Genomic DNA, 57,671 nt, shown 5'->3' with positions numbered 1-57,671 from the left:
CAGCGCGCCAGCGCAAGGGTTCCATTGACGCTGCTCTCGTCAAACTCGCCAACCGGAAACCAAGCATGGGTGAAATCCGGCTGCTCTTCAAAGGTGGAAAAGTCGAGTACGGCTAGCGCTCGGTACTGGTGGGCGCGAGGGAGGGTGCCGCAACCACCCCAAAAGGACGGCCGACCGTACCCGAACTGAATCGTTTCACCGGGATGGTTGATCCAGACGGTCGCTTCTGGCCGCTTGCCGAGCCGCAGATGCAGCACGGTTTCCTGGTACCCCCATTCGTTCCAGCGGTAATGGGCAGCGGACCCCATGGCGAAATCGCGGCTCTTATAGTGATAGAGCGCTGCAAACCTGTTTTCACCTTGCGCGAACCGCCATTCCTGATGCTCGTCGGCTTGATGGCAGGCGACCATGCCAAGGTTTTCCGGCACGGTCAGGCCATTGTCGCGCAGACATACAGCGAGCTGCGGCAACGCGTGCACGCGGCGGCCGTACCAGCCCTTGCCCCAGAGTAGACGGGCAACACCCGAAAGCTCCAGAGAACGGTCGGCGCAGAGCGTGTGTTCGTAGGAACGCCCCTGCGCTGCCGTCACCATGCCGTGATGCGCCGAGCGGCCGATCACTTCGCATAGGCGAACGATGCCCTTCCGCGCGCGCTCGGCGATGTCGGTATCGGGAGACAGGGCGGCGAGCGCGGTCAGCCCCTTGAGGTCGATCGGGAAATAGGGGGCGGAGTTGAACTCCGCCATTTCCCAGGCTTCGAAATGGTCGAGCCAGGCGCGAACACGGGCAGCGCCAACGGCGCTCTGCTCGGCGCCTGTGCGGCCGGAGCGGGCAAAGGTCTTGTCGGCCAGAAGATGTCCGGCGAGATAGGCGGAGGTGTGGAACAGCAGTGCGTGGTTCTCCGAGAAATACCATTGCACATCGTTGCCGGGCTCATCCATCCAGTAGCGGAAACCGAGGATAGCCTGGTCGATGCGGTCGCGCGTCGCCTCGCCGATGTCCTTGCCCCAGACGGTGCGCGACCAGATCAGCGGAACAAGCGAGAAATCCGCGCAGTCGTGGCAATCCTCGATCGAAGGTAGGATCTCCTCGATCATAGCATCGGTGTCGGCGCCACTGCGGCCGCTTGCCAGCCGCGCAAAGGCGCGGACGGTATCGCGCTCGGAGAATTCCGAGATTTCGTCCAGCGTTTCGGTGATCCGTTCGGCAAGCGCTGCCGGTGCTTCGCCCTGACGGCCGGCATGGCAGATCTCGACGCCGAGCGAGCGCGAGGCGACGAAGCCGCCGGCCTTCAGCGTGATGCGGAAGTGACGGAAGTCCGCGGGGGCGTTTTCCGAGGGGCCGATGACCAGATGCGCATCGCCGGCCATGAGCACGAAGTCGTAGTCGAAGCGTTCGGTCGACATGAAGTCGCCTTCGACGGCCACGTTGACATCGACATCCACCGGTAAGGGCTCGGCGAGAAGCAGTGTGATGTCGCCTTCGAAATAGGCCGTCTTGTCGAAATGCATGCTTTCGAGGGCGGCCTCGATCGTCTCGGCGATCTTGCCTTCGATCGGCACGGGCACGGCGACGTTTGCCGGCGGTCCGTCGAGATAATCAAGCTGGAAGAAATAGCGCGCATCGCGTTCGGCCAGATCGTCGAAGAAGATGGTGACCTCGTTCAGTCCTTCTTTGAGCGGAAGGTCGAATTCAGCCTTTGCCTCGAGGTTGCGGCTATAGGGCGCCATCCAGCCGGTCTCGTTGCCATTCAGCCAGAGAACCGCGCCGCCACAGGTACCGAGGCGGACCTTTGCCCTACCGGCTTTCTCGGCAGCGATGAATGTGCGGGCAAAGGTGGCAAGTCGCGTCGGGCGGAACCAGAAGCCGGAGAGATCGAGCCGCGGCGAGCCGAAAGGCAGCCACCAGCGCGCCGCGTCGAACGCGCCGCGCACGTCCGGCCGCTTGCCGCGATAGGTTTCGGCGAAGATCGAGCGGCAGGGATATTCGTGCGGGATGAAGTTCTTATGCTTCGTCAAGAAGAAGAACGGGTCCATCTCACCCTTCATCGGGGCGTCGGGAACGTCGAAACGCTCCTCGGCGATCGCGCCGAGCTGCCAGTAGCGGATGGCTTCGCCGGGGTTAAGCTCACGGTCCATAAGTGATCTCATCGGGCTCATTTCAGTTCCGCTAGGGCCACCGGGGCCACATCGTTATATTCCTGGTTTTCTCCGGTCATGCCCCAGACGAAGGCATAGGGGCCGGTGCCGGCGCCCATATGGATAGACCAAGCGGGTGACAAGACGGCGTCGCCATTGGCGACGATGAGGTGACGGGTTTCTTCCGGGCGGCCCATCAGGTGGATGATGCGATCTTCCGCCGCCATATCGAAATAGCAATAGGCTTCCATCCGGCGCTCGTGCACATGCGGCGGCATGGTGTTCCAGACGCTGCCCTCGGCAAGATCGGTAATGCCCATCAATAGCAGGCAGGACGGTGTCACCTCTGGATGAATGTACATGGCGAGCCGTCGCTTGTTCGATCGGCGGCCGTCTCCCAGATCGATAGCCTTCGATCCCGCCTTCTTGATCAGTCGGTGGGGGATGTCGGCGCCGGCGGGCACCGAGTTCATGTAGAACCGGGCAGGGTTCCTTCCCGAGAGGCTCGCCATGGCAATCTCGCGCGCACCGCGGCCGAGATAGAGCACGTCGCGGTTTTCCAGCGTGAAGGACCGCCCGTCGACGGTCACGGTGCCCGTGCCGCCGAGATTGGCAATGCCCATTTCGCGGGCAGACAGGAGATAGGGCGTGCCGATCTCGGCGCCGGAGCCGAAGGTCACGCTCTGGGAAACCGGCATCGCGCCGCCGAGAAGCAGGCGATCGACATGCGTATAGGTGAAATTGACAGCGTCCGGCAGGAACAGGTCCGTCATCAGGAAGGCGCTGCGGAGCTGTTCCGTATCATAGGCTTTGACGTCTTCCGGTGCCGCTCCATACAGAATCTTCATCGTCACGCTGCTTGTCCTTCGGTGCCGACATGCTGCAGGCCTTCGGAAAGGCACAGGATTGCCAATGCCTGGCCGTAGCCGGTCGGTTGAATGGGGATATCCTTGTAGAACTGGAGATCGTGACCCATGCGCGTGCCGTAGGAGACGTTGAGCACGGTGCCGGTCTCGTCGATATTGTCCATCACCACCTGCAGGGCTTTCAGCCCGGCTTCACGCCATGCCGGCGTGCCGAGCCCGAGACGATAACCTTTCAGAAGGCCGTAGCCGATGCCAGCCGTAGCGGAAATCTCTTCGTAGGAGGTGGGATCGTCGAGCAAGGTGCGCCAGGCGCCGGACGGAGCCTGAAGCGCGAGCAGCGCATCGACCTGCGCCACGAGAACACCCTGCAGAAATTCTTTCACCGGCTTGCTGATCTCGGCGAGATCGAAGAAATCAAGTAGTCCCGCCGTGATCCAGGCATTGCCGCGCGCCCAGCGCGCTTCGGCAAAATTGTGCCGACCGTCAAAGGTCCAGCCGTGGAACCAGAGGCCGGTATTGGTGTCTGCGAGGTAACGCGTGTGGACGAGGAATTGCCGCGATGCCTCATCGACCAGTTCGGGCCGACTGCTTGCCTGACCGTAGGATGCCAGGAACAGGGCGACCATATAAAGGGTGTCGTCCCAGAGTTCGTTGTCGTTCACCTTATCGGAGACGTGATGCTCGAAACCGCCTTCCGGCGTGCGGCCCATGTCCGACATCACGCGGTTTGCCCAGTCGTCGAGGACCTGCTGCCAGCGGGGGTCGCGGGTCTTGGCCCAGAGCACTGAAAGGCCGAGCATCGGCGCGGTGGTATTGACGTTGAGTTGCGGCAGGCCCGCCTCGATGCGTGCCTGGTACCAGCCTTCGATGAGCTGCTGCAGATCGCGGCGGCCGGTGAAAAGCCAGAGCTTGATCAGGCCATAGAGGCCGACACCCTGCGGCCACTCCCAACTTTCGAAACTGATGTAGTCGCCGGCGGTTCCGTCGAGATTAGGTTCATGGAAGCGACCGTCGTGCTTCAGGCCGGTCGTTCCGGCAACAAGGCGATCGAGACCACCGCGAATATCGCGGCCATTCGGGGCCATGGTAATCCTCCCAACCTGTCCGCTCTTCGGCGGTTTCGCTGCCAAAATAAAGCCACGGGATTTTTTCTTGCGCAACCTGAAAATTTTTCTCATGATTGCGGCAAGGAGACGAGGATGACTGTCAAACCATTGCCGGGCAAACGCGGAAAGAAGAGCAAGCGTGTGCGTCTGGAAGACATTGCCGAAGCCTGCGGTGTTTCGCTGAGCACCGCCTCGCGTGCGCTTGCGGGCGAAAAAGGCGTCCGGCCGGAAATCCGCCAGCAGGTGCTCGAAGTCGCAAAAATTGCCAATTACGTCATTCCAACCGCGGTTGCGGGGCAGAAAGTCATTCTCGCCGCATCGAGCGCTGCCATGATCGACTATGTGCGCAACCAGTTCACGCTCTATGTCCTGGAAGGCTTGAAGGATCGGGCGCAGGCGCTCGGGCTCGAAATCATCACGCGGCCAATCGCAGGCAGACACGAGGAACTCGCCGTTCTGAAGGAGGCGCTGGATGATCCGCAGGTTGCCGGCCTGCTGTTTCTCACTGTCGATGACGAGGGCATGCTTGCCGCCACGCGCGGCTTTCACAAGCCTGTGGTCCTTCTCAATAGCGACGATCCGTTCATGCGGCTTTCCAGCGTCACGCCCTGCAACCGCTCAAGCGCACGGCTCGCCGCCGATCACCTGATCGATCTCGGCCACGAGCGTATCCTGTTCCTGATGCGGCCCGGCCGGCGCACCATCGAAAGGCGCTACGAAGGCTGGAAGGACGCCCTGCTGCATCGCGGACTACCCTTCGACGAGGGTCTCATGGTGCCTGTCGAAGACTGGCTTCCGGAGCTTGCAGCTCAAGCGGTCGCGGCGCGCATCGCTGCCCGAGGGCTCGATTTCACCGCCATACTGGCCGCCGGCGACAGCCTAGCCGTCGGGGCGATGATGGGTGTCCAGCAGTCCGGGTTTACTGTGCCGGGCGACGTTTCAGTGATGGGTATGGACGATCTTCCGCAGGCGGCCTTCCTCAATCCGCCGCTGACGACTATGCATATCCCAATGCGCGAGATCGGCTCGGTGGCGCTCGATCTGCTACGCGACAACCTCTCCAGCCTGCCCATGCCGCCGCGTCGCGTGGAACTTGCCTGCCATCTCGTTGAACGCGCGTCCACCGCTCGGCGCCGGCCTGTTTCAATTCACCAGATTTCTATGGATAGTCAGGATCGAGAGAGCTTTCCTCACTGACGGCGAATATTGGCAAGCCGCCGTGGTTTCAAGCCCCTGCAACCGATACGCAATGTCCGACCTAGAGACATCGGCAACAGAACGCACCTAACACATGGGTGACAACCTCCTGCCGAACCGGTTGTCGATGGTTTGCAACGTTCTCTGCTCCAGGTCGATATATCCCAGATCATGATGCATGAAGCTGACGAGCCAAATGCCGTCGTCGACGTCTTTGAGTCCCAGTTTCTGTCCGGCCAGCGCGGTCGAGATGTTGATCTTCTTGCGATAGATGCAGATGCCCGTTGCCGTCACTTTACATTCGACAGAAACTGTTTGAACCGCGCGGAGTTGGGCTGCCTGAACATATCCTCCGGGCGGCCCTCTTCCTCGACGAGTCCATTGTGGAGAAACATGACCTTGCTGGACACATCGCGGGCGAATGCCATCTCGTGGGTTACGACGAGCATAGTCCGCCCTTCCTCTGCCAGGGACCGCATGACCTTGAGAACTTCGCCGACAAGCTCCGGATCGAGCGCTGAGGTGGGCTCGTCGAAAAGCATGACCTTCGGACGCTGCGCCAGGGCCCGGGCAATTGCGGCTCGCTGCTGCTGGCCGCCCGACAGGTGTGCGGGATAGAAATGACGCTTATCGGCAATACCCACTTTTTCGAGAAGGGCTTCCGCCTCCGCGATACATTCTGCGCGATTGCGCTTTTGAACATGCACCGGCGCTTCAATGACGTTTTCCAGAATGGTCAGATGGGACCAGAGGTTGAAGCTCTGAAACACCATCCCGATATGCTGCCGAAGCCGGTCCACCTGCCGGCGGTCCGCCGGTTCTGTGCGTTGCTGACGTTTCTTTAGGCCAAATGTCTCACCGGCGATGGTGATTTCGCCGCTGTCGGGAACTTCCAGCATGTTGAGACACCTCAACATGGTCGATTTGCCAGAGCCTGACGAGCCCAGGATCGAGATGACATCGCCTTCATGTGCCTTCAGCGAGACGCCTTTTAGGACTTCCAGCGGGCCAAAGCACTTGCGAAGATTTTTGACGAAAACGGCGATGTTGGGCTTGATCTTGTCATTCGCCGTGGCAGTTCCCCCGTCAGACATTCCTGTTCCCATCTATGTAAGAGACTGCGACCGGAAGCGCAGATGCGGCGAAAGCCGATACTCAAGCGCCACGATCACTCTGGTAATAATGAAATTAATCGCGAGATAGATTGCCGCAGCGACGACAAAAACCTCGAACGCGCGGAAACTGTCGGCGATGAGCTTTCCCGCCAATCCCGTAACTTCCATGAGGGTTACGACCGAAGCAAGCGCGGTCGCCTTGACCATCAGGATAATCTCATTGCCGTAGGCAGGAAGAGCATGCCGGATGGCGATCGGAAGGACAATGCGTCTGAAGAGCAGCGTTCCAGACATGCCGCAGGCGCGGGCGGCCTCGATCTGCTGGTTCGAAACAGCCTCCAGCCCGCCGCGAAAGATCTCGCTGCAATAAGCGGCCGTGTTCAGCATCAATGCAAGGACCGCGCACCAATATGGATCGCGAAAAAACGGCCAGACACCAAGCTCCTGCAGTGCCGGGCGAAACTGGCCGAGGCCGTAATAGATCAGAAACATCTGGACGAGCAGCGGAGAGCCGCGAAAGATGAAGACGTAGGATTTGACAAATGCCTGGCTGACGGGTCCGCCGAGGACAGAGAGCAGGGCTAGCGCCAGAGCCAGAATGCTGCCCGCCAGAACCGACGTTGCCGCGAGCTGCAACGTCAGAGGCAATCCAGCCACGAGCGTTTGGAATGCCTCCCACATGAAGACAAGGTCCATCAGAACGCCCTCCGGGTGCCGCGCTTGGTTCTCGTCTCCAAGTGCCTGAACAGAGCCGTCGAAACCCATGTGATGACGAGATAGAGCACGATCGCGGCTAAATAGAAGTCGAACGGCCGTCGCGTTGAGCCCGCGGCGATCTGGGATTGGCGCAGCAGTTCGACTAGGCCGGTTATGGAGATCAAGGCGGATTCCTTCAGCACAAGCTGCCAGGTATTTCCCAAACCGGGAATTGCGTACCGCAGAACGAGCGGCGCGACGATGCGCCTGAACTTCGGCCAGGGGCGCATGCCGACAGCGCTGGCTGCCTCGAGCTCGCCGAGCGCCACCGATTTGTAAGCGCCACGAAGCACCTCGGCTTGATACGCCCCCGAGACGACGCCGAGAGCCAATGTACCGGTGAGAAAGGCCGGCATTCCGATGAACCCGTGATAGCCGAAGAAGGCGCCGGCATATCCAAGGAAGGCGCTGCCGCCGAAATAGAAAAGATAGACCACCAGAAGGTCCGGCACGCCGCGAAGGATGGTCGTATAGCAGTCGGCCAGCCATTGCATGAGGAGCGATCGGGAAAGCTGCATCGCCGCGACGAGAGAACCGATGATACCTCCGACGACGAATCCGCAAACCGACAATCCTACCGTCACTGCCGTTGCGGTAAGCAGCAGCGCGCCCCAGCCGCCTTCACCCAGGCCAACAAGACGCCAGTAGTTCTCGACGATGTCCATCGGGACCCCTATCTGTTCCGGGACTCAACCGGTTGTGCGACGATGAGCCCAGATGCGCTGGAGCTTCGACATGTTCTTCAACGAGCTTTGAACGTGCGCACGGGCTGCTGCATCCGCTGCCTCCGGATCACGCGCGCAGATGGCGTCTGCGATTGCGCGATGTTCGTCGAGATCGGTATGTTCCAGATCGACCCAGAGAACTTCGAGCCAAAGCGCCAGCCGCAGTTGCTGGTAGACCTGCTCGGTCACCCGAACCAGGGCTTCGTTTCGAGTGGATTCCGCGATTACCCTGTGAATATAGAGGCCGAGGTCCAGATTGCGCGCGGCATCGGCAGGCTTCTCATCGCCGCTTTCCCTGAGTTCTTCCATCTGGCGGACCACTCCGCGGATGCGGTCAAGGTCCCCGTCCGTCGCCGTGGCGCAGGCAAGTCGGGCAGCACAGACGTCCAGGGCTTCCCGCACGACCAAGAGATCGCAGAATTTCGTGATATCGAGATCGGTCACCGTATAGCCAATATTGCGCTGACCGACGATGAGACCTTCCTCCTCAAGCTTCATCAACGCCTCGCGAAGCGGCGTTCTGCTCACTCCAAAACGCTTGGCGAGGGTGCTCTCCGAGAGCCGCTCGGACGGACGTAGCTGTCCGTTCAGGATGAGTTCCTTCAGCTGCAGATAAGTGGTTTCGCGCAGCGAGCCGCGCTGCTCCTTTTTGGCCGCCTCCAAGTCAGTCCCTTTCCCCGTTTGCTACAGATCCGCGTTTGCTGGGAAAGCCGTAGCTTTTTTTCACTTGCGAGATCAAGTCGAATGCGATTACGTATACAATATTGCACACAGCAATCAATGTCTTTTTGCACGTCTTCGGATACTGAGCGTTCTGGTCGCCGGGACGGCACAACAACAAGGGGAATTTCAATGACAAGAATGAACTGGGCACTCGGCGCCATCGCGCTCGGCACGATCCTTGCCGGCAGCGCTGCCGCGCAGCAAGGCAAGCCGGCGGAGATCACGATCGCCACCGAAGGCGCCTATGAACCGTGGAACTTTACTCGCTCGGATGGAAAGCTGGATGGATTCGAAATCGATCTCGCCAATGACCTCTGCGGGAGGATGAAGATCAAGTGCAATATCGTGGCGCAGGATTGGGATGGCCTCATTCCATCGCTGAATGCCAAGAAGTTCGATGCGATCATGGCCTCTATGATCGTAACGGAAAAGCGTCTGGCTGTGATCTCCTTCAGTGAGGCCTACGCGCCGACGTCGGCGGCTTTCCTGGTGGAGAAGGCCGGCCCTTTGGGAAACCTTCCGGGGACGGGAACGACCGTGAATCTGGGTGACGACAAGGCCAAGGTGGAGGGGGAATTGAAGCCGTTGCGCGACGCGCTTGACGGCAAGACGGTCGGCGCTCAGGTTTCGACAGCGAACGTCGCCTTCCTCGACTCTTATTTCAAAGGCGTCGTCGAGACCCGGGAATACAAGACGGTCGAGCAGCACGACCTTGACATGCAAGCCGGCCGGATCGATGCCGTCGTGGCGCAGAGAACCTCCCTCAACGCCACCCTCGCGAAAGATGATTTCAAGGACTACGCTATCGCCGGCCCGACATTCACCGGAGGCGTCTTCGGTCAGGGCATTGCCGTGGGCCTGCGCAAGGACGACACTGAATTAAAAGCTATGTTCGACGCGGCAATCGCGGCCGCCAAGGCCGACGGTACGATCGGCAAGCTCGCTAAAAAGTGGATGAAGACGGATCTTTATTGATCGCCTGCACGACAGCGACAGGCGTCCCTCGATGGCGAGGCTTGTCTGCGAGGATCGGCGGTCTCTCCGCCGATCTGCAATCCCTCATGTTCATTGGAGAGCCTTGTGACCATTCTTCCCAATTCCCTGGAAGCGCGCGATATTGCCCGCGTTCTCCATCCCTACACGAATGCATCCCAGCATCTGAAGGAAGGGCCGATGGTCATTGCCAAGGGTGACGGGATTCACATCATCGATACGGACGGCAACAAATATATCGAGGGGCTCGGCGGGCTGTTTTGCGCCTCCCTTGGATTCAGCGAACAACGGCTTGTCGATGCTGCGATGCGGCAGCTGAAGGAACTGCCGTTCTACCATAGCTTCGGGGGCAAATCCCATGAGACCGCGATCGAACTCGCTGACCGTTTGATCAGGCTCGCCCCGGTCCCGATGTCGAAGGTGTTCTTTGCCAATTCGGGGTCGGAGGCCAACGATACCGCGATGAAGCTCGTCTGGTACTATCACAACGCCATCGGCAAGCCACATAAGAAGAAAATCATTTCCAGGCTGCGCGCCTATCACGGGGTTACCATCGCCTCTGCCAGTCTGACGGGCTTGCCGAACAACCATCGCGACTTCGATCTGCCGATTGCCCGCGTTCTTCATACCGATTGCCCGGAGTTTTACCGCTACGGACTGCCGGGTGAGACTGAAGAAGAGTTTGCGACGCGATGCGCGGATTCGTTGGAACGGCTGATCCTCAGCGAGGGACCCGACACCATCGGCGCCTTTTTTGCCGAGCCTTTGATGGCGTCCGGCGGATGCATCGTGCCTCCGCCGTCCTATTACGAAAAGATCCAGGCGATCCTGAAACGCTACGACATCCTGCTGATCGCCGATGAAGTCATCTGCGGCTTCGGCCGGCTCGGCACGATGTTCGGCTCCGAAAGCTTCGGCCTGGAGCCCGACATGATCGCCATGGCCAAGCAGCTTTCTGCCGCCTATCAGCCGATCTCGGCTCTCATGGTCAATGGGAAAATCCATGATGCGGTCGTCGCCGAAAGCGAAAAGATCGGTACGTTCGGACATGGATTTACCTATAGCGGGCATCCCGTGGCAACCGCCGTCGCCCTCGAAACGCTGAAGATCTACGAAGAGCGCAATATCCTTGGACATGTCCGGAAGGTGGCGCCGCTGTTTCAGCAGCGGCTTGAGGAATTGAGAGATCACCCGCTCGTCGGCGACGTCCGGGGCCGTGGTCTCATCGGCACGCTCGAATTGGTTCGCAACAAGGAGACGAAGCAACCCTTCAGTCCTGCCGACGGTATCGCGATCCATGCGGGGAAAAGAGCGCAGGCCCATGGCGTGATCACACGCGCGCTTGGTGATAACTATTCCCTCTGCCCGCCGCTGATCATCACCGAGGTAGAGATCAACGAGCTTTTCGACCGATCGAAGCGCGCGCTTGACGACACCTTCGCCTGGGCCACAACAAATGGACTTTACCGAGATGCAGCTGAATAACGTGCGTAATTTCGAACGTCCGGGACGTTCTCTCTCCGTCGGGAAGAACGGAATGGCGGCCACCTCCCATCCGATGGCGACCCTTACCGCGATCGATATCCTTAAGAGCGGCGGGCGGGCCATAGATGCCGCTGTCGCCGCTTGCGCCGTCCAATGCGTCGTCGAGGCCGGATCGACCGGCATCGGCGGTGATTGCTTCGCCCTGCTGACGTCGAATGGAGGGAATGACGTCATCGCTTACAACGGTTCAGGACGCACGCCGGCCGCCGCTGAACTGCAGTGGTTTCTCGATCGTGGAATTACGGCGATCGAGCGTTCGTCGCCGCATGCGGTGACGATTCCCGGCGCCGTTGATGCTTGGACGCGGCTCGTTGCCGATCACGGCCGAATGTCGATGAGCGATATTCTCGCTCCGGCGATCGCGCTTGCACGCGAAGGCTACGGGATCACGCCAAGGGTCGCGGCCGACATTTCCCAGCAGCGCGACCTGCTGACGAGAGATCCGTCGACGCGCCGCATTTTCCTCGACAGTGATCAGCGGCCTGCGATCGGTTCGCTTCAGAGACAGCCGGAGCTTGCTGATACGCTTGCAGCGATCGGCAAATACGGCCGCGACGCCTTTTATCGTGGGGTCGTCGCAGAGGATATGGTCGCCCGGCTGGTGTCCCTCGAAGGACTCCACACGCTGGAAGACTTCGCGTCTGCGGTTGGTGAGTACGTCAAGCCAATCAGCGCCAGGTATCGCGGATGGACGGTTCACGAGTGCCCTCCGAACGGGCAAGGCATCATTGCTCTTATGATCCTCAAGATCCTGGAGCGGTTCAAGCGGGCGGGCGATCCGTTGAGGGCAGACAACCTCCATATCGAGATCGAAGCAACGCGGCTCGCCTACGCCGCACGCAACCGCTGGCTCGCCGATCCCTCAAGCTCCGACGTTCCGGCGGATTTTCTGTTATCGGACGGGCTTGCCGACTCTCTCGCCGCCCAGATCGACCTTAAAAGAGCGAGTGACGCGCAATTGTATGTCGATGGAATAGAACATTCCGACACAGTCTATATTTCGGTCGTCGACAAAGACCGCAATGCGGTCAGTTTCATCAATTCGATCTTCCATTCTTACGGAAGTGGCCTGATGGCGCCCAAATCGGGCGTGTTGTTCCACAATCGTGGCCAGAGTTTTGTGGTTAAACAGGGCCACCCGAATGCGATCGGGCCAAGCAAGCGGCCAATGCATACTATCATTCCGGGTCTCGTGACGCGCGATGGTAAAACCGTGCTGTCGTTCGGCGTCATGGGCGGGCATTACCAGGCGATGGGCCATGCCCATTTCCTGTCCAAGCTGTTCGACTACGGCATGGACATGCAATCCGCGATCGAATTGCCGCGTCTCTTTCCCCTTCCCGGGACGGCAACCGTCGAGGCCGAGGAGGCTCTGCGCACATCGATAGGGCCGGATCTTGAGGCTCGCGGGTTCAAGGTCGTCCAACCCAATTGGGCGATCGGCGGCGCCCAAGCGATCTGGATCGACGCCGAGCATGGAACGCTTCTTGGTGCCTCCGACCATCGCAAGGACGGCTGCGCGCTCGGCTATTGATGTCAATGATTGGGAAAGCGAATGTCTGAGTACCCGAATACCCGGCTCTACATCAACGGAACCTGGCGCGAAGGCTCGAGAGAAGGGCTACCGGTGGTTAATCCGGCTTCCGAGGAAGTCATAGGCCTGGTTGCCAATGCCGGCCCGGAGGATCTCGACGATGCCTTGTCGGCAGCTGCGTCCGGCTTCGACGTCTGGCGCAGGACCAGCGCCTTTGACCGGGCAAAGATCCTTCACCAGGCGGCACAGAACTTGTGCGATCGCGCCGACATGATTGCCAGGATCATGACAATGGAGCAGGGCAAACCGCTTGCGGAATCGCGCATGGAAACGGCCGGTGCGGCCGACATCATCGACTGGTTCGCGGAAGAAGGAAGGCGCGCCTACGGTCGTCTCATCCCTTCGAGGTCCCTGAATGTCCGCCAGCTCGTCGTCAAGGAGCCTGTTGGGCCCGTGGCTGCCTTCAGTCCCTGGAACTTTCCGCTGAATCAGGCCGTCCGCAAGGTGGCGGCCGCTCTCGCCGCAGGATGCTCGATTGTCCTGAAAGGTCCTGAGGAGACGCCGGCGAGCTGCGCGGAACTCGTGCGCGCTTTCGCTGATGCAGGTCTGCCGGCCGGCGCTCTCAATCTCGTCTATGGCATCCCCGCCGAGGTTTCCAGCCATCTCATCCCGCATCCGGTTATCCGCAAGGTTTCGTTCACGGGTTCGACAGCGGTCGGCAAGCAGCTTGCTGGCCTTGCCGGAACCCATATGAAACGCGTGACGATGGAGCTTGGCGGGCACGCGCCGGCCATCGTATTCGACGATGCCGATGTCGACCTGGCGGTTAGGATATTGGCCGGCGCAAAGTTCCGAAATGCCGGGCAGGTCTGTGTGGCGCCGACCCGCTTCCTGATCGAGGAGAGCATCTATTCCAGGTTCGTCGACGGTTTGGTCAAAGCTGCGGAAGCGATCAACGTGGGGAACGGATTGGACGCCGGCGTCACAATGGGCCCGCTGGCGAACGCGCGGCGCGTCGAGGCAATGATCGATTTGACGAGCGATGCCGTCTCCCGAGGCGGCAGGATTGCGACCGGCGGCGAACGGATCGGCAATCGTGGCAACTTTTTCAAGCCTACGGTTCTTACGGACGTGCCGCTCGATGCGCGGGTGCAGAACGAGGAGCCTTTTGGTCCTATCGCGATCGTCAGTCCGTTCTCCAGCTACGAGGCGGTGGTCAGGGAGGCAAACCGGCTGCCCTATGGTCTGGCTGCCTACGCCTATACCACCTCCGGAAAGACGAGTTTGGCGCTCTCGCAGGATGTTGAGAGCGGAATGCTGTCGATCAACCATCATGGGCTTGCTCTTCCCGAGTTGCCGTTCGGAGGCGTCAAGGATTCCGGCTATGGCTCCGAGGGCGGGACCGAAGCGATGGAAAACTATCTCAACACGAAGCTTGTGACACAGGCGGCATGAATGCTCCGAAGATGAAGCGGCGACGGCCGACAATCGCGATCTGCAGCCGCTGACCACGGGTCACAGATCAGTGTTTAGGATTAAAGGCAGAAGAGGACGATAAAAATGCCGGATATTTTGAGTCTGGACCAGTTGCGGGCCCGCTATGGCAATGCCTCCGGCGGAGATATTTTCGATCCTGAGTTCCGCAAAATCGGTGAGCTTGTATTTGGTGACGGGGATAATCGCCAAGCACCTTATTGCGGCGTTCCAACCCTGCTGAAAGCGCCTTACTATCCGAATGCTGCCCCCGACTTCCGAGATGTTGACGTAGCGCTCCTCGGGATACCGATGGATCTCGGAGTGACAAACCGCTCCGGTGCGCGCTTTGGTCCCCGCGCCGTTCGCAATGTCGATCGTGTCGGCCCTTACGAGCATGTCCTTCGAGCTGTACCGACGGCTCATGTCCGGGTGGCGGATGTGGGCGATGTACCCTTCCGCAGCCGGTTCGACCTTGCGCAGTCGCACGAGGATATCGAGAATTTCGTCCGGGGCATCGTCGCGGCCGGTGTCATCCCTCTTTCCGTTGGCGGTGATCATTCGATCGGCTTGCCGCTTCTTCGAGCCATTGGCCGAGACCAGCCTGTCGGAATGATCCATATCGATGCTCATTGCGATACCAGCGGATCTTTTGAGGGCTGCAAATTTCATCATGGGGGACCCTTTCGGCAGGCCGTCCTTGATGGCGTGCTCGACCCCCGCCGAAGCATCCAGATCGGCATTCGAGGCAATTCGGAATATCTGTGGGAATTCTCCTACGCCGCCGGAATGACCGTCATTCATGCCGAGGAAGTCGAAGCACTCGGCATTCGCGGTGTTACCAGAAAAATCCGTGAGGTTGTCGGCGAAGGCCCCACCTATGTCAGCTTCGACGTCGATGCCCTCGATCCGGCATTTGCGCCGGGCACTGGCACGCCGGAAGTGGGTGGTTTGAGCTCGGCACAGGCGCTCGCGATCCTGCGCGGTCTATCGGGATTGAATATTATCGGTGGCGACGTTGTTGAAGTCGCTCCGCAATACGATCCGACAACCAATACGGCCCAGATTGCGGCGCAGGTCCTGTTCGAACTTCTGTGCCTTTCAGTCGAGGCGCACAGGAACAAGCTCAGTTGAATCAACCGACGGAGCACAGTGCTGGATTGGGCCGGTACGAATCCGCCCCCTCAAGACCACGCCGTTTTGCGGTGGTGCTGCGCACCAGCCTTGACCGGTCGGTTTCGTACCGGCGAAGCCCCTGAAGCAGGAAAGGCGGGGCGTGCGTCGGCATCCCAGCGTCAGCCGCAACGGCCCGGCGCAACTGCTGGATTGGGCGCACCGGTTTTGATTAGCGCGCGTTGGTATAACCTTGCTGTTGTTAGAACTGCGAATCCGTCGCAGGACGGCATCAACGCTCGGTAATCAGCGGGCCTTTTGTTGAGTGGGAATACGATCCCGGAAATGGCAATGTGGTGGACGACACCGGACGCTTAGTTTGCCACTGTGTTGCCGCACGTTGCCAGGCGGATGTCTCTTCGGAAGTCAGACGGTGACATGCCTGCGATGTGGCGGAAGGATTTGTTGAAGGCGCTGATGGAGCCGAAACCGCTGTCCATCGCCACCTGAAGGACATTCGCGTCGTCGGCCATCAGCAACGCCTGGGCGCGTGAAAGGCGCAGCAGATTGAGGTATTTGCTGAGCGTCATCCCGGTCGATTTCTTGAAGACGTTCATTGCGTATTTCGGATGCAGATCCGCAGCACGGGCGATATCGACGGTGTCGATGTCCTCCATGAAATTGGCGGCGATGAAATCGCACATCCTGACTATGCTGCGCGATGATTGCGCATGGGGCTGTTCGGCCTCCGTTCCACCGTAGCCGACAGCCGTCATCGAATAGGGTTCGAATGCGATGCGCTCGATGCGGAGCAGCAACTCGTCGACAGCATGTTGCGCTTTTGCTGGATTGCCAGAGTTGGCGTAGCGGGACCAGCGGGAGAAGTTCTCTTTGTCTGCGGCGTCGGTGGCGGACGTCAGCAGCGTCGAGCCCTTCATCAGCCTGCTGGAGATTTCGGCAGGCAGGCGAAGACGGAAGAAATAGACAAGCGGCAGATGGGCTCCCGCATAGAGCGAATCGTCGGAGGATTCATCCATCTGATGCGGCTGGCCGCCCCAGAAGAGGCACATGTCGCCGGCCCTGAGCGTCATTTCGTGGTCGTTCATGCGGTAATGCACGATTCCGCGCATGATGTAGTTCACTTCCACCTGCGCGTGCCAGTGCGGCATGACCATGACCGGCGGATGGGCGTGGAACATCTGCAGCGTTGTCGGCAGGCCCTCGATACTGCTCGCACCCGGTTGATAGATGGCTCTTCTGGCAACCTTACTTTCCGCCAAATTCATATTCCCTTTTTAGGAGACAGGGGCTCCCTTGCATATAACTTAGCCACGTTCGCTAAAGGACGGCAATTGAAAAGGGAGGATTTTCAATGCGCTTCAAACTTATCGGTGCGACCGCTGCGGTCGCGCTGCTGGCTTCCGGTTCCGCATTCGCGCAGTCGGGCAATCTCACCATCTGGAGCTGGAACGTCGCAGCATCGGCGCTGAAATCCACGCTCGAAGGCTTCAACAAGCAATATCCAGATATCAAGGTCACGGTGGAAGACCTCGGGAACAGCCAAGTCTTCGATAAGACACTTGCCGGTTGCGCCGCCGGCGGCGACGGTCTGCCGGACATCGTGACGATCGAGAATTTTGAGGCGGAAATCTTCTGGAACCGCTTCCCGGACTGCTTCGCCAATCTGAACGAACTCGGTTATACGGCGGAAATCCAAGCGAAATTTCCTGACTTCAAGCGCACCGAGCTAGAGGTCGGTGATGCCGCCTATGCGATGCCGTGGGATTCCGGTCCGGTTGCCGTCTTCTACCGCCGTGACTTCTATGAAAAGGCCGGCGTCGATCCGGCGACGATCAAGAACTGGGACGATTTTATCGCTGCCGGCAAGAAGATTTCCGAAGCCAATCCCGGCGTCGTCATGGCGCAGGCCGATTTCAACGGCGACAGCGAATGGTTCCGGATGATCGCCAACGAGCAGGGCTGCGGCTATTTCGCTACCGACGGCCAAACGATCACCATCAACAAGCCGGCCTGCGTCGCGAGCCTCGAAAAGGTCAAGCAGATGAAGGACGCCGGAACGCTGACGGCCGCCATCTGGGACCAGAAAATCCAGGCCAATACCGCGGGCAAGGTCGCAAGCCAGATGTATGGCGGCTGGTACGAAGGCACGATACGCTCCGGCTCGCCGGATCTTTCCGGCAAATGGGGCATCTACATGATGCCTAGCCTCACGGCTGACGGCCCGCATGCCGCCAATCTCGGCGGTTCGTCGCTGGCCATCAACGCCAATTCCGAAAACAAGGAAGCGGCCTGGGCCTATCTGAACTATGCGCTGGCTACCAATGAAGGCCAGGTCACGATGCTGAAGTCCTTCGGCCTCGTCCCTTCGCTGTTGTCAGCCGTACAGGATCCTTTTGTCAACGAGCCGCTGCCTTACTGGGGCGGGCAGAAGGTCTGGGCGGACATCCTTTCGACGCTGCCGAAGATCGTACCGAGCCGCGGGACGGCGTTCCAGAGCGATGCGGATGCGATCTACAAGGCGGCGCAGACGAAGTATTTCGCCGGCGGCTATCCGGACGCCAAAGCGGCCCTTGACGACGCGGCCAACCAGATCGCCTCGGCGACTGGCCTTCCGATCGCAGAATGAGCAACCGGCCGGGCGCCTGATGCGCGCCCGGCGTTCACCTTCAAGGTGGCTCGTTTCGCTTGTGAGGAGGATATAAATGCCATTCAGGACCCGGAGCGCCTATCTGTTCCTTGCGCCCTATCTTCTGGTCTTCGCCACCTTCTGGCTTTGGCCGATTATCAATTCGTTCCTGATCTCGTTCCAGAACACCCGCATCAATCCCTGGAAATACAGCTTTCAGGCCAATTGGGGACGCCTCTTCGGCGATCCGGCTTTCTATAATGCGCTCTACAATACGCTGATCATCCTGGTCATCCAGGTGCCGGTGATGATTGCGCTTGCAACCGTCATGGCGGTACTTTTGAATTCGCCGCTGCTGAAAGCGCGGCCTCTTTTCCGCTTCGCCTTCTTTGCGCCCGTCGTCGTCGGCGAGGTCGCCTATGCCGCCGTCTTCCGGCTGATGTTCAGCATCGATTTCGGTATCGTCAACAAGCTGATCGGTTCGGTCGGCATTGCTCCGGTTTCCTGGTTTGACAATGCGAATGCGGCAATGGCCCTCGTCATTATCGCTGTCACCTGGCGCTGGGCGGGCTACAACGCGATCATCATTTTGGCCGGCCTGCAGTCGATCCCTGACGATGTCTACGAGGCCGCGACGCTCGATCGCGTCAGCAAGGTACAGCAGTTCTTCCACATCACCCTGCCGCTCCTGAAGCCGATCATCCTCTTTTGCGTGGTGCTGTCGGTGATCGGCACGATGCAGCTTTTCACCGAACCGTTCCTCATCACGAATCGCGGTGGCCCGGGCGGCGGCACGGAAACGCTCGGCCTGCTTCTTTACCGGCAGGGCTTCACATCACTGAATTTCGGATACGCATCGGCGATCGCCTACACGATAGCCGCGCTGGCGATTGCAATTTCGCTGTTTAATCTGTGGGTCGGGAGGGAGCCAAAATGAGGTCGAGGTCCAAGTCGCAATCTCTCTTGATACGCAAGATCGCGCTGCATGCCGCTCTGACGCCGCTTGCCGTCATCTGGCTCTTTCCACTCTGGATGATGTTCGTCTTCTCGACCATGCCCGACAACGGCATCTTCAGCCCGGACATCGTGCTGTGGCCGTCAACAAACTTTGTCGAGAATTTCAGGAACCTGCAGGCCGATACAAATTTTCTGAGGGCGATGTTCATCTCGATCACCGTCGCGATCATCTATACCATCCTGTCGGTGATGCTGACATCGATGGCCGGCTGGGCGCTTGCGCGCTATAGGTTCATCGGCCGCTCCGTGGTCACAGCCATCATTCTTGGCACGATCACCTTGCCTTTCGCCGTTGTCGTGATCCCGCAATTCATCATGGTGGCGCGCGAATTCAAGCTGGCGAACACCTGGGTGGCACTCATCGTCCCGCCTCTCTTCAATTCGCTGGGCGTGCTCTTCATGCGCCAGTCCTTCTCGATGATGCCGAACGAGCTTTTCGACGCCGCCCGCGTCGAGGGCGTCAAAGAATGGCAGATATTCCTGCGCATCGCCTTGCCGCTTGCCCGGCCGACGATGGCGGCGCTGTCGATCATTCTCTTCCTCCACTCGTGGAACAATTATCTCTGGCCGCTGCTCATCAACTCCCGGCCGGGCATGATGACAGCGCCGGTGGCGCTCGGAACGCTGATCGGCCTCACCAAGGTTTCCTGGGGCGGCATCATGGCGGGCGCGATGCTGCTGACCGCACCGATCCTCGTCGTTTTCGTGCTGTTACAGCGTCATTTCATCGCCGGCATCGCGGCCGGCGCAATCAAATAACAGGGGAGGCCGAATGGCAGAGCTTTCACTCAGGAATGTTGTCAAACGCTTTGGTGTCTTCGACGTGATCCACGGCGCCAATCTCGACGTGAAGGACGGCGAGTTCGTCGTCTTCGTCGGCCCTTCAGGCTGCGGGAAATCAACGCTGCTGCGGATGATCGCCGGTCTTGAAGATATCTCAGCTGGCGAGATCACGATCGGTGGTAGGGTCGTCAACAATGTCGAACCTGCCGATCGCGGCATTGCCATGGTCTTCCAGTCCTATGCGCTCTACCCGCATATGACGGTCGCGGATAACCTCTCTTTCGGCCTGCGTATGAATGGCAACCCGAAGGCGGATACCGAGAAACGGGTGCGCCACGCCGCCGAGATCCTGCAGATCAAGGAATTGATGGAACGCCGTCCGAAGCAACTCTCCGGCGGCCAGCGCCAGCGTGTTGCGATCGGGCGCGCTATTGTTCGCGAGCCGGAGGTCTTCCTCTTCGACGAACCGCTGTCGAACCTTGACGCAGAACTGCGCGTGCAGATGAGGGTGGAAATCTCGCGGCTGCACAAGCAGCTCGGCACGACGATGATCTATGTGACCCACGACCAGACGGAGGCGATGACGCTTGCTGACAAGATCGTCGTGCTGCGTGCCGGCAAGATCGAGCAGATCGGTGCGCCGCTCGACCTCTACGACGATCCTGCTAACCAGTTCGTTGCCGGTTTCGTCGGTTCGCCGAAGATGAATTTTCTGGCGGCGGAAGTTGTTGAAAGAGACGCCTCGAACGCAACCGTTGCCGTGACCGGGGACAGGAATGTCCGACTGACGCTGCCGGTTTCGGCGGTTGCCGAAAAGGGCGCGCAGGTTACCCTCGGCGTGCGGCCCGAGCATTTTGCCGACCAGGGCAGCGGCGATGCCGACCTGACCGTCGCGGTCGACGTTGCCGAGCACCTGGGCAATACCAGCTATGTCTATGCGACCGCTGCGGGCGGCCAGCCGCTCATCATCGAACGTCCGGAATCCCGCTCTGCCGCCGATCGCGACACGCTTACCGTCGCAGTTTCCGCAAAGCGCACCTTCCTGTTCGACAGCGCAGGCAATCGCTTGCGCTGACGAAATCCGCTCCCAAGACGAAGATACGAAAGAGGAATAGCCATGAGTTCAGAGCAACCGATCCGCTGGGGCATCATCGGTCCCGGCACCATCGCCCGCACCTTCGCAGACGGCATCGCGCATTCGCGGACCGGCAAATTGGTGGCTATCGCGAGCCGCAATCCGGAAAAACCGGGCCTCGGCGACGGCTTTCCCGGTGCCCGCATCGTCAAAGGCTATGATGCGCTGCTGACCGATCCGGAGATCGATGCCGTCTATATCGCCACGCCGCACACCGGCCATGCCGAATGGGCGATCAAGGCAATCCGCGCTGGCAAGCACGTGCTGGTGGAAAAGCCGATCGCGCTTTCGGCCTTCGATGCGGATGCGATCTACTATGAAGCGAAGAAGGCCGGCGTCTTTGCCGGCGAGGGCTTCATGTACCGCGTGCATCCCCAGACGGCGAAGATCGTCGAATTGGTGAAAAGCGGTGTGATCGGCACGGTGCGGATCATCCGCTCAAGTTTCGGCTTCAACATGGGCAGCTTCAAGCCAGAGCATCGGCTCTTCGCCAATGACAAGGCGGGCGGCGGCATTCTGGATGTCGGCGGCTATCCGGTTTCGATGGCGCGGCTGATCGCCGGAGCGGTTGAAGACAAGCCTTTCCTCGAGCCGCAGAAAGTTTCCGGCGTGGCGCACCTCGGCCAGTCGGGCATCGACGAATGGGCCTCCGCCGTTCTGAAATTTCCGAACGGCATCATCGCCGAAGTCTCCTGCTCGATCATGGCGCAGCAGGACAATACGCTGCGTATCATCGGCTCCGAAGGCCGTATCGAGGTCAAGGATTTCTGGTTTGCCTCAGGTCACAAGGGCGGCGTCGGCAAGATCGAGATATTCAAGGGCAATGAACAACAAGCGGTCGAGGTGAAGGAAGACCGCTGGCTCTATTCCTTTGAAGTCGACGCGGCTGGAGATGCAATCCGCGCCGGCGAGAAGGAATTCACTTCGCCGGGCATGAGTTGGACCGATTCCGTCGGCAACCTCCGCGTTCTCGACCAATGGCGTGCCTCGGTCGGCCTTGAATATGGGGTCGAAAAGGCATCAAAACGCACCGCGAATATTGCGGGTGGGACAGTCCGGCGAGGCGACAGCATTCCACAGCGTCAGATACCAGGCATTTCCAAGCCCGCCTCCGTCGTGACGCTCGGATTCGAGTTCTTCCCGAGTTTTGCAGCCGCCTCGCTGACGCTCGATGGCTTCTACGAGGCGGGCGGCAACATCTTCGACACGGCTTATGTCTACGGTGGCGGCAAGACGGAGAGCATCTTCGGCGATTGGCACACGAGCCGCAACATTCCGCGCGAGGAGATCGTGCTGATCGGCAAGGGTGTGCATTCGCCGCTCTGCTATCCGGACATGATCGCCACGCAACTCGATCAGTCGCTCGACAGGCTGAAGACGGACTACGTCGATATTTACTTCATGCATCGCGACAATACCGGCGTTCCGGTTGGCGAGTTCGTCGATGCCATGGATGCGGAAGTCAACCGCGGCCGCATCCGCGGGATTTTCGGCGGCTCGAACTGGACGCGCGAGCGCATGGACGAGGCGATGGCCTATGCGGCAAAGAACGGCAAGAAAGCGCCTGCTGCTCTTTCCAACAACTTCTCGCTCGCTGAAATGCTCGATCCGATCTGGGCCGGATGCGTCGCAGCTTCGGACGATGATTGGAAGAAGTGGCTGAACGACAAGCAGATTCCGAACTTCGCATGGTCGAGCCAGGGCCGCGGCTTCTTTACCGACCGGGCGGGACGCGACAAGCATGACGACGAGGAAATCGTCCGCTGCTGGTATTCCGAGCGCAACTTCGGGCGCCGTGACCGCGCGATTGAACTTGGGAAGGAGCTCGGGCGCAACCCGATCCATATCGCTCTCGCCTATGTCATCGCCCAGCCGTTCCCTGTCATTCCGCTGATCGGCCCGCGCACAATCGCCGAGCTGGAAGACAGCCTTTCAGCACTCGACATCAAGCTTACGCCCGAGCAGGTGAAGTGGCTGGAGGGCTGACGAACGAGAAAAGCGCGGGGAGGTAATCTCTGCGCCGCGACTTCCCGACGAATTGGGCGCCGCCATCCAGTGGAGTGGCGGCGTTTTAAATTGCAGCAATCGATCAGTTCTTAACCGTATCTTCCAGGAAGAAACGGCCAAGCGGGTTCTGGTAGAAGTTCTCAATGTGCTTGCGGGAGACGTTGATGTACGGGCTGTAGTAAAGGTCGATCCAGTTGACGTCATCCTTCGCCATCTTTTGAAGATCGACATACATCTGCTCGCGCTTCTTTGGATCGATCTCCAGACGGGCCGCGGCTACCAGTTCCTTCACCTTTTCGTTCTTGTAGTTGGTCAAGTAGTTGTTGTTGGAGTCGTGCCCGAGCACGAAGGTCGTCTTCTGGTCCGGATCGAGAATGTCGTTCGTCCAGTAGTTGACCGAGATGTCGTAATCGCCGGCGACCGTCATATCCCATTCCTGGCTTGGATCGACTTTCTGCAGGTTGGCGATAATACCGGCCTTCTGAAGCTGCTGCTGGACCAGAACGGCGGTCTGTTCGTCAACTTCGTCGCCCGCGCGGATCAGATAGTTCAGCGTTAAGCCTGATGCGCCGGCTGCCGCCAGCATCTCCTTGGCCTTTTCCGGATCATAAGAGCGCTGCATGTTGTCTGCGTAATAATAGAGGGCGCCCTTCGGGACATAAGAATTGGCGAGGGTTCCCTGGCCGAAGGTCACGGCGTCGACGATCGCCTTCTTGTCGATCGCCATATCGAGTGCCTGGCGGACTTCCTTCTTGGCGAGTGCGCCGTGCGCATGATTGATCAGCAGATGGTCCTCGCGGGTCGAGGCATCGATAGTGACGGTAAGGTTCGGGTCCTTCTTGAGTTCTTCGACACGGGAGAAGGGCACGAAGATCGCGGCGTCGAGCTGGCCGGCCTGGACATTCAGCATGCGCGTGTTGTCGTCCGGCACGGAGATCCATTCGACGCCATCGAGCTTCACTCGATCCGCCTGCCAGAAATAGGGGTTTTTCTTCAGGATGATACGGTCGCCGCGGCGCCACTCGTCAACCACGAAGGCACCGGATGCGATTGGCTTTTCACCGTAAGCATCGGAGCCCATTTCTTCCATGCCTTTCTTCGAGATCACCGAGGCGTTCGGAAGTGCCAACGTCGAAAGAAATGGTACGGAAAGGTTCTTGAGCTTGACGGTCAGCGTGCGGTCGTCGGTTGCGACAGCCGTGTCGACGACCTTGTAGGAGTCGCTCCAGAGCGATGTCTCATCATCGCGAATGCGCAGCAGGCTATAGGCGGCATCCCCGGCCGTCAGCGGTGAACCATCGGAGAATTTGGCATCGCGGATCTTAAACGTATAGGTGAGGCCGTCGTCGGAAACGGTCCAGCTTTCGGCAAGGCCAGGCTCCAGCTTGGTTCCCGTCTTGTCGACACGTATCAGCACGTCATAGACATTCGAGAAGACCCAGTTGTCGATGTTCTGGGCCGTCTTGATCGGATCAAAAGTCGTCGAGTCTTCGCGACGCCCGATGGTTAGAACCCCGGCTGCGTCGGCATAGCTTGCACTTAGCGTGAGGCCAGCCACGATGGCTGCTAGCCCGACTATCTTCCATTTGTTTGTCATGCGTTTGTTCCCTTCGTTGTTATGGCATGCATTTGGCTGGCTGAAGCGGTGTGGACTGCGGCTCGTCGTGGCGCATCCCGGCCCGCAGCAACGGCTTGTCCGGATCGATATCGGGAATGGCGGCAATCAGGGCTGCGGTATAGGCATGCTTCGGCCGCGCGAAGACCTCCTCGGAGGATCCTTCCTCCACGATCTCCCCCTGATACATGACGACGACGCGCTCGCAGAGATTGCGCACGATGGCGAGGTCGTGAGCGATAAAGATCAGCGTCAACTTCATCTTTTCCTTGAGTTCGCGGAAAAGATCGATGATCTGTGCCTGGATGGTGACGTCGAGAGCCGCCACGCACTCGTCGGCGATGATGAGCTTCGGGTCGACTGCGAGCGCCCGCGCGATTCCCGCGCGCTGGCACTGGCCGCCGCTCATGCTGCGCGGCTTGCGATTGGCGAATTCGCGTTCCAGTCCGACGAGATCGAGCAATTCGCCGATCCGTGCCGGAATGTCCGCTGCCGCGATCTTGCCGTGCACCTTCAACACTTCGCCAAGCGTGCTGCCAATCGTCAGTCGAGGATTGAGCGCGTTATAGGGATCCTGGAAAACCATCGCTGTCTCGTGGCGCAGTTTGGCAAGGCCGGAGGCCTTCTGCTGTGCGATGTCGATGCCGTCAAACGTCACATGTCCGGAGGAGATCGGTGCGAGTCCCAGAACTGCCCGTGCGAGCGTACTCTTGCCGCTGCCGGACTCTCCGACGATGCCGACAGTTTCGCCAGGCATCACCCGCAGGCTGACACCGGAGACGGCACTCACGCTCTTGCCGCCTCCCTTGAAAAGGCTACCGCCGACTTTGAAGCATACATTCAGGTCGTCGACTTCGAGAAGAGGTTTGGTGACGCCGCTCGCCTTAATTACCTCGGCAGGAGCGGAGTCGGGCATGGACGGGTGGCTATTGATCAGATTGGTCGTGTAGGGATGCTGAGGCTTGGAAAGGATCGCACGTTTCGGCCCCTCCTCGAGCAGCTTGCCGCCGCGAAGCACGGCAATCCGGTCACAAGTCTGGGCGACGATGCCGAGATCGTGGGTAATGAGAATGATGGAGAGGCCACGCTTGTCGCGTATTTCCATCAGCAGTTTCAGGATTTGAGCCTGGATCGTTACATCCAGCGCCGTAGTCGGCTCGTCGGCGATCAGGATTTTCGGATTACATGAAAGCGCGACACCGATCATCGCACGCTGGCGCATGCCGCCTGAAAATTCATGCGGATAGCTATCATATTGCCGAGCCGGGTCAGGAAAGCCGACTTGGCTCAGAATTTCCGTCGCGGCAGCGCGCGCGCCTCGCGCATTCAATCCATGATGATAGCGGATGCCTTCAGCGATCTGGTCGCCTATCCGCATGACCGGATCGAGATGGCTTGTCGGGTTCTGAAAGATCATCCCAATTTCGCTGCCGCGAACGGCCAGCATCTCGGCGTCGCTGACCTTCGTCAGATCGCGGCCTTCGAGGAGAACAGACCCGCCTTCGATCCTGAGAAGCGACGACGGCAGCAGCCGCACTAGCGAACGGCAGAAAAGGCTTTTACCCGAACCGCTTTCGCCGACGAGACCGAGGATTTCGTCCTTGCCGAGATCAAGCGACACGGCGTCTATTAGGGTGCGTGTACCGGTGTCGAGATGGCCCCTGATGGTCAGGTCGCGGACGGAAAGCACGGGGGCGCTCATTCGTGGACCCCAAGCAATTCGGCGAGCCCGTCGCCAAGCATGCTGAAACCGAAAGCAAGGCAGACGATGGAAAGGCCGGGGAAGAGCGTGATCCACCAGGCCGTCGTGATGAAGCTCTGGCCTTCCGCGACCATGACGCCCCACTCGGCAAGCGGAGGCTGTACACCAAGGCCGAGATAGCTGACGGCCGCGCCGCTCAAGAGCACAAGCGTCGCATCCGACATCGAAAAGACAATCGACCCGGCGACCGCATTCGGCAGCAGATGGCGGAACATGATGCGGAAGCGGCTGAAGCCGAGGCTGACGGCAGCGATGGCGTAGTCGGCGTTCTTAAGCGTCAGCATTTGAGCCCTGATCAGCCGCGCATAGGAGACCCAGCCGACCAAGGCCATGGCGATGTAAAAGCTCCCCAAGCCCGGCCCAAGAATGGCGATGATCGAGAGCATCAGCACTAGGAAGGGAAATGCGAGGATGATGTCAACGAGCCGCATGAACAGCGCATCGACCGCCCCGCCGAAGAAGCCCGCGATCGTGCCGACGGCGGTCCCGATCAGGAACGGAAAGAGGACGCCGATCACCGCGATCTGCAGGTCGATCCGTGTGCCCCAGATGACGCGCGAAAGAATGTCCCGACCGAAATTGTCCGTGCCGAACGGATGGAGAAGAGAAGGTGATTGGAGACGAACATCGGCATTCTGGAGGATAGGATCATAGGGCGCAATGAGAGGCGCGCCGATCGCGAGCAGAAGGAAGAACAGCAATATGCCGCCGCCGATCGCGAGCGCGAGCCGCTTGCCGAAAAACCGGCGCCAGCTGAAGGGGGAGGGCTCGATCGCCTGGACGCTCATAGCTTCACCCTCGGATCAGCGGCAACCGTCACGATGTCGGCGATGAAGTTGACGAGTACGGTGGCGCACGCGAAAACCATGGCGACACCCTGGACGACCATATAGTCGCGGGAGAAGATGGCGCGCACTAGCAACTGTCCCATGCCGGGCAGTGCGAAGATGCTTTCCAAAACGACCGTTCCACCGATCAGCCAGCCGACATTGACCGCCAGCAGGTTGATTGTCGGAACCAAGGAGTTCGGCACAACGTGGCGCCAAAAGACGATGCTTTCCGGCATTCCGCGCGCCCGCGCCGCCGTCGCGACATCCGACTTCAGGGCTTCGACCATCGCAGCACGCAGGCTACGCGTCAGTACTGTGGAGAGGGAAAGCGCAATGGTGAGGCTTGGCAGGACGAGATGCGCCAGTTTATCGCCGATGCTACTGCCATAGCCTGAAACTGGCAAAACGCCAAGTTGGACGCTGAAAAGAATGATCAGCATTAGCCCCAGCCAGAAAGGGGGGAAGCCGATGCCGAAAGTCGAGATAATGCGAACGGCATGATCCGGCGCCCGGCCGCTGTTGCGAGAGGCGATCGCGGCCACGGGAATGGCGATTGCAACCGACAGAATCACGCTGGAGATCACGAGCGCCGTCGTTGGTTCGATGCGCGTTAGGATGAGTTGGAGAACGTCTATCTTGTAGAGGATGGACCTGCCCATCTCACCATTTGCGAGATTTTTGAGAAAATAGAAATATTGCAGCCAGAGAGGCTGATCCAGCCCGTATTGTGTGCGGACGTTCGCGAGGGCCGTGGGCGTGGCGCGGGCGCCCAGGATGACACGCGCGGGATCTCCTGGAATAAGTCGCACCAGAGTGAAGGTGATGACGCTGATGCCGAAAATGACCGGCAGGAATTGCAGCGGTCTTGTCAGAACGAACTTATAGCGATGCATGGCAGCGATCGCCCTCCTGCCTTCGTCCGGTTTTGATCGCGTCTTCCCGCATCAGTCCGCCCTATGACGCGAGAGGAAACCGAGAATTGCGGGATAGTAGTCTCCGGGATTCTCATAGAAGGGCATATGGCTTGCGTTGGCAAATACCTTGAGTTCGGCGTCGGGCAGCGCAAGCTTCATACGCAGCGCGCACGCGGGTGTCAGTTCGTCATGTTCGCCGGTTGTGATCAGCACCGGGACTTTAATGCGATGGAGGTCGGGAATGCGGTTCCAGTCCTTCAGATTGCCGATATAGAGAAATTCATTCGGTCCCTGTATCGTGGTGTAGGGTCCCATATTCCAGTCGTCGAGCGACCGGCGCACCGGCACCGGCCATTCCGGCAGGCGGCAGACGTGCCGATAGTTCAGGATCGTTACAGCGGCCAGATATTCGGGATGATCGTAGGTTCCCTGCGCCTCATGCTTCTGCATCATCGCGACGGTTTCGGGACCGAGTGCGGCTCTCAGCCGCGCCAGCTCGGAGACGAGGTGCGGCATGTCGGCAACGGTATCCTCGAGAATGAGTGTTCGAAGATTTTCAGGGTAGGTGAGGGCATAGTCGATAGCCAGCCAGCCGCCCCAGGAATGACCAAGCATGTGGACCTTGCCAAGGCCGAGTGCTTTCCGCACGGTCTCGGTTTCCTCGACATATCGGCCGATCGTCCAAAGCGAGGCATCCTCCGGCCGATCAGAGAAGCCGGTGCCGAGCTGGTCGAACGTGACGACGCGATAGCCTTGATCGATGAGGCAGGAATGCGCCTCACGCAGATAGTCACAGGGAAGGCCGGGGCCGCCGTTCAGGCAGAAGACGGTCTCACTGCCGTTGCCGTGACTATAGGCGACCACGCGATAGCCGTCGACTTCCACTTCAAAGCGGTCGTCTGGCTCTATCTCTCGCCACATTATGGCTCTCCAGCAAAGATTTTACTTGCTCAACATTTGGGCGTGGCTAAATTTTTACCAGAAGAGGCGAACCAGGCTAGCTATAAGAAGTGATAGGTCGCCCCAAACGTTGCGCCGCGGGGTTCGTTATGCTCGACGAAATTGGAACGATCAGACGGCAGTTCACCGCTCATTCGACTTTGGATGGCCGGATCGATCAAGTGTTCGAAGCAATGAAACACCTGGGCTACGAAGCGCTTATCTATGACTATACGCCGGTCGCCTTCGATCTTGACGGCGAGATCATGATTCCGTCGCTTCTGAAACTGCGCAATATTTCAGAGGACATGCACGAATACTGGTGCAATCGCGGTTACTTTCGCATCGATCCGGTTCAGCAGGTAGCGCTGCGCACATCGGCTCCCTTCTTCTGGAACTATGATGCGGACGCCGACACGCTCATCAGACGCTTCATGAGCAGGGATACGGAACCGGTCGCGCGCTATCTCGGCGAGCGGGACATGTCGACAGGCGTCACTGTTCCCGTTCATATGCCGCATGGCGACTACGCGACAGTGACAGGCATACGTTTCGGGGCCAAACGGGATTTCGAGATGGATGCTCTGCGCTATATCGCGGATTTCAATCTTCTCGCCCACGTTTTCCATGAAGCCGCTTACGGGCTCTTCGATGCAGAGGCACGCAGCGTCGGCAAGATCCGGCTGACCGAGCGCGAGCGCGAATGCCTGCGCTATTCCGCGGAAGGCTATTCGGCCAAGGAGATTTCCCGCATTATCGAGCGTTCGGTTCCGACGGTCGTCATGCATCTCAATGCCGCCGCCAAGAAGCTTGGTGCTAAAAACCGTACCCAAGCGGTGGTGCGTGCCACGCATTACCGTATGCTTGAAAAACCAGCCATCCTATAACTTGTGATAGCTGCCGCAGGCCCGAACGCCACGTTATGTTTCCATCGCCCCTAGCAACAGATGGAGAATGTCGTGGCTGCTGTGATGTCGAAGGAAGCCTATTTGCCCTTTCGGGAGTATAGCACCTGGTTTCGGGTTACAGGATCGCTCGATAGTGGCAAGCTGCCTTTGATCGTGGCCCATGGCGGACCAGGATGCACGCATGATTACGTCGATTCCTTCAAAGATATATCCGAGCTCGACGGCCGTCCGGTCATCCATTACGACCAGCTTGGAAACGGCAATTCGACACGTCTGCCGGAGAAAGGTCCGGATTTCTGGACAGTCGCTCTTTTCCTCGAGGAACTCGACGCGCTGCTGGGGCACTTGGGCATTCACGAGCGGTATGCCTTTCTCGGCCAGTCCTGGGGCGGCATGCTGGGTGCCGAACATGCCGTGCGCCGGCCAAAGGGTCTTAAGGCGCTCATCATCGCCAATTCGCCGGCCAACATGCATACCTGGGTCGCGGAAGCCAATCGGCTGCGCAAAGAGCTGCCTAAGGAGGTTCAGGATACGCTGCTGCAACACGAGCTGGCCGGCACACTTACCGACCCGGACTATATTGCCGCCTCGCGGGTCTTCTACGACCGCCATGTCTGCCGCGTGGTGCCCTGGCCACCCGAAGTGGCTCGTACTTTCGCAATCATGGACGAGGATAGCACGGTCTATCGCAACATGAACGGTCCGACGGAGTTTCACGTTATCGGTACGATGAAGGATTGGACGATCGAAGATCGCCTCGATCAGATCCACGCTCCCACGTTGGTGATTTCCGGGAAATACGACGAAGCGACGCCAGAGGTGGTCAGGCCGTATTTGGAGCGCGTTCGCGGTTGCGAATGGGTGCTCTTCGAAAATTCCAGCCATATGCCGCATGTCGAGGAAAAAGAGCTTTGCCTTTCCACGATATCCCGCTTCCTCTCACGGCACAATTGAGCGGTTGAGGCCAACCGTCAGGCAGTCCAATAGCCTCTATTGATCGCCGAGCTCAGGTGCGCCGAGCTGCCCTCCATTAGTATGAGAAGCATTCGTTTGACACGCGAATAGTTTTCGTTTTAACTTCAATCACTTTCGAATTGCGCGCTCGACGCAAATCGAATCCGGCACACGGGGAGGGGTTAAAGTGGGCCAAACATATCACGACCTCTTCGTGATAGGCGGTGGGATCAACGGCTGCGGCATTTGCCGGGATGCTGTTGGGCGCGGCTATTCGGTGGCGCTGGCGGAGATGGGCGACTTTGCCTCCGGGACGTCGTCCGGGGCGACGAAGCTGATCCATGGGGGCCTACGCTATCTCGAGCATTACGAGTTCCGGCTGGTGCGCGAATCGCTGATGGAGCGCGAGATCTTGTGGGCCATGGCGCCGCACATCATCTGGCCGCTGCGCTTCGTGCTGCCCTATCACAAGGGCGGTATCCGGCCGGCCTGGCTGATCCGGCTTGGGCTGTTCTTCTATGACCATCTCGGCGGCCGCAAGCTTTTGCCGCCGACCGCCGTGCTGAACCTGCGCCGCGATCCAGCGGGCCGGCCGCTGAAGCCGGTGTTTGCCAAGGCCTTCGAATATTCCGATGGCTGGGTCGACGATGCCCGCCTGGTGGTGCTCAACGCCCGCGACGCGGCCGACCGTGGGGCGCTGATTTTGCCGCGCACCAAGGTGGAGGCGGCGCGCCGTAAGAACGGCCTATGGGAAATCGACACCTGCGACATGCGGACCGGCGAGACCAGCCGGCATCAGGCCCGCATGCTGGTCAATGCTGCCGGTCCCTGGGTCGATCAGGTGCTGCGTGCAGCCCTGGGCGAAACCGAGGCCCGGCATGTGCGACTGGTGCAGGGCAGCCACATTGTCGTCAGGAAGAAGTTCGAAGGCCCTCGCGCCTATTTCTTTCAGAACCCCGACAACCGCATCATCTTCGCCATTCCCTATGAGGATGACTTCACGCTGATCGGCACCACCGACCGCGACTACACCGGCGATCCGCAGGATGTGCGGATCTCTGACGAGGAGACCGGCTATCTCTGCGCCGCCGCCAGCGAGTATTTCCAGGCGCCAGTGCATCCGGAAGACATCGTCTGGAGCTATTCAGCAGTTCGTCCGCTCTATGACGACGGCGCCTCGAAGGCGCAGGAGGCTACGCGCGACTATGTGCTGAAGCTCGAGGGTGGAGCGGACGAGGCACCGCTGCTCAATGTCTTCGGCGGCAAGCTGACCACTTACCGGCGGCTGTCGGAGCACGCGCTGGAGAAGATCGGCGAGACGATCGGCGCCAAGGGGCGCCCCTGGACGGCAAAGAGTCATCTGCCGGGCGGCGATTTTCCGGTCGAAGGCTATGCGGCGGAGGTGAACAGGCTGCGGGCCAACTATCCGTTCCTGGCAGAGGACCATGCCCGCCGGCTTACCCGCCGCTACGGCACCCGGGGGACCGAGCTGCTCGGCCAGGCGAAATCCATCGCTGATCTCGGCCGCTGTTTCGGTTCCGATCTCTACGAGGCCGAGGTCCGCTATCTCGTCCGTACCGAATGGGCCGTCACGGCTCAAGACATCCTGTGGCGCAGGACGAAGAAGGGGCTATATCTATCAGCGGATGAGGTACAGAAATTGGAGGAGTACATGGCCGTGATCCCTGCGAACCTTGCGGGATGAAGCGGCATGTCGTCCCCGTCGTGAGGAGGCACGGGAACCGGAATGCTTGAACTGCGGAATGCCGCCAAGATGGTGGGTGGCGAATACCATATTCACCCGACCGATCTGACACTTGAACGGGGTACGCTGAACGTCCTGCTTGGACCGACGCTCTCCGGCAAGACATCGCTGATGCGTCTCATGGCTGGACTTGACCGTCCAACCAGCGGCTCCATCCATTTCGACGGTGCCGATGTGACCGGCGTGCCGGTGCAGAAGCGCAAAGTCGCGATGGTCTACCAGCAATTCATCAATTACCCCGCATTGACGGTCTATGAGAATATCGCCTCGCCGCTCAGGATCGCTGGCCGGGACGCGAAAACGATCGACGCGGAAGTACGCAAGGCTGCCGACCTCCTGAAACTGACACCCTATCTCGAGCGCACTCCGCTCAATCTGTCGGGCGGGCAGCAGCAGCGAACGGCGCTTGCGCGCGCCCTTGTCAAGAATGCAGGTCTGGTGCTGCTCGATGAGCCGCTTGCCAATCTCGATTACAAGCTGCGCGAAGAACTGCGCCAGGAACTGCCGAGGATATTTTCCGAATCGGGTGCGATTTTCGTCTATGCGACGACGGAACCCTCGGAAGCCTTGCTGCTTGGCGGCAATACCGCGACTCTCAATCAGGGACGCGTGACGCAATTCGGTCCGACGATTTCCATCTATCGACGCCCCGCCGATCTGGTGACGGCCAAGATCTTTGCCGATCCGCCGCTGAATTTCATCACGGTTTCGAAAACAGGCGCGAGCCTCCAACACGATGACCAGATCGGCATTCCGGTGCCGGCACATCTTGCGGCGATTGCAGACGGCCCGGTCACGATCGCGTTTCATCCGCACCATCTTGCCTTAACGCCGCAGACCAAGGATGCGCCTAAGCTTCGCGCCAGGACGCAGATTTCCGAAATTACCGGTTCAGAGAGCTTTATCCATGTGGATTACAGCGGCGTGCGTTGGGTCATGCTGGCGCACGGCATTCACGATATCGAGCCGGACACGGAGATCGACGTGTTCCTGGACACGCGTCATTTGATGGCGTTCGGCGAGGACGGCCGCGCCATCGCCGCCACGCAGCTGGCGGCATAGGGGGATAGAATGGCACGAATCACGCTCGACCATATCCGCCACGCCTACGGACCCAATCCGAAGACGGACAAGGACTATGCGTTGAAGGAAGTCGATCATGAGTGGACCGACGGCGGCGCCTATGCGCTTCTTGGACCATCAGGATGCGGAAAGACGACGCTTCTCAACATCATCTCCGGCCTGCTTCAACCTTCGCACGGGCGCATCCTGTTCGGCGGCCAGGACGTAACGACGTTATCGACGCAAGCCCGCAACATCGCGCAGGTCTTCCAGTTCCCCGTCATCTACGACACCATGACGGTCTACGACAATCTCGCCTTTCCGCTCCGCAACCGCGGCGTTGCCGAGGCCGAAGTCGATCGGCGCGTTCGCGAAATTCTTGACATGATCGATCTTGCGGACTGGGCCAAACGCAAGGCGCAGCGGCTTACGGCCGATCAGAAACAGAAAATTTCGCTTGGCCGCGGTCTGGTGCGAAACGACGTCAATGCAATTCTCTTCGACGAACCACTGACCGTCATCGATCCGCACATGAAATGGATGCTGCGGTCGCAATTGAAGCGGCTGCACAAGCAGTTCGGTTTCACGATGGTCTATGTGACGCATGACCAGACGGAGGCGCTGACCTTCGCCGAAAAGGTTGTCGTCATGTATGAGGGAGAAATCGTGCAGATCGGCACGCCGGCTGAACTTTTCGAACGCCCGAGCCACACCTTTGTCGGCTATTTCATCGGTTCGCCGGGCATGAACGTGATGCCGGCAGAGGTTTCAGGCAATCTCGTGAAAGTCGGCAGCGAGACGATCAATCTCGGCTATGCACCGAAAACGGATGGTGCGGTCAAGATCGAACTTGGCATCCGCCCCGAATTCATCCGTCTCGGCCGCGAGGGGATGCCCGTTTCGATTTCGAAGGTCGAGGATATCGGCAGGCAAAAGATCGTTCGAGCGCGGTTTGCAGATCAGCCGATTGCGATCGTCGTGCCGGAAGATGTTGAAATTCCAGCGGATGCGCGCGTCAGCTTCGATCCGGATGCGATCAGCATCTACGCCGGTTCGTGGCGTGTCGGCAGGGAGGGCTGATCATGGAAAAGACCTGGAACAACAAAGCTTGGTTTCTCGTCCTGCCGGTATTGCTGCTCGTTGCGTTTTCGGCGGCCATTCCGCTGATGACGGTCGTGAACTATTCCGTTCAAGACACGTTCGGCAACAACGAGTTCTTTTGGGCCGGCACCGACTGGTTCGATGACATCCTGCATTCCGACCGCTTCTGGGAGGCTCTGCAGCGAAACCTGCTGTTCTCCTTCATCATCCTGGCGCTTGAAATTCCGCTCGGCATCTTCATCGCGCTCAACATGCCCAAGAAGGGCCTCGGCGTTCCAGTCTGCCTGGTGCTGATGTCGCTTCCCCTCCTCATCCCATGGAACGTGGTCGGCACGATCTGGCAGGTCTTTGGACGTGTCGATATCGGGCTGCTCGGCCACACTCTGGAGGCGATGGGGCTCGACTACAACTATGTCCGCGACCCTATCGATGCGTGGATCACGATCATCGTTATGGACGTCTGGCACTGGACCAGCCTCGTCGTGCTGCTCTGCTATGCCGGTCTCGTTTCGATCCCGGAGGCCTATTACCAGGCTGCGAAGATAGACGGCGCGTCGCGCTGGTCCGTCTTCCGTTATATCCAGCTGCCGAAGATGAAGCGCGTGCTGCTGATCGCGGTGCTGCTGCGCTTCATGGACAGCTTCATGATCTATACCGAACCCTTCGTCGTCACCGGCGGCGGACCGGGCAATTCCACGACATTCCTTTCCATCGATCTCGTGAAGATGGCGGTCGGCCAGTTCGATCTCGGGCCCGCAGCCGCGATGTCGATCGTCTATTTCCTGATCATCCTGCTGCTCTCGTGGATTTTCTACACGGTCATGACCAGCAGCGACGCGAATTCTTGAGAAAGGGGAGGGCCATGGAAACGACGATGAAATACAAGCCAGCCGGCAACTTCTCCTGGGTTGTCTCGACGATCTACATCATCTTTCTGCTGCTGCCGATCTATTGGCTTATCAATATGAGCTTCAAGGAGAATGCCGAAATCACCGGCGTCTTCTCGCTCTGGCCGCAGAATCCGACGCTCAGGAACTACCGGGTGATCTTTACCGATCCTTCCTGGTATAATGGGTATATCAATTCCATCATCTACGTCGCGATGAACACGGTGATCTCGGTGCTTGCGGCGCTGCCGGCGGCCTACGCCTTCTCCCGCTACCGTTTTCTCGGCGACAAGCATCTGTTCTTCTGGCTGCTGACGAACAGGATGGCGCCACCCGCCGTCTTCGCGCTCCCTTTCTTCCAGCTCTATTCGGCGTTCGGCCTTATCGACACGCATATCGCCGTTGCTCTAGCGCATTGCCTCTTCAACGTGCCGCTGGCGGTCTGGATCCTGGAAGGCTTCATGTCGGGCGTGCCAAAGGAAATCGACGAGACGGCCTATATCGACGGCTACTCGTTCCCGCGCTTCTTCGTGAAGATCTTCATGCCGCTGATCGCAAGCGGGATCGGCGTCGCAGCCTTCTTCTGCTTCATGTTTTCGTGGGTCGAATTGCTGCTTGCCCGCACGCTGACGACTACGGCCGCAAAGCCGATCTCGGCGATCATGACGCGTACGGTTTCAGCGGCCGGCATGGATTGGGGCGTGCTGGCTGCTGCCGGTGTGCTGACGATCGTGCCGGGCGCGCTCGTCATTTATTTTGTCAGGAATTACATCGCCAAGGGCTTTGCTCTTGGACGCGTTTGAGGGGAGATCGGCATGAATTTTTCCTGGATGGCGTGGACGCTACCCACGGCACTATTCTTCCTGACGATCCTCGTGCTGCTGATTGGCATGAGTGTATGGGAGTATTTTGCGCCGGGAGGCTCGCCGCGGGTCGGCGTGCTGCGTTTCGAAACGACGCGCGGGGACCGGCTCTTCATTTCGCTGCTCGGTGCAGCATTCATTCATCTCGCATGGCTGGGCCTTGTCGGGCCCAACCTGTGGTGGGCTCTTGCCCTCGCCGTAGTCTACGCCATCGGCGTGTTCCGCTACGTGTGACGGCAGGGTAATACAGATGGCTGGGGGTTCTGGCCGCCTGAGACGTGAAGACTGCAATCGCAAACCCTGGGAGGATATTATGCGACGGCATTTACTAGCGACAACAGCAGGCATCTTGCTGGCCATGGCGGGCTCCGCCTATGCCGGCATGGATGAAGCAAAGGCCTTTCTGGACAAGGAAGTCGGCGATTTATCGACGCTTCCCCGCGCGGACCAGGAAAAGGAAATGCAGTGGTTCGTTGATGCGGCAAAGCCTTTCGCCGGCATGGACATCAAGGTCGTCTCCGAAACGATCACCACGCACGAATATGAATCGAAGGTACTGGCACCGGCCTTTACCGCTATCACCGGCATCAAGATCGCCCACGATCTCATCGGCGAAGGCGACGTCGTTGAAAAACTGCAGACGCAGATGCAGTCGGGGGAAAACATCTATGACGCCTACGTCAACGACTCCGACCTGATCGGCACCCATTGGCGCTATCAGCAGGTGCGTAACCTGACGGACTGGATGTCGAACGAAGGCAAGGACGTTACCAATCCTGGCCTCGACATCGCCGACTTCATCGGCACCTCGTTCACGACCGCGCCGGACAAGAAGCTCTACCAGCTTCCCGACCAGCAGTTCGCGAACCTTTACTGGTTCCGCTACGACTGGTTCAACGACGAGAAGAACAAGGCCGACTTCAAGGCGAAGTACGGCTACGATCTCGGCGTGCCCGTCAACTGGTCGGCTTACGAGGACATCGCCGAATTCTTCACCGGCCGTGAAATCGACGGCAAGAAGGTCTTCGGCCACATGGACTACGGCAAGAAGGACCCGTCGCTCGGATGGCGGTTCACGGACGCATGGCTCTCCATGGCCGGCAATGGCGACAAGGGCATTCCGAACGGCTTGCCGGTCGACGAATGGGGCATCAAGGTCGACGAGAATTCGCGTCCTGTCGGTTCCTGCGTTGCCCGCGGCGGCGACACCAACGGCCCGGCTGCGGTCTACTCGATTTCTAAGTATCTCGATTGGCTGAAGGCCTACGCGCCGCCGGAAGCACAGGGGATGACCTTCTCGGAGTCCGGCCCGGTTCCCGCCCAGGGCAATATCGCGCAGCAGATCTTCTGGTACACGGCGTTTACGGCGGATGCCGTCAAGAAAGGCCTGCCGGTTGTCAACGAGGACGGCACGCCAAAGTGGCGTATGGCTCCGTCGCCGCACGGCGTCTACTGGAAGAACGGCATGAAGCTCGGCTATCAGGACGTCGGTTCCTGGACGCTCATGAAGTCGACTCCGGAAGACCGCGCGAAAGCAGCATGGCTTTACGCGCAGTTCGTGACGTCGAAGACCGTCGACGTGAAGAAGAGCCATGTGGGTCTGACGCTCATCCGCGAAAGCTCCATCCGGCACGACAGCTTCACGAAGCGCGCGCCTGAGCTCGGCGGTCTGATCGAGTTCTATCGCTCGCCGGCCCGCGTGCAGTGGTCGCCGACCGGTACGAACGTACCGGACTATCCGAAGCTGGCACAGCTTTGGTGGCAGGCGATCGGCGATGCGTCGTCGGGCGCTAAGACCGCGCAGGAAGCCATGGACTCGCTTTGCGCCGAGCAGGAAAAGGTACTGCAGCGCCTGGAACGCGCCGGCGTCCAGGGCGATATCGGCCCGAAGCTCGCCGAAGAGCAGGATCTCGAATACTGGAACAAGGATGCCGTCGCCAAGGGCAACCTCGCTCCGCAATTGAAGGTCGAGAACGAGAAAGAGAAGCCGGTAACGGTCAATTACGACGAACTGGTCAAGAGCTGGCAGTCGAACTGATCGTCATCGGGGAGCGGGCCGGAAGAACGAGGCTTCCGGCCCGCTCCGCACGTGCTATTGTGGCCATATTCGTGCGCATGGCGTCTCTATGAAAGCGCGCCGATTGCATTCCTGACGGCCGCAGCGCTCAACAGCCGCGGTTTGTACTCCAGCCCCACGCTTCCTTCATACCCTTCCGCAAATAGCCAGTTGAGGCGATGCGGCAGATCGATGCGGCCGGAGCCCGGTTCGTTACGGCCCGGGTGATCCGCGACGTGGACATGGAACACGCGCGAAATCCGGTCGCCGATCACATCCTCCGTTCGCTCATCCATCACGGCCGAATGGTAGATATCGTATACGATCCCGATTTCGGGGCGCTCGACCTCTTCGGCGATGTCGAGGCCCTCTCGGGTGGATTCCAGAAAATGGCCGATATGGTCGATGCGGGTATTCAGGGGCTCGACGCCGAGGCGCACGCCCGTGCCCTTCAGAATATCGGCGCCGGCACGCAGCGCGTCCGTCAGCGCAAGGCGCTGCTCCTGCCGCGAGCGGCCGGGGAGATTGTCACCTGCCTGTGCAATGAGGATGGGAGCGCCGATCTGCTGTGCGGCTTTGACCGAAGCGGCCAGTCCTTCCAGCCACTTTTCCTTGTTGGCGGAATCTGTCAACGGAATCATCGGTTCTGTTACGATGCTGGATACGGCGAGGCCGGTTTGCTTGAGGGTAGCGGAAATCGCGCCGAGATCCTTGTTCGTCCAACGCCAGAACTCGATTGCCGGCAAACCGGCCCTCTTGGCGCGATAGATGCGGTCTTCGAAACGGTCACCGGGTTCGACGAACAGCCATTCAATGCAGGCTGAGTATTGGCGCATGATGAATCCCTCCCTGGTGCCTTAGCAATGCGTCAAATGCCTTGTAGCGGCAAAGCGGATTTTAGCGACGTTCATCGCATCGAACAGATTGCGGCGGCATCAGGATAAACAACCGGTGCGTTGCTCGATCCGGGAACAAGCCACCTGTTTCGGGCGTTTCCAGCGCATAAATTCAAGGCGTTGGACAGCGAATGACCGACTTTCGAGCCGCATCCGATAACCATAAGACAACCAAAGCAATTGATTATATCACGACGGTCGCGCGCCGGGGCCGGCCCGCTCTTCCGGCTATTCCGGGCGGCATTATCCGCAAGGGACGGAACGTCTGGCGAACTGGCAAAGCGGATAAGGTGGCTTTTCTCATTGATGGCGCTGCCTATTTCGCGGCGCTCGATGAGGTGCTGCGGCAGGCGAGGCATTCGATCTGGATCATCGGCTGGGATCTTGATCCCGACATCCGGCTGAAGCCAGATCAAAACCCGGAGACGCTCGGCGAACTTCTGCTGACGCTTGCCGATGACAATCCAGGGCTGCAGATCCGGATATTGATCTGGGGCATGGGACCGGTTTATTCCGGAAAATCCTTGAAGCTTTTTAAAGGAAGCGGCTTCTCTACACATCCGCGGATCAGCCTGCGTTTCGATCTGAGCCATCCTTTGCGTGGCTGCCACCATCAGAAACTCGTTTCCGTTGATGACAGCATTGGTTTCCTCGGTGGTGTAGACCTGACCGCCCGGCGCTGGGACGAGCCGGACCATCGCGCCGACAACCCCCTTCGAAAAGCTCCCGACGGCGTGCCATACGATCCTGTTCACGATATACAATCGATGGTCTCAGGCAGCGTTGCCCGGCTGATCGGCGACGTGTGCCGGCGGCGGTGGAAGCAGGCGACCGGCACGCCAATCGAGCCCGCTCCGGAGAGCGGCGTGCCATGGCCGCATACATTCGCTCCGGAAATGGAGAAGGTGACGGCGGCGATTGCTCTCACCGAGCCCGGACTGATCGGTAAACGCGGGCGCTTCGAAGCCTTCCGGCTGACGCGTGATGCCATAAACAGCGCAATGAAATACGTCTATATCGAGACCCAGTATCTTGCCTCCTTCGGCGTGGCGAGGGTGATCGCGAAACGCCTCAAGGAGGCCGATGGCCCGGAGATTGCGGTTCTGGTCACGAAGAGTTCGCACGGACTGATCGAAAAACTGATGATGGGCCATAACCGCGACCGGCTGATCCGCAGGCTGAAGCGCCTCGACCGCTATGACCGGCTCCACGTGATGTACGCGGTAGTGCCGGACAGGAAGGGCGGCGAGCAGGAGATCGTCATCCATTCGAAGCTTATCATCGTCGACGACCGTTTCATTCGCATCGGCTCATCGAACCTCAACAATCGGTCGGAGGGGCTTGATACCGAATGCGACCTGGCGATCGAGGCGGAAAGCGCTCCTCAGCGGCAGGCGATAACGTCGCTTCGCCACCGGCTGATTGCCGAGCATCTCGACGCGACGGCCGATGCCGTAAGAGACATGGAAGCGGCGAAGCGGTCGTTGCTCAATGCCATAGCGGCGCTGAATATTCGCGAGCGCGGCCTTCGTCACTTTGCGATCGACATCGCGCGAGGCGAGACGTCGCCGGTCATCGGAACTGCTTTCGTGGATCCGCGGCGGCCTTATCGGCCGCTACAGAAGCTGCGTCTGCGCATGAGTCGACTGTTGAGAGCGATCTTCTGACGAAACCTGCTTTCGTTTCGGGATGACGGCCTCGCTGATTGCGAAGGCCGGCAGGCCGATCAGCAGCGGAATTAGAAAGTAAATCGCCCTGAATGCCACCAATGCGCCTATCGAAGCAGCTCCGGGCAGGACATAGCTGACTGTCGCCTCAATGACGCCCAAACCGCCAGGCACGTGGGCGATGAGGACCGCGATATTGGCAAGCACGTACGCCGTGGCCGTCTGCACGTAGGTCGTCTCGCCTTGGGCGGCCAGCATCTGATGCAGGCAGGCTGCCACGAAGATGAAGTTCAGTGTGCCGATGACGACCTGGCCCAATGCGAGCTTCGGGCGCGGCATTTCGAAGGCCCATTTCCAGAGATGCAACGGCGTGCGGATGACGACGGACAGAACGATATAAACCGCGGGGAGGCTGAGACAGACGCAGCCGAGGGCGAACAGACCGGCCGGGCTGAGTTTCAGGAGATTTGCGGCATCCTCCGGATTGATGAGCAGGACGATGCCCGCAAGGGTTGAAAGACCGATGCCGACGGTCGCGCCGCAAAACAGGATGACCTTCGCAACCTCCTCGGCATTCAAGCCCCAGCGCGAATAGAAGCGGTAGCGCACAGCGCCGCTGCTCAGCGCCGCAAAGCCAAGATTATGGCCGATCGAGAGGCTTGTGAAAGAGGTAAGGGCAGCCTTTCGATAGCTCAGCGGTTTGCCTGCATAGCGAAGCGCCATCCAGTCGAAGCCGGTAAGGCAGAGATAGGAAGCGGCCGCGAAGCCGAGGCTACCGAGAACACGGGTCCCCGGTATTGCGCGGATCGATTCCATGACATCGCTCAACGTGTAACGGCTGAAGACCCTATAGAGAAGATAAGCCGCAAGCATCAGGCAGAGAACGAGAGCTGCATTGATAAGCACGCGCTTGATGGACATGAATGCGCCGTTTCGTTGGAGTTCCGGAGATGGAACGAAACAGGCTGAAAGCAAGTTCCCCCGGGATGAGCACATTCTCCTCTGTTCTGCCGGGATCAACTGGCAAGGAATTGAAAATCCTGACCTACAACGTGCATAGCTGCGTCGGCACCGACCGGCGGATCGAGCCGGCGCGCATCGCCGATGTGATCGCGGAAACCGGCGCGGATATAATTGCGCTGCAGGAACTGGATGTCGGCCGCAAACGCACAGGCAGCATCGACCAGGCTCACATGATCGCCTCGCTTTTGAAGATGGAATCGCATTTCCATCCGGCGCTGCATGTCGAGGAGGAGCAATATGGCGATGCCATTCTCACTGCGATGCCGACCCGGCTAATGAAAGCCGGGCCGCTGCCCTCGGTAGGCGAGATGCGGGGGGCGATATGGGTGCAGATCCAAATAGGCGGAATTCATCTGAACCTGCTCAATACGCATCTCGGCGTCCGTGGCATCGATCGGGTGCGGCAAGTGACGACGCTGCTCGGCAAGGAGTGGATTGGAAGTCAGAAATTCCAGGCGGCTCCTGCGATCATCTGCGGCGATCTCAATGCCGTCCCGTCATCACCAGCCTACAAAATGCTGGCTCGACATTTCCGCGATACGCAGCTGCTTGCTGCGCGGCGTCCGCGCCCGACCTATCCCTCCCGGCTACCAATCCTGCGGATCGACCATATTTTCGTATCGGACGGGCTTGGCGTGACATCTGCGACAGTTACCGCGACACCGCTCGTGCGCCGGGCCTCGGATCACTTGCCGCTTCTGGCGACCATCTTACCGGGTGCAGCCATCAAGCGAAGGGAAATGTCGTTTCAAGCAGTGGCCGGAAGCGGCCGCTGAAGTTAATTATTTTCAATAATTTATACAACAAAGCCCGATTTTTCTCACGACTCGAGAAAGACTTGACGCCGTCCGCTTTATAACGCTTTAAATTGTCAACCGTGACTGGGAGAGTTGCGGGGCATGTCTGTCGCTTCGATTGCGGGAGACATCGGCGGACGAGGAGGGTCTCGCCGCTTTACTTGCGAACGGGAGGAATATCATGCGCAAGTTTTTGGGCACGGCAGCCGTTGCTGCCGTGATGATGGCAGGCACGGCAGCCTACGCGGCCGACGTGAAGGAGGTCCAGATGCTGCACTGGTGGACGTCCGGCGGTGAGGCTGCGGCGCTCAACGTGTTGAAGGAGGACCTCTCCAAGGAAGGTTTTGCCTGGAAGGACGTGCCGGTGGCTGGTGGTGGCGGCGATGCTGCCATGACTGCTCTCAAGGCCATGGTTGCAGCGGGCACCTATCCGACCGCCTCGCAGATGCTCGGCTATACAGTGCTCGACTACGCGCAGGCAGGTGTCATGGGCGATCTAACCGAGACCGCGAAGGCGGAAGGGTGGGACAAGTCCGTTCCCGCGGCTCTTCAGAAGTTCTCCGTCTATGACGGTAAATGGGTTGCTGCTCCGGTCAACGTGCACTCGGTCAACTGGCTTTGGATCAACAAAGCCGTCATGGAAAAGATCGGTGGGACTGAGCCGAAGACCTTCGACGACCTGCTCGCGCTGCTCGAAAAGGCCAAGGCTGCTGGCGTCATTCCGCTCGCGCTTGGTGGCCAGAACTGGCAGGAAGCGACGATGTTCGATTCGATCGTGCTCTCCACGGGAGGGCCGGAATTCTACAAGAAGGCCTTCAACGACCTCGATGAGGAGTCGCTGAAATCAGACACGATGAAGAAGTCCTTCGACAACCTTGCCAAGATCAAGGAATATGTCGACCCGAACTTCTCCGGCCGTGACTGGAACCTGGCGACTGCCATGGTAATCAAGGGCGATGCACTTGTTCAGGTCATGGGCGATTGGGCCAAGGGCGAATTCGTGGCGGCGAAGAAGACGCCGGATACGGATTTCCTTTGCTACCGCTTCCCGGGCACGGACGGCAGCGTGATCTACAACTCCGACATGTTCGGCATGTTCGATGTGCCGGATGACCGCAAGGCCGCGCAGGTCGCGCTTGCCACAGCCACGCTCTCCAAGAGCTTCCAGTCGGCCTTCAACGTCGTCAAGGGCTCAGTGCCTGCGCGCACCGACGTTCCCGATACCGACTTTGATGCTTGCGGCAAGAAGGGCATTGCCGACCTCAAGGCTGCGAACGAAGGCGGCACGCTGTTCGGCTCGCTGGCCCAGGGTTATGGCGCTCCTCCAGCGGTTGCCAATGCTTACAAGGACGTCGTGTCCAAATTCGTTCATGGACAGATCAAGACGTCTGATCAGGCCGTGGAAGAGTTGGTCAAGGCAATCGACGACGCCAAGTAAGCTGCTGTCGGTCAAGGATGCTTCCCCCGCGCATGCGGGGGAAGCGTTTTTGTCACAGATACGGCCCCTGGGAGGGGAGGATTTTATGAACACTGTCGCGACCCCCGAGATCAACGTGAAGTCGGAGCGCAGAATAGGCAATTCCATTCGCTCCCGCATGCAGGATGTCCTACCGAAGATCGTGCTGGCGCCGAGTTTCGCCGTCACTGTGATCTTTGTTTATGGGTTCATCGTCTGGACCGCCTATCTGTCCTTCACCAATTCCAAAACATTCCCGTCCTATGTGCTGACAGGACCGCGCGCCTATCAAAGGCTATGGCGCTGGACGTTTGAGACCGATCCGCCGTCGAGCTGGTATACGTCGATCACCAATATGGGAATTTTCGGCCTTCTCTATGTCGGAATCTGTCTGGCGCTCGGCCTGTTCCTGGCAATTCTGCTAGACCAGAAGATCCGCGGCGAGGGATTGCTGCGGCCGATCTACCTCTATCCGATGGCGCTTTCCTTCATTGTCACAGGCGTTGCCTGGAAGTGGTTTCTTGATCCTGGACTCGGCCTTGAGCAGACACTGCATCAATGGGGCTGGACGAGTTTCCATTTCGATTGGATCAAGAACAAGGATTTCGTCATATATACCGTGGTGATCGCCGGCGTCTGGCAGGCTTCCGGTTTCGTCATGGCGATGTTTCTTGCGGGTCTGCGTGGTATCGACGGTGAGATCATAAAAGCCGCCCAGATCGACGGGGCAACGACCTGGCAACTCTACAGGCGCATCGTTATCCCAATGCTGCGACCGGTCTTCCTTTCGGCCTTCATCGTGCTCGCCCATATGGCGATCAAGTCCTATGATCTGGTCGTCGCGCTGACGAGCGGCGGTCCCGGGGGCTCGGCCTGGCTGCCTTCCAATTTCATGTATGAATACACGTTCAAACGAAACGAAATGGCCGTCGGCTCGGCAAGCGCAATCATCATGCTGATGACGATCTCGGCGATCATCGTGCCCTATCTCTATTCCGAACTGAGGGAAAAGGCGCGATGAGTACCGTTACCTCTTCGGCAACTGCCATAGCGCGAGGCGGCAATGGCCGCCGGTGGGTCACTCGCACCGTCATCTACGGCCTGCTGCTGATCTTCGCGATTCTTTATCTGATGCCCCTCTTCGTGATGCTGGTCACCTCGTTCAAGACCATGGACGAGATCCAGAACGGCAACATGCTGGCGTTGCCTCAGTCGCCGACCTTCGATCCTTGGTTGAAGGCCTGGGGCGAGACCTGCGTTGGCCTGACCTGCGCCGGCATCAAGGGCTATTTCTGGAACTCGATCAAGATGGTCGTTCCTGCCGTGGCGATCTCCACCATCATGGGCGCGCTCAACGGCTATGTGCTGACCAAATGGCGCTTTCCCGGCGACAAGCTGGTGTTCGGCCTGATGCTTTTTGCCTGCTTCATTCCGTTCCAGTCGGTACTGCTGCCGATGGCGACGATCCTCGGTGCACTCGGCCGCTTCGGTGCCACGCTTCAGAACGCCACGGGCATGAGCTTCGGCTTCGGCAATCCGACTGTCAATCTGGTCTTCGTGCATGTTGTTTACGGCTTGGGCTTCACGACGCTGTTCTTCCGCAATTTCTACGAGGCCTTTCCGACTGAACTGGTCAGGGCCGCACAGGTTGACGGCGCCAGCTTCTTCCAGATTTTCCGTCACATCATGCTGCCAAATTCGCTGCCGATCATCGTCGTCACAGTGATCTACCAATTCACCAATATCTGGAACGACTTCCTGTTCGCTTCCGCCTATGCCGGCACCGGTGAATCCATGCCGATGACGGTGGCGCTCAACAATGTCGTGAATACCTCGACCGGTGTGGTCGAATATAATGTCAACATGGCCGCTGCGATGATCGCCGCCGTGCCGACGCTCATCGTCTATGTCCTCGCCGGCCGCTATTTTGTGCGCGGTCTGATGGCGGGCGCCGTCAAAGGGTAATCCATGGCTTTCCTTGAAATATCCGGCCTAAAAAAGCGCTTCGGCGCCGTCGACATCCTTAAGGGGATCGATCTGGAGCTTGAAAAAGGCGGCTTCCTCGTGCTGGTCGGTCCATCCGGCTGCGGCAAGTCCACTTTGCTCAACACTATTGCCGGCCTGGAGTCGATCACCTCGGGCGATATTCGCATCGATGGCCGCAGCATTAACGGTCTTCATCCCTCTAAGCGCGACATCGCCATGGTGTTCCAGTCCTATGCTCTTTATCCGAATATGACGGTCGCGGGAAACATCGCCTTCGGCATGGAAATCCGCAAGGTGCCGAGAGAGGAGCGCGAAAAGGCGATCAAGGAAGTGTCCGACATGCTGCAGATCGGTCATTTGCTCGACCGCAAGCCAAGCCAGCTTTCCGGCGGCCAGCGCCAGCGCGTCGCCATGGGCCGCGCGCTGGTGCGCAATCCGCAGGTCTTCCTCTTCGACGAGCCGCTATCAAACCTCGATGCGAAGCTGCGGGTCGATATGCGCACAGAGATCAAGCGGCTGCATCAGCGTATGAAGACGACGATCGTCTATGTCACGCATGACCAGATCGAGGCGATGACGCTGGCAACGAAAATCGCCGTCCTGAAAGATGGAGTGCTGCAGCAATTCGGCACGCCCGCTGAGATCTACAACAGGCCGGCTAATATCTTCGTTGCCGATTTCATGGGATCACCGGCGATGAATCTTCTCAACGCCACAGTGGAAAACAGCGCTGGCGGCCTGCAGGTCTCGCTCGACCGGCCGAATGGTGCGGCGCTGAAACTGCCGGTTCCGGCTGGCAACAACGGTCTGGCCACCTATGCCGGCAAGAAGGTGATTTTCGGCATTCGTCCGGAAGCGCTGACCGATCCAGACGGCGCCGACCGCAAGGCAAAGTCGCTGGCGGAAGGCGATTGTGCGATCGAGGTCGTCGAGCCCGCCGGTTCGGACACTTTCGCCGTGACCAAGCTTGGCGGCAAGTCGGTCATCGCGCGGCTGCGCGCCGATGCCGGTATTCAGCCTGGCCAGAGCACCCGCCTTGCCTTCAATCTCGACAAGGCGGTGTTCTTCGATCCGGAGAGCCAACTCCGGATCGCGTGACGCCGTCAGACGGCCGTTATATGTACGGTGACGGATGCAAAGCGGGACGAAGCTGCCTCGACCGTGATGTTGCCGGTGAGTCCGGTTGCTTCCAGCCAGCAACCAGCCGTGCCGCCGCGCAGCGGAACAGTGGAGGGGCCGATGATCTTGGCCGGACCATCGACGCGCAGTGTCACGCTGTCATGCAGGAAGGGAAGGCGCTGGCCATATTGGTCCAGCGCGCGGATGATGACGCGCGTCGTGTCGCGCTCGCGGGCTTTCAGCGATCCGCTGTCGGCTGCCACTTCGAGCGTCGTCGGCAGCGGATCGGCAGCAAGCCGTAACCTGGCAACGGGCTGGCCATTGATATAACCCGTAAAATCCCCGTCGAGCCATTCAATCCCCCATGTGCCAAGCTCATCCGCCGTGAAAAGCCGATGATCGAGCACGACAGGCGGGTGAGGCAGATGCGGGTAGTTTTCACGATCGGGGCCGATGCGCTTGGTGATCGAGCCGTACGTCAGCTCGACTTCATCGCAGTTCGTAAGAATGATCAGCGGCAGGACGCCGCCAATATTGCGTTCCCCGCGAGCCCAGAAGGTCACCGGCTTCATGATAATCTCGTCGGACGGATCGCACTGGCTGGAATACACATAGGCGGCGAATTTCGGCTCGCGGAACATGTCGAGCACGCCATGATAGCAGATGCGGTCGCCCGAGCCGAAGTCCTTGTGGGTGTTGTAGTCGAACATGCACCAGCCGATCGCACCTGAAATGTCCGGATCGCCGTAGGCGGCGTTCAGCACCTCAAGGTGACGGCGCACATGCTCTGCCTGGCGCGCTTCCTGATCGTAGATCTTGGTTGGATACATATGGCCGTTGAACTCGGTGATGAGGTACGGCACCTTGCGACCGAGACCGGTGTTCTCCTGCTGGCTGCGAAGTGCCGTGCGCGGGCGGTTGGCGCCTGGCAGTTCCTCATTGCCGAGGATGAAGTCGTTCATCGTATAGACGTCTTCGAGCAGTTCGCTTTCCGTGATGTAGCGCACGCCGCCGGTCTGGCGGGTCGCGTCGAGATCGCGGGCGAGCCGGTTGGTCTCGACGTAGAAGTCGTGACTATCCTGCGATTCGTTGATGCGCACGCCCCAAATGACGATCGACGGGTGGTTCCAGTCGCGCTCAATCATGCGGCGGACGTTGCGGATCGATTCCTGCTGCCACTCCGCATCACCGATATGCTGCCAGCCGGGAATTTCCTCGAAGACCAAAAGGCCGATGCGGTCACACTGGTCCAGGAACCATTTCGACTGCGGATAGTGCGAAGTGCGGACGATATTGCACTTCAGCACAGATTTCATGATATCGGCATCGCGCTCCTGCGCCGAGCGGCCGGCCGCGTAGCCGACATAAGGAAATGCCTGGTGGCGGTTCAGGCCACGCAGCTTCAGCGGCTTGCCGTTAAGCAGGAAGCCGCTCGCTGTGAACTCGGCGGTGCGGAAACCGAAATGCGACGACAGGCGGTCGGAGCCGTGGCTAGTTTTCAGGTCGACGGCGATCTCATAGAGCGTCGGGCTGGAAATGTCCCAGAGCGAAATGTCCGTCAGGTTTTCGAAGGAAAGCGTCACGTCTTCGCCCGTCGTATCGCCGCTCGCGGTTGCGATGACGGTGCCTGATGTATCCTTCAGTGAGGCAGTAACCGTACCGAGAAAGGCAACATTTTGCGGGTTGGCGAGATCGCAGCGGACACGAACGGATTTGACGTCGGAGAGGACATCTGTCGTTTCAATCTTGAGATTGCGGATCGAGACGGCGCCGGTGACTTTAATCCAGGCGTCGCGATAGATCCCGGCATAGGTCAGATAATCAATACGGCCGCCGAAGGGTGGAATTGCGGGGTTCTCGCTGCCGTCGACCTTTACGGTGATCAGGTTGTCGCCCTTGACAAGCTTGCCTGTGAGGCGGGCCTCGAAGGGCGTGTAGCCGTCCTTGTGGGCGATGATCTCTTCGCCGTTCAGGTAAACGACGCTATCGGCCATGGCGCCATCAAAGACGATCGACACTTCGCGACCTTCGAATTCCGGGAGCCAGCGCAAGATCTTCTGATAGGTAAAGGCGCGCTGATAGAGCTTCTCGTCAAAATAGTTGAAGGGCAGTTCGACGGCAGTGTGCGGCAGGCTGGTGCTTGCCGTGCCATCGAAGGCATCGAGAAACTGCTGGCCAAAGCCTTCGTGGAAACTCCAGGATTCATTGAACGAGACGACAGACCGCATCCCGGACTCCTCTTTAAAGCATGTCTGATTGGCGCGGCTAGCAAAGCCGCTTACGGATATTGTGCGCCATTCGTCGTCGTGTAGATCGAATAGAGCGATTGCGTTGCGGTGATGAACAGGCGGTTTTTCTTCTGGCCACCGAAGGTGACATTGGAAACGGTCTGAGGCACCTTGATCTTGCCGAGCAAGGTACCGTCCGGCGCGAAGCAATGGACGCCATCGGCGGCACTGCTCCAGAGATTTCCGCTGACGTCGAAGCGGAAGCCGTCCGGTATGCCGTTGTCGATCGAGCAGAAATAGCGGCTGTTGGCGAGCCTCTTGCCGTCGACAACGTCGAAGACGCGGATATGGCGCGGCACGTCGTGATCGGTAGAGCCGGAGTCGGCGATGTAGAGCTGCTTTTCGTCAGGAGAGAAAGCAAGGCCGTTCGGTTGGATAAAATCGGTGGCGGCGGCTTCGACTTTGCCGCTTTGCGGATCGATGCGGTAGACGTTGCGCGTCTCCTGTTCCTGCTCCGACTTGTAGCCTTCGTAATCGGACTTGATGCCGTAGCTGGGGTCCGTAAACCAGATCGCGCCGTCGGACGCGACGACGACGTCGTTCGGCGAGTTGAGGCGCTTTCCCTGATAGCTGTCGGCCAACACGGTGATCTTGCCGTCAGGTTCCGTACGCGTGACGCGACGGCCGCCGTGTTCGCAGGAGATCAGGCGGCCCTGACGATCGCGGGTGTTGCCGTTGACGTAGCTCGATGGCGAGCGGAAAACCGAGACGCCGCCATCCGGTACCCAGCGCAGCATGCGCTCGTTCGGGATATCGCTCCAGATCAGGCAATTGAGATCGGAGAACCAGACGGGACCTTCCGCCCAGCGGCAACCGGTATAAAGTTCCTCCAGCTTAGCGCTTCCTGCAATCAGGTTGCGGAAGCGGTCGTCACGAATGTCATACAGGATATCTTGCGACACTGATTGGCTCCTCCCCAAAGCGATATAACGTTCTTCGTAAACATAAACGGCGATGCGTGCCAGAGCCAGGCGCGGCAAATGCGCCGGCCTCATGCCATTTTTCAAAGCTGCGGCGGATGCGGCGATCCGTCATGTGCGTCTCACCATTGAACGGAGGTTTGTCTTTCCCTAATGGGTGAATTGGAGGTACAGCTTTCAGGAGTGAGGATCGGCAGCATGGAATACAGCGATATCGGAACGGTCGCCGCATGGCTGACGGAGCAGGGGCTGAAGGGTGCCTCCGAAGCCGAACTGCTGACCGGCTTTTGCAATTCCTGCCGCGAATTCGGCCTGCCACTCGATCGCGGCATGGCGCTCATGGATACGCTGCACCCGGTACATGAGGGCCGAGCCTTCCGATGGGACAGCCAGGAGGAAATCGAGACCGAATTCGAATACGGCCCGACCGGCGAGGGTAGTGCGCGGGACACTTGGCTGCGTTCGGCTTTCTATTATCTCTGGTCTGGCAACGAGAACGAGGTCCGCCGCCGTATCGGCTTCGGCGACCCGGCGGATTTCGTCATGCTCGACAAGATGCTCGAAGAGGGCCACACCGATTTCGTCGCCATGGTACACCGCTTCGCCAAGGCCGGTACGATCGGCGAGATGGATTGCTTTTTCTCGCATTTCGCAACCCGGCATCCGCAGGGCTTTTCCGACCACGATCTCGCCATCTTGCGAAAGCTAGTGCCAGTGCTGGCGCTGGCGATCAAGTGTATCGCGCTCGGCCGCATCGCACGGACGATTGCGGAGGTTTACCTCGGCGAGGATGCGGCCCGGCAGGTGCTCGAGGGAAAGATCATGCGCGGCAAGTCGGAGCGGATTTCCGCGGTGCTCTGGTTCTCGGACCTTCTTAATTACACCAAGATATCCGATAGCGCGCCGCCGGAGGAAATCCTGCCGATGCTGAATGCTTATAGCGACGTGGTGATTTCGGCCATTCACGAGGCCGGCGGCGACGTCCTCAAACTTATCGGCGACGGTGTGCTGGCTATCTTCAAGGCAGATGCACCGTCGGATGCCTGCTGTGCGGCGCTGAAGGCGGAGAAGCTCTTGCGCGGCAAGCTTGCGGCGCTGAACGACGAACGCGCCCGCGACAACCGGCCAACAACCGACGTCTATCTTGGCCTGCATATCGGTGATGTCTTCTACGGCAATATCGGCAGCCAGGAACGGCTCGACTTCACAGTCATCGGTCCGGCAGTCAACGAGGTTAGCCGCATCGCGTCGATCTGCCGGTCGGTCGATCTCAACGTGCTGATGTCATCGGATTTTGCCGCCGCGATTCCAGGAGCTCAGAGCAGCGGACTCGCCTGCATCGGCCGCTATGCGCTTCGTGGCGTCAAGCGGGCGCAGGAGCTTTTCACACTGGAAACTGGGCGCCTTGGCGGCTGACCCTAGCGCAGCAGGCCTTGGCCACCATCGATCCAGATTGGCGTGCCGGTGATGTGATGCGAGCGATCAGCGGCAAGAAAGAGGATTGTTTCGGCAACGTCTTCGCTATGGCCCGCCTCTCCTCCAGTGATCGGAATTTCGCCTTCCGGCCAGACAACCGGGATTTCCGCCTCGTCCCGGTGACGGCTGCTTGTATTGTCGTTGATATTGGTGTCGATGGCGCCCGGGCAGACGGCATTGACGCGGATTCCATGCTTGCCGAGCTCCAGTGCCAGCTGCTGCACCATCGCCACCTGGCCGGCCTTCGTGACGGTATAGGCAGTCGCGCCCGGCGTCGTGAAGGTACGCGTCCCATTGATCGAGGAGACGACGATGATCGAACCGCCGCCATTCGATTTCATATGCGGGACGGTGAGATGGAGAGTGAGGTAGGTACCGCGCAGGTTGACGGCCATGGTCTTGTCCCATTCCTCCGGCTTCAGGTCGTCGATAGGAGCCCAGACGCCGTTGATTCCGGCATTGGCAACGACGATGTCGATGCCGCCGAACTCACCGAGAAGCGCTTCAACTGCGCCGCGCATCTGGTCTTCGTCGCTGGTGTCGGCCGCCAGCGAGATCGACTGCCCGCCTGCGGAACGGATTTCGTCGCGGGTCTGGTTCACCTCGTGGCTGGTGCGGCTCAAAACGGCAACCTTGGCGCCTTCTGCGGCGAGCTTGAGCGCGGTCGCCTTTCCGATGCCGGAACCCGCGCCGGTGACCAATGCGGTTCTTCCCTGAAGTTCCATTTTAGCCAATCCCTCATTCGGTTTGCGTTAGGGCAATGTTCGGGTGGGGGCATGGTTCCGGTGCGAGTGCGAAGTTTTCGGGCTGGCAACCCCTACAGTCTCACCAGGCTGCGGCGGATCGCCCACTTCTCCGGTCCATGCGCGGCGGCAAACAGCAGTCCGGCCAGGAACGTGAAGTGGTCGATGAAGAAGCCAAATTCTGCCTGGTTGCCCGCCCAGCGCGACGGGCCATGAAAGGCGAATGCCAGGAAGATGACATAAATGCCGGCAAGCAGGCTTGCTTCCGTAAAGAAGGCGCCGGTTATCAAGGCTAGCGCCAAAGCTATTTCGAAGAAAGCTGCTACCCATGCCAGGGCGCCGGCCATCGGAAAACCGGCGGAAGCGATATAGGTTGCGGTGGCGCCGACGTCGGCAAATTTGAAGCCGGCCGCCATGAAGAAGACGAAGCTGAAGATGATGCGGGCGACGATCACTGCGATTGCTCGTGTCATTTGAAATTTCCTCCTGTGAGCTTTCACAATGACGGTTAGCGCGCATGGCTTCCTACATNGCGATTGCTCGTGTCATTTGAAATTTCCTCCTGTGAGCTTTCACAATGACGGTTAGCGCGCATGGCTTCCTACATGGTGCAACAAAAAGGGCCGCTCGATGTGACCCTGTTGGTTCTCACCATTCGGCGAAACTGCCGTCGGCATGGCGCCAAATCGGGTTGCGCCAGCGGTGGCCCTGCTTGGCACGTTCGACGACATAGGCCTCGTCGACTTCGACGCCGAGGCCCGGTCCCTGCGGGATCGAGACGAAACCATCGGCGTATTTGAAGACTTCCTTATTGGAGATGTAGTCGAGGATATCGTTGCCCTGGTTGTAGTGGATGCCGAGGCTCTGTTCCTGGATGAAGGCGTTATAGCTGACCGCATCGACCTGCAGGCAGGCGGCAAGCGCGATCGGACCGAGCGGGCAATGCGGGGCAAGCGCTACGTCATAGGCTTCCGCCATCGTGGCGATCTTGCGGCATTCGGTGATGCCGCCGGCATGCGACAGGTCGGGCTGGAGAATGTCGACGTAGCCGTCTGAGAGCACCGACTTGAAATCCCAGCGCGAATAGAGCCGCTCGCCAAGCGCGATCGGCGTCGAGCAGTGATTGGCGATTTCCTTCAATGCTTCCCGGTTTTCGGAGAGCACCGGCTCTTCGATGAACATCAGCTTGTACGGCTCGAGTTCCTTAGCAAGAACCTTGGCCATCGGCTTGTGCACGCGGCCGTGAAAATCGACGCCGATGCCGATATGCGGACCGATCGCCTCGCGGATAGTAGCAATGGTCTCGACAGCCTTCTCAACCTTCTCGTTGGTATCGACGATCTGCATTTCTTCGCAGCCGTTGAGCTTGATCGCCTTGAAGCCGCGCGCGACGACCTCCTTGGCGTTGCGCGCAACGTCCGATGGGCGGTCGCCGCCGATCCAGCTGTAGACCTTGATCCGGTCGCGCACCTGGCCGCCGAGCAGCGAATGGATCGGCTGGCCGAGTGCCTTGCCCTTGATGTCCCAGAGCGCCTGGTCGATGCCGGAAAGCGCGCTCATGTGGATGGCGCCACCGCGATAGAAGCCGCCGCGATACATGACGTTCCAGTGGTCCTCGATCAGGAACGGATCCTTGCCGATCAGGTAGTCGGCAAGCTCGTGCACGCAGGTCTCCACGGTTAGCGCCCGGCCCTCGACGACCGGCTCGCCCCAGCCGATCACGCCCTCATCGGTCTCGACCTTCAAAAATAGCCAGCGCGGCGGAACGATATAGGTTGTCAGTTTCGTGATCTTCATGGGTCCAGGCCTCATTCTTCTCGTGTTGCTCTAAGCGGCTCGGCCGGCATTTCCAATTATGATTGGGGTTCTGCCGATCGTCTTTTCGATGGCGGCAAAATCGCGCACCGCAAGATCCAGCATCCGGTTGGCGCACTCTCGTGCCCTTTTGCGGTCGCGCATTCTGAGTGCCTCGACCAGTTCGCCGTGAACGGCTACTGCGTCCTCGCGGCTTTCGACTGCGACGTTCGAGGCGTGAAGGGCATATTTCACCGCGGCGTGAATGGCGCTCGAAAGTCGCCGAAACACCTGGTTGTGGCTCGCGGTGAGCAGCGCCGAATGGAACATGACGTCGGGATCGGTGAAGCTTTCCGGATCGTTGGCGGAATCGCGCATCTGCCGCCAAGCGCTGTCGAGATCGGCAATCTCCTGTGCGGTTGCGCGCGCGGCCGCATATTCGGCCGCCGCAGGCTCGATGGTACGCCGAGCTTCGAGGATGCAGCCGAGCAAGTCGAAATCCTCGATATATGGTCCCATCCATTCGAGCACGTCGGCGTCGAGGATATTCCAATCGTGCATACGAAGGCAATGTCTTGGTATGATCGTTTATCGACCGGAGGTCATTTTCGGACCGATTTTCTTACAGCCGTCGCCTTCTGAGGATAGAGCATTATATTGCCGTTCGAGAGGCTTTGGCCTCTCTGCGGCGGGAAGCGGCGCAAGTCCTTTCCGGAAGGAGCTCAATCGAAACAGGAGGACGGCATGCAGATCAATCGCATAGGTTCGGCCCAGTGGTCCGGCGGTCTCAAAGACGGCAAGGGACGGATATCGACGCAGAGCGGCGCGTTGAAGGAATATCCCTATGGTTTTGCAAGCCGCTTCGAAGGTATTCCAGGCACCAATCCGGAAGAACTGATCGGCGCTGCCCATGCCGGCTGCTTCACCATGGCGCTATCTTTGATCCTCGGCGATGCGGGGCTTACGGCCGAAGATATGGAGACAACTGCAAAGGTAACGCTCGAGAGCGTCGAAGGCGGCTTCGCGATCACCGCAATCCATCTGTCGTTGACCGGCAAGGTTCCCGGCGCCGACCAGGCGACGTTCACTGAGCTCGCCAATAAGGCGAAGGCAGGGTGCCCTGTTTCCAAGGCGCTTTCCGCCGTGCCGATCACACTCGACGTCAAGCTGGGCTGATTTCAGCAAGTATTGATTTCGAATGCCGCGAGCCGAAGCCGCGGCATTTTTTGCGGCAGAACATTGACAAGTGGCGCCTGATATTTTACGACTGACGAAATACGAAAATCGTCAGTCGTAAATAAGGCTCTGGAAACGCATGAATGACACCGCAGAAAACATGCTGGACAGCACCCGTCAGGAAAATGTAACGCGCATTCTCGACGCGGCAGAGCGGCTGTTCCGGCACTATGGCTACAGCAAGACGACGGTTGCCGATGTGGCACGCGACCTCGGCATGTCGCCGGCCAATATCTACCGCTTCTTCGCCTCGAAAGTGGAAATCCACCAGGCGATCTGCGGCCGCATGCTGGCTGCCAGCTACAAGCAGGCTTACGACATCTGCCATTTGCCGATCAGTGCATCGGAGCGCCTGCGACGATTTGTGTATGGCCAGTATCAGATGACGCTCGACACCATGCTTGATGAGCAGAAGGTGCACGAGATGGTTGTCGTCGCGATCGAACGCGACTGGCATGTTATCGAAAGGCATGTCGACAGCATTCATGAACTGATTGCCGGCGTGATCCGCGAAGGGATCGCAGCCGGTGAATTCGCCGAGCAGGATGCCGATGTTGCTTCACGCTGCTTCGGTGCGGCCACCGTGACGCTCTGTCATCCGCAGATGGTGGCGCAATGTCTCGCCAAGACCAACCGCGCGACGGTTGACGAACTCATCGAGTATTCGATCAGAGCGCTTAAGAAATAGCCCGACGGTAAAGCCGCCGCGCCTCCCAACATAGAAACGATTTCAGGAGTGCGAAAGATGATTTCGCTGAAGACCGTCAAGTTGCCGTCAGTCGCCAGTTTCGCGCTCCTTGGCGCCGTTGCATTCGCCGTTTCGGGCTGCAGCGATGAGAAGAAGGCCGAGACGAAGGAAATCGTCCGGCCCGTCAAGGTCGTGGAGATTGCGAAGGACGGCGAAACGCGCGCCCTCGACTATTCCGGCGCCGTAAAAGCACGTACCGAGATGAACCTCGGCTTCCGTGTCGCTGGCAAGATCACGGAACGGCTCGTCAATATCGGTGATCGGGTGAAGCCAGGGGATGTGCTCGCGCGCATCGACTCCACGGATTATCAGCTCGCTGTGAAGACGGCTGAAGCCAACTTGGCTGCGGCCGAAAAGGGCGTGCAGACGGCAGATCTCGCCAACAAGCGTGCCGGGCAACTCTTCGACAAGAATGTTACACCCAAATCGCAGCTGGAGCAGGCTTCGCTTTCCTACGACCAGGCCGTGTCGACGCGCGATGCCGCGATCTCCTCGCTCGATCAGGCCAAGAACCAGGTAAGCTACACAGACCTGAAGGCCGATCAGAACGGCATCGTGACCGCAGTCAGTGCGGATACGGGCCAGGTCGTCGCCTCCGGGACGCCCGTCGTTACCGTTGCCGTCGACGGCGAGAAGGAAGTCCAGATCGCGGTGCCGGAAAACGATATTGCCGAATTCAAGCCCGGCAAAACGGTGAAGGCAACCTTCTGGTCAGATGACGAGCTGGTGCTCGACGGGAAGGTTCGTGAGGTTTCGGGCAGCGCCGATCAGCAGTCCCGGACCTTTTCCGTCCGCGTCAGCCTGCCGAATGATCAGCGTGTTCTCCTCGGCATGACGGCGACGATCGAGGCGGATGTCACGAATTCCGATCCTTCCGTTGCAGTGCCCTTGAGCGCGCTTGCCGAGAAGGATGGGACGAAGATCGTCTGGGTGGTCGACCGCGATGCGGCGACCGTGCACGCCCGCCAAATTCACGTCGGCGGTTTCACCGGC

General features: G+C 59.4%; 50 protein-coding genes and 2 pseudogenes (2 of these 52 cut by a window edge). 30 read left to right on the top strand and 22 right to left on the bottom strand.

Annotated features, from left to right (window positions below; translation table 11 throughout):
* The 3 genes in view from BN1800_RS06255 to bglB are tightly spaced (each overlapping or abutting the next) and all read right to left on the bottom strand, a layout consistent with a single transcriptional unit that may run on beyond the window.
* Positions 1 to 2,159: the 5' portion of a hypothetical protein gene (locus BN1800_RS06255; RefSeq protein WP_086995532.1), read on the bottom strand. 325 nt of this gene lie to the left of the window's left edge; the window shows 2,159 of its 2,484 coding nt (coding positions 1-2,159); its start codon is at positions 2,157 to 2,159; its stop codon lies off the left edge, out of view.
* Entirely contained in the window at positions 2,156 to 2,992 is an 837-nt protein-coding gene (gene kduI / locus BN1800_RS06250) for a 5-dehydro-4-deoxy-D-glucuronate isomerase (protein ID WP_027507860.1), read from the bottom strand. Before kduI ends, BN1800_RS06255 begins: the two co-directional genes overlap by 4 nt.
* The gene (bglB, locus tag BN1800_RS06245; RefSeq protein ID WP_027507861.1) at positions 2,989 to 4,089 is read right to left on the bottom strand and encodes a beta-galactosidase BglB; all 1,101 of its coding nucleotides are present in this window, start codon (positions 4,087 to 4,089) and stop codon (positions 2,989 to 2,991) included. The genes kduI and bglB overlap by 4 nt, the downstream gene beginning before the upstream one ends.
* 114 nt (positions 4,090 to 4,203) lie before the next feature.
* On the opposite strand from bglB, the gene BN1800_RS06240 reads away from it, so the two are divergent.
* A complete protein-coding gene (locus BN1800_RS06240; protein ID WP_027507862.1) occupies positions 4,204 to 5,307 on the top strand; it encodes a LacI family DNA-binding transcriptional regulator in 1,104 nt (367 codons plus the stop codon).
* 87 nt (positions 5,308 to 5,394) lie between these two features.
* Here BN1800_RS06240 and BN1800_RS06235 read toward each other — a convergent pair.
* The 5 genes and pseudogenes from BN1800_RS06235 to BN1800_RS06215 all read right to left on the bottom strand — a co-directional run.
* Positions 5,395 to 5,601, bottom strand: a pseudogene (locus tag BN1800_RS06235) (IS481 family transposase); the annotation flags it as partial.
* Positions 5,598 to 6,401 carry an ABC transporter ATP-binding protein gene (locus BN1800_RS06230; RefSeq protein ID WP_086995529.1) on the bottom strand — a complete coding sequence of 268 codons (804 nt, stop codon included), beginning with the start codon at positions 6,399 to 6,401 and terminating at the stop codon, positions 5,598 to 5,600. The pseudogene BN1800_RS06235 and the gene BN1800_RS06230, both read right to left, overlap by 4 nt.
* A 12-nt stretch (positions 6,402 to 6,413) precedes the next feature.
* Complete coding sequence (locus tag BN1800_RS06225; RefSeq protein WP_086995526.1) at positions 6,414 to 7,118, bottom strand: ABC transporter permease; 705 nt, start codon at positions 7,116 to 7,118, stop codon at positions 6,414 to 6,416.
* Positions 7,118 to 7,843 (bottom strand): ABC transporter permease, encoded by a 726-nt coding sequence (locus BN1800_RS06220; protein WP_086995523.1) that lies wholly within the window; start codon positions 7,841 to 7,843, stop codon positions 7,118 to 7,120. Before BN1800_RS06220 ends, BN1800_RS06225 begins: the two co-directional genes overlap by 1 nt.
* 24 nt (positions 7,844 to 7,867) lie before the next feature.
* Positions 7,868 to 8,566 (bottom strand): GntR family transcriptional regulator, encoded by a 699-nt coding sequence (locus BN1800_RS06215; protein WP_086995520.1) that lies wholly within the window; start codon positions 8,564 to 8,566, stop codon positions 7,868 to 7,870.
* 189 nt (positions 8,567 to 8,755) lie between these two features.
* On the opposite strand from BN1800_RS06215, the gene BN1800_RS06210 reads away from it, so the two are divergent.
* The 5 genes from BN1800_RS06210 to speB all read left to right on the top strand — a co-directional run bounded on the left by BN1800_RS06210 (position 8,756) and on the right by speB (position 15,305).
* On the top strand, positions 8,756 to 9,601 hold the full coding sequence (locus BN1800_RS06210; protein WP_086995517.1) for a transporter substrate-binding domain-containing protein: 846 nt from the start codon (positions 8,756 to 8,758) through the stop codon (positions 9,599 to 9,601).
* A gap of 105 nt (positions 9,602 to 9,706) precedes the next feature.
* Positions 9,707 to 11,104, top strand: coding sequence for an aspartate aminotransferase family protein (locus BN1800_RS06205; protein ID WP_086995513.1), 1,398 nt, complete (start codon positions 9,707 to 9,709; stop codon positions 11,102 to 11,104).
* A 1-nt stretch (position 11,105) separates the two neighbouring features.
* Complete coding sequence (gene ggt, locus BN1800_RS06200; RefSeq protein ID WP_086995665.1) at positions 11,106 to 12,698, top strand: gamma-glutamyltransferase; 1,593 nt, start codon at positions 11,106 to 11,108, stop codon at positions 12,696 to 12,698.
* A 21-nt stretch (positions 12,699 to 12,719) separates the two neighbouring features.
* Positions 12,720 to 14,153: an NAD-dependent succinate-semialdehyde dehydrogenase gene (locus BN1800_RS06195; RefSeq protein WP_086995510.1), complete on the top strand. Its 1,434-nt coding sequence runs from the start codon at positions 12,720 to 12,722 to the stop codon at positions 14,151 to 14,153.
* Positions 14,154 to 14,258: 105 nt separating this feature from the next.
* On the top strand, positions 14,259 to 15,305 hold the full coding sequence (speB, locus tag BN1800_RS06190; protein WP_086995507.1) for an agmatinase: 1,047 nt from the start codon (positions 14,259 to 14,261) through the stop codon (positions 15,303 to 15,305).
* A 353-nt stretch (positions 15,306 to 15,658) separates the two neighbouring features.
* Here the strand turns inward: speB and BN1800_RS06185 are convergent, their stop codons facing one another.
* Entirely contained in the window at positions 15,659 to 16,570 is a 912-nt protein-coding gene (locus BN1800_RS06185; RefSeq protein ID WP_086995504.1) for a helix-turn-helix domain-containing protein, read from the bottom strand.
* A gap of 86 nt (positions 16,571 to 16,656) precedes the next feature.
* Between BN1800_RS06185 and BN1800_RS06180 the strand changes: the two genes are divergently transcribed.
* The 5 genes from BN1800_RS06180 to BN1800_RS06160 all read left to right on the top strand — a co-directional run bounded on the left by BN1800_RS06180 (position 16,657) and on the right by BN1800_RS06160 (position 22,852).
* Complete coding sequence (locus BN1800_RS06180) at positions 16,657 to 17,931, top strand: ABC transporter substrate-binding protein (protein ID WP_086995501.1); 1,275 nt, start codon at positions 16,657 to 16,659, stop codon at positions 17,929 to 17,931.
* A gap of 76 nt (positions 17,932 to 18,007) precedes the next feature.
* On the top strand, positions 18,008 to 18,868 hold the full coding sequence (locus BN1800_RS06175) for a carbohydrate ABC transporter permease (RefSeq protein ID WP_027507865.1): 861 nt from the start codon (positions 18,008 to 18,010) through the stop codon (positions 18,866 to 18,868).
* The gene (locus BN1800_RS06170) at positions 18,865 to 19,707 is read left to right on the top strand and encodes a carbohydrate ABC transporter permease (protein WP_086995498.1); all 843 of its coding nucleotides are present in this window, start codon (positions 18,865 to 18,867) and stop codon (positions 19,705 to 19,707) included. The genes BN1800_RS06175 and BN1800_RS06170 overlap by 4 nt, the downstream gene beginning before the upstream one ends.
* Before the next feature lie 13 nt (positions 19,708 to 19,720).
* Positions 19,721 to 20,806: an ABC transporter ATP-binding protein gene (locus BN1800_RS06165; protein WP_086995495.1), complete on the top strand. Its 1,086-nt coding sequence runs from the start codon at positions 19,721 to 19,723 to the stop codon at positions 20,804 to 20,806.
* 42 nt (positions 20,807 to 20,848) lie between these two features.
* Positions 20,849 to 22,852 carry an aldo/keto reductase gene (locus BN1800_RS06160; protein ID WP_086995492.1) on the top strand — a complete coding sequence of 668 codons (2,004 nt, stop codon included), beginning with the start codon at positions 20,849 to 20,851 and terminating at the stop codon, positions 22,850 to 22,852.
* Between the two features lie 103 nt (positions 22,853 to 22,955).
* Here BN1800_RS06160 and BN1800_RS06155 read toward each other — a convergent pair whose 3' ends face one another.
* The 5 genes from BN1800_RS06155 to BN1800_RS06135 are packed head-to-tail and all read right to left on the bottom strand — an operon-like array spanning position 22,956 to position 28,915.
* Positions 22,956 to 24,470: an ABC transporter substrate-binding protein gene (locus tag BN1800_RS06155; protein ID WP_086995489.1), complete on the bottom strand. Its 1,515-nt coding sequence runs from the start codon at positions 24,468 to 24,470 to the stop codon at positions 22,956 to 22,958.
* Positions 24,471 to 24,489: 19 nt separating this feature from the next.
* The gene (locus BN1800_RS06150) at positions 24,490 to 26,190 is read right to left on the bottom strand and encodes a dipeptide ABC transporter ATP-binding protein (protein WP_086995486.1); all 1,701 of its coding nucleotides are present in this window, start codon (positions 26,188 to 26,190) and stop codon (positions 24,490 to 24,492) included.
* Complete coding sequence (locus BN1800_RS06145; RefSeq protein ID WP_086995484.1) at positions 26,187 to 27,038, bottom strand: ABC transporter permease; 852 nt, start codon at positions 27,036 to 27,038, stop codon at positions 26,187 to 26,189. The genes BN1800_RS06150 and BN1800_RS06145 overlap by 4 nt, the downstream gene beginning before the upstream one ends.
* Entirely contained in the window at positions 27,035 to 27,973 is a 939-nt protein-coding gene (locus BN1800_RS06140) for an ABC transporter permease (protein WP_086995481.1), read from the bottom strand. The genes BN1800_RS06145 and BN1800_RS06140 overlap by 4 nt, the downstream gene beginning before the upstream one ends.
* A 51-nt stretch (positions 27,974 to 28,024) precedes the next feature.
* Positions 28,025 to 28,915 (bottom strand): proline iminopeptidase-family hydrolase, encoded by an 891-nt coding sequence (locus BN1800_RS06135; RefSeq protein WP_086995478.1) that lies wholly within the window; start codon positions 28,913 to 28,915, stop codon positions 28,025 to 28,027.
* 128 nt (positions 28,916 to 29,043) lie between these two features.
* On the opposite strand from BN1800_RS06135, the gene BN1800_RS06130 reads away from it, so the two are divergent.
* The 9 genes from BN1800_RS06130 (at position 29,044) to BN1800_RS06090 (ending at position 38,511) form a co-directional block, all read left to right on the top strand.
* The gene (locus tag BN1800_RS06130; protein WP_027507874.1) at positions 29,044 to 29,820 is read left to right on the top strand and encodes a LuxR family transcriptional regulator; all 777 of its coding nucleotides are present in this window, start codon (positions 29,044 to 29,046) and stop codon (positions 29,818 to 29,820) included.
* Between the two features lie 60 nt (positions 29,821 to 29,880).
* The gene (locus BN1800_RS06125) at positions 29,881 to 30,795 is read left to right on the top strand and encodes a proline iminopeptidase-family hydrolase (RefSeq protein ID WP_086995475.1); all 915 of its coding nucleotides are present in this window, start codon (positions 29,881 to 29,883) and stop codon (positions 30,793 to 30,795) included.
* A 187-nt stretch (positions 30,796 to 30,982) separates the two neighbouring features.
* Positions 30,983 to 32,500: a glycerol-3-phosphate dehydrogenase gene (gene glpD / locus BN1800_RS06120; protein ID WP_086995472.1), complete on the top strand. Its 1,518-nt coding sequence runs from the start codon at positions 30,983 to 30,985 to the stop codon at positions 32,498 to 32,500.
* A 42-nt stretch (positions 32,501 to 32,542) separates the two neighbouring features.
* Entirely contained in the window at positions 32,543 to 33,622 is a 1,080-nt protein-coding gene (locus BN1800_RS06115) for an ABC transporter ATP-binding protein (protein WP_086995469.1), read from the top strand.
* Positions 33,623 to 33,631: 9 nt separating this feature from the next.
* On the top strand, positions 33,632 to 34,702 hold the full coding sequence (locus tag BN1800_RS06110) for an ABC transporter ATP-binding protein (protein WP_027507878.1): 1,071 nt from the start codon (positions 33,632 to 33,634) through the stop codon (positions 34,700 to 34,702).
* A gap of 2 nt (positions 34,703 to 34,704) precedes the next feature.
* Positions 34,705 to 35,571, top strand: coding sequence for a carbohydrate ABC transporter permease (locus tag BN1800_RS06105; protein ID WP_027507879.1), 867 nt, complete (start codon positions 34,705 to 34,707; stop codon positions 35,569 to 35,571).
* 14 nt (positions 35,572 to 35,585) lie between these two features.
* Positions 35,586 to 36,413 carry a carbohydrate ABC transporter permease gene (locus tag BN1800_RS06100; RefSeq protein ID WP_086995466.1) on the top strand — a complete coding sequence of 276 codons (828 nt, stop codon included), beginning with the start codon at positions 35,586 to 35,588 and terminating at the stop codon, positions 36,411 to 36,413.
* A gap of 12 nt (positions 36,414 to 36,425) precedes the next feature.
* Positions 36,426 to 36,707, top strand: a complete 282-nt coding sequence (locus BN1800_RS06095; protein ID WP_027507881.1) for a DUF2160 domain-containing protein — start codon at positions 36,426 to 36,428, stop codon at positions 36,705 to 36,707.
* Positions 36,708 to 36,786: 79 nt separating this feature from the next.
* Complete coding sequence (locus BN1800_RS06090) at positions 36,787 to 38,511, top strand: ABC transporter substrate-binding protein (RefSeq protein WP_086995463.1); 1,725 nt, start codon at positions 36,787 to 36,789, stop codon at positions 38,509 to 38,511.
* Between the two features lie 86 nt (positions 38,512 to 38,597).
* On the opposite strand, the gene BN1800_RS06085 is transcribed toward BN1800_RS06090, so the two are convergent.
* Entirely contained in the window at positions 38,598 to 39,365 is a 768-nt protein-coding gene (locus tag BN1800_RS06085) for a TIM barrel protein (protein WP_086995460.1), read from the bottom strand.
* Positions 39,366 to 39,556: 191 nt separating this feature from the next.
* Here BN1800_RS06085 and BN1800_RS06080 point away from each other — a divergent pair, with 191 nt between their 5' ends.
* Complete coding sequence (locus BN1800_RS06080) at positions 39,557 to 41,092, top strand: phospholipase D-like domain-containing protein (RefSeq protein WP_086995457.1); 1,536 nt, start codon at positions 39,557 to 39,559, stop codon at positions 41,090 to 41,092.
* On the opposite strand, the gene BN1800_RS06075 is transcribed toward BN1800_RS06080, so the two are convergent.
* Positions 41,042 to 42,013, bottom strand: coding sequence for a lysylphosphatidylglycerol synthase domain-containing protein (locus BN1800_RS06075; RefSeq protein WP_086995454.1), 972 nt, complete (start codon positions 42,011 to 42,013; stop codon positions 41,042 to 41,044). The two genes, BN1800_RS06080 and BN1800_RS06075, sit on opposite strands and share 51 nt — an antisense overlap.
* Positions 42,014 to 42,078: 65 nt before the next feature.
* Between BN1800_RS06075 and BN1800_RS06070 the strand changes: the two genes are divergently transcribed.
* From BN1800_RS06070 to BN1800_RS06050, 5 genes are all read left to right on the top strand, one after another.
* Positions 42,079 to 42,891, top strand: coding sequence for an endonuclease/exonuclease/phosphatase family protein (locus BN1800_RS06070; RefSeq protein ID WP_084606370.1), 813 nt, complete (start codon positions 42,079 to 42,081; stop codon positions 42,889 to 42,891).
* A 202-nt stretch (positions 42,892 to 43,093) separates the two neighbouring features.
* Positions 43,094 to 44,350 carry an ABC transporter substrate-binding protein gene (locus BN1800_RS06065; protein WP_027507886.1) on the top strand — a complete coding sequence of 419 codons (1,257 nt, stop codon included), beginning with the start codon at positions 43,094 to 43,096 and terminating at the stop codon, positions 44,348 to 44,350.
* 85 nt (positions 44,351 to 44,435) lie between these two features.
* Positions 44,436 to 45,389 carry a carbohydrate ABC transporter permease gene (locus BN1800_RS06060; RefSeq protein WP_027507887.1) on the top strand — a complete coding sequence of 318 codons (954 nt, stop codon included), beginning with the start codon at positions 44,436 to 44,438 and terminating at the stop codon, positions 45,387 to 45,389.
* Positions 45,386 to 46,333, top strand: a complete 948-nt coding sequence (locus BN1800_RS06055; protein ID WP_086995451.1) for a carbohydrate ABC transporter permease — start codon at positions 45,386 to 45,388, stop codon at positions 46,331 to 46,333. Before BN1800_RS06060 ends, BN1800_RS06055 begins: the two co-directional genes overlap by 4 nt.
* Before the next feature lie 3 nt (positions 46,334 to 46,336).
* Complete coding sequence (locus tag BN1800_RS06050; RefSeq protein ID WP_086995448.1) at positions 46,337 to 47,452, top strand: ABC transporter ATP-binding protein; 1,116 nt, start codon at positions 46,337 to 46,339, stop codon at positions 47,450 to 47,452.
* 5 nt (positions 47,453 to 47,457) lie between these two features.
* On the opposite strand, the gene BN1800_RS06045 is transcribed toward BN1800_RS06050, so the two are convergent.
* Both BN1800_RS06045 and BN1800_RS06040 read right to left on the bottom strand, forming a co-directional pair.
* Entirely contained in the window at positions 47,458 to 49,701 is a 2,244-nt protein-coding gene (locus BN1800_RS06045) for a glycoside hydrolase family 2 protein (RefSeq protein WP_086995445.1), read from the bottom strand.
* 50 nt (positions 49,702 to 49,751) lie between these two features.
* The gene (locus BN1800_RS06040; protein WP_179213752.1) at positions 49,752 to 50,663 is read right to left on the bottom strand and encodes an SMP-30/gluconolactonase/LRE family protein; all 912 of its coding nucleotides are present in this window, start codon (positions 50,661 to 50,663) and stop codon (positions 49,752 to 49,754) included.
* 216 nt (positions 50,664 to 50,879) lie between these two features.
* Here BN1800_RS06040 and BN1800_RS06035 point away from each other — a divergent pair, with 216 nt between their 5' ends.
* Positions 50,880 to 52,097, top strand: coding sequence for an adenylate/guanylate cyclase domain-containing protein (locus BN1800_RS06035; protein WP_086995439.1), 1,218 nt, complete (start codon positions 50,880 to 50,882; stop codon positions 52,095 to 52,097).
* Positions 52,098 to 52,099: 2 nt separating this feature from the next.
* On the opposite strand, the gene BN1800_RS06030 is transcribed toward BN1800_RS06035, so the two are convergent.
* The 4 genes and pseudogenes from BN1800_RS06030 to BN1800_RS06015 all read right to left on the bottom strand — a co-directional run.
* Positions 52,100 to 52,882, bottom strand: a complete 783-nt coding sequence (locus BN1800_RS06030; protein WP_086995436.1) for an SDR family oxidoreductase — start codon at positions 52,880 to 52,882, stop codon at positions 52,100 to 52,102.
* Positions 52,883 to 52,974: 92 nt separating this feature from the next.
* On the bottom strand, positions 52,975 to 53,373 hold the full coding sequence (locus BN1800_RS06025; protein WP_086995433.1) for a DoxX family protein: 399 nt from the start codon (positions 53,371 to 53,373) through the stop codon (positions 52,975 to 52,977).
* A gap of 175 nt (positions 53,374 to 53,548) precedes the next feature.
* Positions 53,549 to 54,697, bottom strand: a complete 1,149-nt coding sequence (gene dgoD, locus BN1800_RS06020; protein ID WP_027507895.1) for a galactonate dehydratase — start codon at positions 54,695 to 54,697, stop codon at positions 53,549 to 53,551.
* A gap of 30 nt (positions 54,698 to 54,727) precedes the next feature.
* Positions 54,728 to 55,249, bottom strand: a pseudogene (locus BN1800_RS06015) (FadR/GntR family transcriptional regulator); the annotation flags it as partial.
* A 189-nt stretch (positions 55,250 to 55,438) separates the two neighbouring features.
* Here BN1800_RS06015 and BN1800_RS06010 point away from each other — a divergent pair.
* From BN1800_RS06010 to BN1800_RS06000, 3 genes are all read left to right on the top strand, one after another.
* Positions 55,439 to 55,870, top strand: a complete 432-nt coding sequence (locus BN1800_RS06010) for an OsmC family protein (RefSeq protein WP_027507896.1) — start codon at positions 55,439 to 55,441, stop codon at positions 55,868 to 55,870.
* A 139-nt stretch (positions 55,871 to 56,009) separates the two neighbouring features.
* Entirely contained in the window at positions 56,010 to 56,618 is a 609-nt protein-coding gene (locus BN1800_RS06005) for a TetR/AcrR family transcriptional regulator (RefSeq protein WP_027507897.1), read from the top strand.
* A gap of 57 nt (positions 56,619 to 56,675) precedes the next feature.
* Positions 56,676 to 57,671 carry the 5' portion of an efflux RND transporter periplasmic adaptor subunit gene (locus BN1800_RS06000; RefSeq protein WP_086995430.1) on the top strand. 141 nt of this gene lie beyond the right edge of the window, so only the first 996 of its 1,137 coding nucleotides appear in the window; it begins with the start codon at positions 56,676 to 56,678; its stop codon lies beyond the right edge, outside the window.

This window comes from Rhizobium sullae (assembly GCF_900169785.1).
Lineage (GTDB): Bacteria > Pseudomonadota > Alphaproteobacteria > Rhizobiales > Rhizobiaceae > Rhizobium > Rhizobium sullae.
This window is presented reverse-complemented; position numbering and strand designations above follow the sequence as displayed.

Coding starts and splice junctions, on each gene's coding strand:
- BN1800_RS06210 (WP_086995517.1), top strand. CDS start 8,756: ATGACAAGAATGAACTGGGCACTCGGCGCCATCGCGCTCGGCACGATC.
- BN1800_RS06230 (WP_086995529.1), bottom strand. CDS start 6,401: ATGTCTGACGGGGGAACTGCCACGGCGAATGACAAGATCAAGCCCAAC.
- BN1800_RS06220 (WP_086995523.1), bottom strand. CDS start 7,843: ATGGACATCGTCGAGAACTACTGGCGTCTTGTTGGCCTGGGTGAAGGC.
- dgoD (WP_027507895.1), bottom strand. CDS start 54,697: ATGAAGATCACGAAACTGACAACCTATATCGTTCCGCCGCGCTGGCTA.
- BN1800_RS06185 (WP_086995504.1), bottom strand. CDS start 16,570: ATGAATTTGGCGGAAAGTAAGGTTGCCAGAAGAGCCATCTATCAACCG.
- BN1800_RS06070 (WP_084606370.1), top strand. CDS start 42,079: ATGAGCACATTCTCCTCTGTTCTGCCGGGATCAACTGGCAAGGAATTG.
- BN1800_RS06160 (WP_086995492.1), top strand. CDS start 20,849: ATGAGTTCAGAGCAACCGATCCGCTGGGGCATCATCGGTCCCGGCACC.
- BN1800_RS06085 (WP_086995460.1), bottom strand. CDS start 39,365: ATGCGCCAATACTCAGCCTGCATTGAATGGCTGTTCGTCGAACCCGGT.
- BN1800_RS06005 (WP_027507897.1), top strand. CDS start 56,010: ATGAATGACACCGCAGAAAACATGCTGGACAGCACCCGTCAGGAAAAT.
- BN1800_RS06045 (WP_086995445.1), bottom strand. CDS start 49,701: ATGCGGTCTGTCGTCTCGTTCAATGAATCCTGGAGTTTCCACGAAGGC.
- BN1800_RS06170 (WP_086995498.1), top strand. CDS start 18,865: ATGAGGTCGAGGTCCAAGTCGCAATCTCTCTTGATACGCAAGATCGCG.
- BN1800_RS06135 (WP_086995478.1), bottom strand. CDS start 28,915: ATGTGGCGAGAGATAGAGCCAGACGACCGCTTTGAAGTGGAAGTCGAC.
- BN1800_RS06030 (WP_086995436.1), bottom strand. CDS start 52,882: ATGGAACTTCAGGGAAGAACCGCATTGGTCACCGGCGCGGGTTCCGGC.
- BN1800_RS06240 (WP_027507862.1), top strand. CDS start 4,204: ATGACTGTCAAACCATTGCCGGGCAAACGCGGAAAGAAGAGCAAGCGT.
- BN1800_RS06080 (WP_086995457.1), top strand. CDS start 39,557: ATGACCGACTTTCGAGCCGCATCCGATAACCATAAGACAACCAAAGCA.
- BN1800_RS06115 (WP_086995469.1), top strand. CDS start 32,543: ATGCTTGAACTGCGGAATGCCGCCAAGATGGTGGGTGGCGAATACCAT.
- bglB (WP_027507861.1), bottom strand. CDS start 4,089: ATGGCCCCGAATGGCCGCGATATTCGCGGTGGTCTCGATCGCCTTGTT.
- BN1800_RS06095 (WP_027507881.1), top strand. CDS start 36,426: ATGAATTTTTCCTGGATGGCGTGGACGCTACCCACGGCACTATTCTTC.
- BN1800_RS06110 (WP_027507878.1), top strand. CDS start 33,632: ATGGCACGAATCACGCTCGACCATATCCGCCACGCCTACGGACCCAAT.
- BN1800_RS06125 (WP_086995475.1), top strand. CDS start 29,881: ATGGAGAATGTCGTGGCTGCTGTGATGTCGAAGGAAGCCTATTTGCCC.
- BN1800_RS06100 (WP_086995466.1), top strand. CDS start 35,586: ATGGAAACGACGATGAAATACAAGCCAGCCGGCAACTTCTCCTGGGTT.
- BN1800_RS06140 (WP_086995481.1), bottom strand. CDS start 27,973: ATGCATCGCTATAAGTTCGTTCTGACAAGACCGCTGCAATTCCTGCCG.
- BN1800_RS06165 (WP_086995495.1), top strand. CDS start 19,721: ATGGCAGAGCTTTCACTCAGGAATGTTGTCAAACGCTTTGGTGTCTTC.
- BN1800_RS06105 (WP_027507879.1), top strand. CDS start 34,705: ATGGAAAAGACCTGGAACAACAAAGCTTGGTTTCTCGTCCTGCCGGTA.
- BN1800_RS06050 (WP_086995448.1), top strand. CDS start 46,337: ATGGCTTTCCTTGAAATATCCGGCCTAAAAAAGCGCTTCGGCGCCGTC.
- BN1800_RS06010 (WP_027507896.1), top strand. CDS start 55,439: ATGCAGATCAATCGCATAGGTTCGGCCCAGTGGTCCGGCGGTCTCAAA.
- BN1800_RS06055 (WP_086995451.1), top strand. CDS start 45,386: ATGAGTACCGTTACCTCTTCGGCAACTGCCATAGCGCGAGGCGGCAAT.
- BN1800_RS06035 (WP_086995439.1), top strand. CDS start 50,880: ATGGAATACAGCGATATCGGAACGGTCGCCGCATGGCTGACGGAGCAG.
- speB (WP_086995507.1), top strand. CDS start 14,259: ATGCCGGATATTTTGAGTCTGGACCAGTTGCGGGCCCGCTATGGCAAT.
- BN1800_RS06180 (WP_086995501.1), top strand. CDS start 16,657: ATGCGCTTCAAACTTATCGGTGCGACCGCTGCGGTCGCGCTGCTGGCT.
- BN1800_RS06175 (WP_027507865.1), top strand. CDS start 18,008: ATGCCATTCAGGACCCGGAGCGCCTATCTGTTCCTTGCGCCCTATCTT.
- BN1800_RS06155 (WP_086995489.1), bottom strand. CDS start 24,470: ATGACAAACAAATGGAAGATAGTCGGGCTAGCAGCCATCGTGGCTGGC.
- BN1800_RS06025 (WP_086995433.1), bottom strand. CDS start 53,373: ATGACACGAGCAATCGCAGTGATCGTCGCCCGCATCATCTTCAGCTTC.
- BN1800_RS06225 (WP_086995526.1), bottom strand. CDS start 7,118: ATGGACCTTGTCTTCATGTGGGAGGCATTCCAAACGCTCGTGGCTGGA.
- BN1800_RS06090 (WP_086995463.1), top strand. CDS start 36,787: ATGCGACGGCATTTACTAGCGACAACAGCAGGCATCTTGCTGGCCATG.
- BN1800_RS06130 (WP_027507874.1), top strand. CDS start 29,044: ATGCTCGACGAAATTGGAACGATCAGACGGCAGTTCACCGCTCATTCG.
- BN1800_RS06145 (WP_086995484.1), bottom strand. CDS start 27,038: ATGAGCGTCCAGGCGATCGAGCCCTCCCCCTTCAGCTGGCGCCGGTTT.
- BN1800_RS06150 (WP_086995486.1), bottom strand. CDS start 26,190: ATGAGCGCCCCCGTGCTTTCCGTCCGCGACCTGACCATCAGGGGCCAT.
- BN1800_RS06075 (WP_086995454.1), bottom strand. CDS start 42,013: ATGTCCATCAAGCGCGTGCTTATCAATGCAGCTCTCGTTCTCTGCCTG.
- BN1800_RS06195 (WP_086995510.1), top strand. CDS start 12,720: ATGTCTGAGTACCCGAATACCCGGCTCTACATCAACGGAACCTGGCGC.
- BN1800_RS06060 (WP_027507887.1), top strand. CDS start 44,436: ATGAACACTGTCGCGACCCCCGAGATCAACGTGAAGTCGGAGCGCAGA.
- BN1800_RS06065 (WP_027507886.1), top strand. CDS start 43,094: ATGCGCAAGTTTTTGGGCACGGCAGCCGTTGCTGCCGTGATGATGGCA.